We start from the raw sequence: 57,671 nt of genomic DNA, 5'->3' as shown, positions 1-57,671 counted from the left end.
AGGCCGGCAATCATGATGTGGGCGAAGTCCTGGCAGACCCCGCGACGCATCGCGAAGGCTTCCTCGGGCGGCGTGGTCACCTCGGTTGCCTTGGAATCATAGGTGAATTCGCGGTGCAGCCGCTCCATCAGGTCCACCGCGCCGTCCAGAACCGCCCGCCCGGCGGGGAAGCTTTCGGCGGTCCAGACCGTGATCTCCTCGCATATGCGCACCAGCGGGCTCGGGAAGATGTGGTGCACGGGGGAATCCGGGCCGAGGTCGAGGCTTTCCGCAACACTCTGGCGGATCGCCTCCCAGGCCGGCGTCGCCTCAGGGTCCGGCAGGTCGGCGGGATCCACCTCGACGCGGGCTTGGGTGCGGACGGTGAAGCTGGTATGGGCGCTCTCGATGCGGATATGAGCGACGCGATTACCAAAGAAATCGAAGCTCTCGGTCCATTCCACCGGCTCCGGCTCCACCGTGAAGCGGCTCGCCACCACCCGCTGGCGTGGCCGGTCGACCGGCACCATGCGCACAACGTGGCGCGCCACCGGCACCGGATAGGCATAGCCATAGGCCGTGGTCTGGTGGATGTCGTACTTCACGCCAGCTGCTCCCAGGGCGTTTCCACAGGCGAACGGTGGATGAAATAGCGCTCGGAAATGTCGTTGGAGAGTTCCATGAGCTGGTGCTCGATCTTCAGGAGCCGCTCCCCATCGAAATCATCGGGCTCATGCGCCTTCATCGCCGCGGCGAGGCGGGCGGCGAGCCGCTCCTCGGGCTTGGGCGGCTCGTCGCCGCCATGGCCGGGCAGATCCTCGAGATGCTCGGCGATGCGGTCGATCTGGAAGGCGAGCGAGCGCGGGTTCACCGGGTCCAGCAGCACAAGGTCCACCACCGGCGCGTGGGCTTCCACCATCACATAGCGCGAGCGGTAGGTGATCTGGCTGTCGCACAGCTCCAGCAGCACGTCGAGCGTGCCGGCCTGGGTGGTCTCGCTGACCAGCGCCCGGGTGAAGCGGCAGGTGGCGATGGCACGCTCGATCCGGCGCCCGAGGTCAAGGAAGCGCCAGCCGGAGAGCCGGTTCATGTTTTCCGAGGCAAGGCCGGAAAACGCCGCCAGCGCCCGCAATGAGCGGTCGGCCCGCTCATAGACCTCCGGCTCGGCGGCGGCCAGCGGCACCGGCTCGCCCATGGCGACGGCGAGATCGGCGAGGGTCCGCCAGGCGTCCGGCGAAAGCCGGTCGCGGATGACCGATGCGGTGTTGCGGGCGGCCTCGATGAGGCCGGGAAGCGCGCCGCCGAGGTCGCGGCGGGTGAGGGCGGCGATGGCGAAGCGCGCCGGCCGGGCCCGGGACATGTCCGCAGGCACCGCCCCCCAGTTGTCGAGCAGGCCCAGCAGCCGGCCGACCGAGCCGCCGCCCCCCTCGGTCGAGGAGGACAGTCGTCCGGCCAGGGTGCGCACCAGCCGCAGCGTGGCCTCGGCGCGCTCGACATAGCGGCCGAGCCAGAAGAAATTGTCGGCCGCCCGGCTGGGCAGCGGCCCGGTCTGGCGCCGCACATCGACCCGGCCGACGGCGGGCAGCAGGGTCGTCTGCTCCACCGGGCCTTCATCCAGCACCCACACATCGGCGGAGCGCCCGCCGCGCTGCATGGTGACCGCGCGGGAATCGCTGCTGTCGGATACCCGGCAGAAACCGCCCGGCATCACCTGCCAGCCCTCTTCGGTCGCGGCGAGGAAGATACGCAGGATGAAGGGGCGAGGCTCCAGCCGCCCCTGGCGCCACACCGGCATGGTCGAGAGGTGCACCGCCTCCTGACCCACGAAATCCACGCCACGCGAGCGGATGGCGTGCTCCAGCTCGATCCGCTCCATCAGCTTCAGGTCGGCGCCCAGCCGCGCCCCCTGGGCCATCAGTCCCGGCATGGTGCGGCCGAAGGCGGGGGCCACGACGAGGTCGTCGAGCGCGCCGAGCACGGTCTCGCGCTCGGCCTGCTGCCCGCACCACCAGGTCGCGATGTTCGGTAGCCGCAGCGTCTCGCCCAGGACCTCAGGGCCGATCTTGGGCAGAAAGCTCATCATCGCCGGGGCCTCGACCAGCCCGGAGCCGAGCGCGTTGACCATTGCCACGCCGCCGGCGCGGACCGCCTGCACCAGCCCGGGCACGCCGAGCCGCGACCGGGAGTTCAGCTCCAGCGGGTCGGCGAAATCCGCGTCGAGGCGACGCAGCAGCACGTCCGCCCGCTTCAGTCCGGCGACGGTGCGGACATAGACCGCATTGTCGCGGACGGTGAGGTCCTCGCCCTCCAGCAGAACGAAGCCGAGATAGCGGGCGAGATAGGCGTGCTCGAAATAGGTTTCGTTGAGGGGGCCGGGGGTGAGCAGGCCGACCCGGCCTTCGCCGGAGCGGTCCAGCCGGGTGAGGCTGGCGCGCAGCGACTGGAAGAAGCCGGCCAGCCGCACGACATTGAGCGTGCGGGCGAGGTCCGGCAGGGCGCGGGCCACGGCGATGCGGTTTTCCAGCGCGTAGCCGGCGCCGGAGGGCGACTGGGTGCGGTCGGAGAGCACCCACCAGCGCCCGTCCGGCGCGCGGCCGAGATCGGCGGCGTAGAGCTTCAGGAAGCTGCCGCCATGGGGATCAACGCCCTTCAGCGGGCGGAGGAACTCCGGGCTTCCCGCCACCGCCGCCGCGGGCATGGCACCGGAGCGCACGAGCCCGCCCTCGCCATAGAGGTCGGCGAGCACCGCCTCCAGCAGTTGCGCGCGCTGGACCAGGCCGCGCGCGAGATCGCGCCACTCCGCCGCGCCGATGACGAGCGGCAGATGGGACAGCGGCCAAGGGCGCTCGCCGCCGCTGGGATCGTCATAGACGCGGTAGAACACGCCGGAGCGGTGAAGGTGGCGGTCGGCGGCGGTGAAGCGGCGCTCGACCTCCTCGGCGCCCATCTCCGCCAGAGCCGCGAGCATGGGGGTCCAGTGGTCGCGCGGCCGGCCTTCGGCGTCGACCATCTCGTCATACACGCCGGGCAGCGGGCGATAGCCGGCGAGCAGGGCCTCGACGGCTTCTGCCTCGAAGCGGCGCGCACGCGCCTGCTGATCGATGCTTCCCGGCATGTCCTGCACCAGTCCACCTTCGGGCTGCCTTTCCGGTAGCCCTGCCCAAACTAGACGCTCGATTGCGCCGCGCGAAAGCGCCCAGCGGCTGCATCCCGCAAAAATCGGGGGACGACGGGGCCGCCCGATCCCCTGCGGGGGAGCTGCCCGCCGGGGACGGGCGCCGCGACAGGCTGCGCCTTCAGGCTGTCGCGGGGCTTTTGCTGCCCGGTCCGGTTGCGGCTCAGATCCCTGTGGGACGGCGCAGGTCGAGCGTTGTCGGGAACTCGGCCGTCGGCTCTTCCGGCGGCACGAAGAGATAGCCCGGGGTGTGGCCATGGGCCTGGAAGCGGGCGAGGCGGCGCGCCTGCGCTTCATAGGAGTTCACCGGGAAGGTGTCGTAGTTGCGCCCGCCGGGATGGGCGACATGGTAGACGCAACCGCCGAGCGAGCGGTTCGACCACAGGTCGACGATGTCGAAGGTGAGCGGGGCCTGCACCGGAATGGTCGGGTGCAGCCCGGAGGCTGGCTGCCACGCCTTGTAGCGCACGCCCGCGACGTATTCACCGAACCGGCCGGTGGGCGTCAGCGGCAGGCGCCGGCCGTTGCAGGCGACGACGTGACGGGTGGGGTTGAGACCCTCGACCTTCACCTGAAGGCGTTCGACCGAGGAATCGACGTAGCGGACCGTGCCGCCGAGCGCGCCTTCCTCACCCATCACGTTCCAGGGCTCCAGGGCCTGGCGAATCTCCAGAGAGACCCCGCCATGCTCCACCTGGCCGTAATACGGGAAGCGGAACTCGCGCTGCGCCTCGAACCACAGCGGATCGACCCGATAGCCGGCGCGGCCGAGATCGGCGACGACGTCCATGAAGTCGGCCCAGACGAAGTGCGGCAGCATGAAGCGGTCGGCCAGCGCGGTGCCCCAGCGCACCAGCTTGCCCGCCTGCGGCTCGCGCCAGAACCAGGCGATCAGCGCGCGCAGCAGGAGCTGCTGGGCGAGGCTCATGCGCCAGTCCGGCGGCATCTCGAACGAGCGGAACTCGACGAGGCCGAGCCGGCCGGTCGGCCCGTCCGGCGAGAACAGCTTGTCGATGCAGATTTCGGAGCGATGGGTGTTGCCAGTGACATCCGTGAGCAGGTTGCGGAACAGCCGGTCCACCAGCCATGGCGGCGGCGGGTAGCCCTGGCCGGGCGACGGCACATTGGCCATCGCGATTTCCAGCTCATAGAGCGAATCGTGCCGGGCCTCGTCCACCCGCGGCGCCTGGCTGGTCGGGCCGATGAACAGGCCGGAGAACAGATAGGACAAGGCGGGGTGGCGCTGCCAGTAGGTGATGAGGCTCTTGAGCAGGTCGGGCCGGCGCAGGAACGGGCTGTCCGCGGGCATAGCACCGCCGACCACCACATGGTTGCCGCCTCCGGTACCGGTGTGGCGGCCGTCGACCATGAACTTCTCGGTTCCCAGCCGGGAGAGCCGCGCCTCCTCATAGAGGTCGCGGGTGATCTCGACACAGGTCTTCCAGTTCGAGGCGGGATGGACGTTCACCTCGATCACGCCGGGATCGGGTGCAACGCGGATGACGTTGAGCCGCGGGTCCACCGGGGGGGTGTAGCCCTCGATATGCACCGGCATCTTGAGGTCCGCCGCGGTGACCTCGACGGCGGCGAGCAGTTCGAGATAGTCCTCAAGGCGCTCGGTCGGCGGCATGAACACGCAGAGGCGGCCGTCGCGCGGCTCCACCGAGAGCGCGGTGCGTACGGCGCCGGTGCCGGTGAGAACCTGGCTGACCTGCTCGGAGGCAGGGTCGTCCGTGCCGGTGCGGCGGTAGAGCTGGTGCAGGGTCTCGGCGTCCGGCAGGTCCCCGCTGATGGTCATGGGGTCGGCGGGATTCACATAGGGGTAGGCGGCCGGCGGCACCCACGGCAGGGTCGCGAGCGGCAGCCGGTAGCCAACCGGCGAATCGCCCGGCACCAGGAACAGCCGGCCCCGGCGGAACTGCCATTTCTCGCTGACCCAGCCGCGCTTGGAGCGCGACTGCCAGCGCTGCACCGGCAGCACATAGCCGCTCGGCCGGCCGAGGCCACGCTCGAACACCCGCGCCATGCGGGCCCGGGCCTCCGGGTCCTCGATCTTGGAATCCAGCGGGTCGACATTGGCGGGCAAATCCGCCTCCTTGAGAATCCAGTGGGCGGGATCCTCGAAGGCCGGCTGGGCGAAATCGGCGGCGAGGCCGAGCCGGGTGGCGAGCGTGCTGGTGAAAGCCTCGGCCCCGGCGATGCTGGCGCTGGAATAGCTCTCCCGCGCGATCAGCTCGGGGTCGCGCCAGATCGGCTTGCCGTCCTTGCGCCAGTAGAGCGAGAAGGTCCAGCGCGGCAGGCTCTCGCCGGGATACCATTTGCCCTGGCCGTAATGCAGCATGCCGCCGGGTGCGAAGCGCTTGCGCAGGCGTCGAACCAGATCGTCGGCGCGCATGCGCTTGGTCGGGCCGACCGCGGAGGTGTTCCACTCCGCGCCCTGATAGTCGTCGATCGAGATGAAGGTGGGCTCGCCGCCCATGGTGAGGCGCACATCCTGCGCCGCGAGGTCCGCGTCCACCCGGTCGCCGAGCGCGTCCAGCGCCGCCCAGGCCTCGTCCGAGAAGGGCAGGGTCACGCGCGGCTTCTCGGCGACGCGGCGCACCTCCATCACGAAGTCGAACTCGGTCTTGGTTCCCTCGGCGGCGGCGTAGGAGCCGGTGATGGGCGCGGAGGACACATAGTTCGGGGTGGCGCAGAGCGGCAGGTGGCTCTCGCCGCAGAGCAGGCCGGAGGTGGGGTCGAGGCCGATCCAGCCGGCGCCGGGCAGGTAGACCTCGCACCAGGCGTGCAGGTCGGTGAAGTCCACCTCCGTGCCGGTGGGGCCGTCCAGCGCCTTCACGTCCGGCTTGAGCTGGATGAGATAGCCCGACACGAACCGCGCCGCGAGGCCAAGCCGGCGCAGGATCTGCACCAGAAGCCAGCCGGAATCGCGGCAGGAGCCGGCGGCGAGGGCCAGCGTCTCGTCCGGCTTCTGGACGCCGGGCTCCATGCGGATGAGGTAGCTGACATCCTGCTGGAGCTGCTGGTTGAGGTTCACGAGGAAGTCGACGGTGGCGACCTCGCCCTTCGGCCGCGCCTTCTCGACATAGGCGTCGAGCAGCGGCCCGCCTTCTTCCGCTTCGAGATAGGGGATCAGTTCCTTGGCGAGGTCGGCGGGATAGGCGAAGGGCAGCGTCTCCGCGAATTCCTCGATGAAGAAGTCGAACGGGTTGTAGACGGTCATGTCCGCGACGAGATCGACCTCGACGCGGAACTCCGTCGTCGGCTCCGGGAAGACGTAGCGCGCCATCCAGTTGCCGAAGGGGTCCTGCTGCCAGTTCACGAAGTGGTTCGAGGGCGTGACCTTCAGCGCGTAGCTCTTCACCGGGGTGCGGCAGTGCGGCGCCGGCCGGAGCCGGATGATCTGCGGGCCGAGCGTGACCGGCTTGTCGTACGTGTACGAGGTGACGTGGTGGAGGCTGGCAAAGATCGTCATGGACACCCACTGGAGACTGCTGGCAACGCCACGCGCAAAGTCTGACTTTAAGCGGGCGGCCGGCCGGGGACGAGCGCTCGTTTGCGCGGTCGGCACGGAAGATGACGCAGGATTCGTGCCGGGCGGCGGGGGGTGGCGGCATCGCCGCGACACCGCCCGCTGCGGCGGTGTGGCAGGGCACTGTGCCTAGTAGCGCCTAGAGAAACGCCGGCCGCTGCCTTCTATCTGGGCGCGGCCGGCGCGGGATCGTCGGGATGGCGGCTCGTCTCAGTGCGAGGGGTGCGGCGCGCCGGCCGGCGGATCGCGCGGCGGGGCGTTGCGCGGATCGGCCGCCTTCTTCGCCGCCTTGCGGGCGAGGCTCCATTCCTCGTAGCGCTGCAGCACCGTGTAGAAGGACGGCACGAACAGCACCGCAAGGCAGGTCGAGGCCAGCATGCCGCTGAAAACGGCGATGCCGATCGACTTGCGCGAATTGGCGCCGGCGCCCTCCGCGAACACCAGCGGCACCACGCCGAGGATGAAGGCGAAGGACGTCATCAGGATCGGGCGGAACCGGAGCCGCGCCGCCTCGGTCGCGGCCTCGGCGATCTCCATGCCCTCCGCCCGTTTCTCACGGGCGAACTCGACGATGAGGATGGCGTTCTTGGCCGACAGCGCGATCAGCAGGATCAGGCCGATCTGGGTGTAGAGGTTGTTGGCGACGCCGAGCCCGGTGAGCGCCCCCACCGTGCCGAGCAGCGCGAGCGGCACCGCGAGCAGGACGGCGAAGGGCTGGATCCAGCTCTCATACTGGCCGGCCAGCACGAAGTAGACCAGCAGGATGGCGAGGCCGAAGACGTAGTACACCTCGTTGCCGACGGCCTTCTCCTGATAGGACATCGCGCTCCACTCGTAGCCGGTGCCCGGCGGCAGCACGCTGCTGGCGACTTCGCCCATGATGTCGAGCGCCTGGCCGGAGCTGAAGCCGGGCGAGGAGCCTCCGACGACGGTCGCGGCGGGATAGAGATTGTAGAGCGTGATCAGCGAGGGGCCGAGCACCGGCTTGATCTCCGCCAGCGTGCCGATCGGCACCATGTCGCCCTTCGGCGTGCGGATATTGAGGTTCAGCACCTCAGCCGGGGTGCGGCGGAACTTCGCTTCCGCCTGCAGGTAGGCCTGGAAGGTCTGGCCGAACTGGTTGAACTGCGTGACGTAGCTCGAACCCACATAGCCCTGGATGGCGCTGAACACCTGTCCGACCGTGACGCCCAGCGTCTCCGCCTTGGTGCGGTTGATGGCGATGTAGAGCTGCGGCACCTCCGCCCGGAAGGTGGTGGTCAGGTGGGACAGCGCGGACTGGGTGGCGGCGTTCTTCGCCACCGTGTTGGTCAGGGCCTCAAGCTCGGGGAAGTCGAAGCTGCCGTCCTTCGACTCCACCATCATGTTGAAGCCGCTGGCGTTGCCGATGCCCTGGATTGGCGGCGGCGGCAGCACGAAGGTGGTGGCGCGGTCCACCTTCGCCATGGCCGCGGTCAGGGATTCCAGCATCTCGAGCAGGCCCTGGCCGGCCTTGTCGCGCTCGCCCCAGTCCTTGAGCATGACATAGGCCACGCCGGCGTTCGGCAGGGTGGCGTTGTTGTCGAGCAGCGAGACGCCCGAAATTGCGATGACGTTCTTCACGCCGGGGGTCTTGCTCGCCAGATCCGAGATCTGCGCCATGACGTCCTGGGTCCGCTGCAGCGACGCGCCGTCCGGAAGCTGCGCGCCGATCAGCATGTAGCCCTGGTCCTCGATCGGCAGGAAGCCGGTGGGCACCCGGGTGAGGCCCCAGATCGCGACGCCGATCAGCACCAGCGCCACGCTCACGGTGAGGTAGCTCACCCGCACCATGCGGCGGATGACCCCGGCATACCAGTGCTCGGCGCGGTCATAGACGGCGTTGAAGCCACGGTAGAAGAAATTCCGCTTCTCCGGCGGCACCGGCGGGCGCAGCCACAGCGCGCACTGTGTCGGCTTCAGGGTCATCGCGTTGATGGCCGAGATGAAGGCCGTCGCGGCGATGACGAGGGCGAACTGCTGGTACATCTGCCCGGTGAGCCCCGGCATGAAGGCGGCGGGGATGAACACCGACATCAGCACCAGCGTGATGCCGATGATGGGGCCGAACAGTTCGTCCATCGCCTTCTCGGCCGCCTCCCGGCCCGGCAACCCGCGCTCGATGTGGCGGGCGACGCCTTCCACGATGACGATGGCGTCGTCGACCACGATGCCGATGGCCAGCACGATGGCGAACAGCGTCGACAGGTTGACCGTGAAGCCCATCGCCGCCATGGCGGCGAAGGTGCCGATGATGGTGACGGGCACCGTCGTCGCCGGCACGAGCGTGGCGCGCCAGTCCTGCAGGAACACCAGGATGACGATGAGCACGAGGATGCCGGCTTCGAACAGGGTCTTGTAGACCTCGTTCACCGACGCGTTGACGAACACCGTGGTGTCGAACGGCACCTCATATTTGAGGCCGGGCGGGAAGTTCTTGGACAGCTCCTCCATCTTGGCGCGGACCTCGGTCGCGACCTGGAGCGAGTTGGCCTCCGGCAGCTGGTAGATGCCGAGCGCGGCGGCGGACTGTCCGTTATAGGTGAATATCTGGCTGTAGGTCTGGGCGCCGATCTCGACGCGCGCGACATCGCGCAGGCGGGTGATGCGCCCGCCGCCGGAATTGTCGACCTTCACGATGATGTTCTCGTAGTCGACCGCGTCGTTGAGGCGGCCGGAGACGTTCAGCGTGTACTGGAAATTCTGGCCCTTCGGCACTGGCGGCATGCCGATGACGCCGGAGGCGACTTCCTGGCTCTGCCGCTTGATGGCGTCCGAGATGTCGCTCGGCGTGAGGCCGCGCGCCTTGAGCTGGTCGGCGTCGAGCCAGATACGCATGGCGTATTGGCCGGAGCCGAACACGCCGACATTGCCGACGCCGGGCAGGCGGGCGATCTCGTCTTGGAGATTGATGATGCCGTAATTGGCGAGGAACAGGCTGTCATACCGGCCATCCGGCGAGAACAGCGTGACGAACTGAAGGATGGAGGTCGATTTCTTCTGGGTGGTGACGCCCTGCACCTGGACCGATTCCGGCAGCGAGGCCATCGCGATGGCCACACGGTTCTGCACCAGCACCTGGGCGAAGTCGGGGTCGGTGCCGATCGCGAAGGTGACGGTGAGGGTATAGGTGCCGTCGGAGGCGCTGGTCGACTGCATGTAGAGCATGCCCTCGACGCCGTTCACCTGCTGTTCGATCGGCAGTGCCACCGTGTCAACCAGGGTCCGGGCGCTGGCGCCGGGGTAGAGCGTCGTCACCTGCACCGTCGGCGGCACCACGTTCGGGTACTGCGCGATGGGCAGCTTCAGCAGCGCCACCGTACCGATGAGCACGAACACCAGCGCCAGGACGTTCGAGAGGACCGGCCGTTCGATGAAAAAGCGGGAGATCATTGCGGGCGTCCTGAATGCGCTCGTGCCAGAAGGCGGCAGGGTCAAGATCGACCGGCCCTTGGGCCGGTGGTGCAGGTCCTACGGGGCGGGCTTGGCGGCGGGAGCCGCTGCCTGGAGCTGCGGGTCGACTTTGGCGCCGGGAGCGGCACGCTGGATGCCGCCGACGATGACGCGATCACCGGGCTCGAGGCCGCTCTCGATCACCCGGTACTGGCCCTCGAGCTGACCGACCTTGACCACCTTCTGGACGACGACATTGTCGGCCCCCACCACCAGCACGTATTTGCCGAGCTGATTGGTGCCGATGGCGGTGTCGTCCACGAGCAGCGCATTCGGGGTCTTGATGGTCGGGATGCGGATGCGGACGAACAGGCCCGGCAGCAGCGCATAGGTCTTGTTGTCGAATATCGCGCGCACCTGCATGGTGCCGGTGGAAGGGTCGACCTCGGGCGAGATGTAGTCCAGCTGGCCCTTGTGCGGGAAGCCGTCCTCGTCCTGCAGGCCGATATCGACCTGGATGTCCTTGACGTCGCGCAGCGTGCGGCCGGTCTCGGCGAGGTGCTTCTTCACCTCGAGGACCTGATTTTCGCTGACGGTGAAATAGGTGTAGATCGGGTCGACCTGGACGATGGTGGCGAGGGTCGTCGGCGTGTTGTGGCCGACGAGCTGCCCGACATCGGCGAGATGGCGCGTCACGATGCCGTCGAACGGTGCGGTGACGGTGGTGTAGCCGAGGTTGATCTGGGCGATCTCGACATTCGCCTTGGCGGAATCGACGCTCGCCTTGGCCGAATCCATGCTGGCCTTGGCCTTGTCGACGACGGCCTGGGATGAGAAGTCCTGCTTGCCCAGCGTCGCCTGGCGGTTGTATTCGGTAACGGCGTTGGTGTACTGCGCGTTGGCGGAGGCCAGTGCCGCGTTCGCCCCGTCGAGATTGGCCTGATAGGTATCCTGCTGGATCAGGAAGAGGCGGTCGTTTTTCTTCGCGATGGCGCCGTCCTTGTAGTCGATGGACATCAGGAAGCCCTCGACACGGGCGACCAGATCCACGCTGTTGATGGCGGCGGTGTTGCCGGTGAACTCGAGGTAGCGTGTCACCTCTTCCTGCTGCGGCACCGCGACGGTCACCTGCGCGGGAGGCGGGGGCACATACTCGTTCTTTTCCTGGCAGGCCGCTGCCGCCAGGGCGAGGGCGAGAACCGCCGTGCCGCTCGTCAGACGGTGACCCGCCACCGGAAGACGCGCCTTCCAACTCATATCAAGTCCCCCAACCCTCTCTTGCCGCCGCCGGCAGAGCCTTGCCGGGCGAGCCCCGACGCGACGTAGCGACATTACCGACATTCCTAATCGCTAAAGGTAACGAAACCCAGCTTCCCGCTACAGGTGGCGCGGAAAATTCGTACCATTGTCCGAAAGGCCACACGGGTGCGCGTGCCGTTGGCGCGGTGGCGGTGTAGGTATGTGCGTGTGAAGGGCTTTCTTGCCCCGGGGGAGTGAGACATGGGTGCGATGCGACGGGTGTGGGCGGGTGTGGCGGTGGCGGCCGCGGTGCTGCTGGCCGGGGCGGGAGTGAGGCCGGCTCGGGCGGATGGGGCTACCCTGACCCAGGGCGATGTCTACACCGATGCGGTGGGCTCGGTGGTCGAGGTGTCGGTCCGCAACACCGGAACCGGCACCATCGCCTCGGCGGTGGTGACCTGCGCCTTCACCACGGCGGGCAAGCCGGCGGGTTCCGCCGGCACCACGATCTACAATGTGGTCTCGGGCACCAAGGGCACCGATCAGATCCATCTGATCGGGGTTCGCGCCGACAAGGCGGCCTGCTCGCTCGGCGCGGTATCCACCGCGAACTGAGCCGTGTGGCGCGCCCCCGGCCGTGGCGGCTCCGGCCCATGTCCGGCGCGCCCCTATGTACGGCCGGTCCTCGTGACATGGCGGCGGTCCTGCGGTCTCCGCCGGGGTTCCGGGCTCGGCTCGCGCGTGCCGCGGGCCAGATTGTCTTCCGGGATGAGCGAAGCTCCGGGAGCGGATGCTTGTGCAGGGCTGGGAATTGCGCGGCATGACAGCTTGTCAGGCGGCTGTGTTCGTTATATTCCCGCGCCTCTCTGGATTGTCCGCCGCCCCTTGCGACGGCGCGGCGTTTCAGGGCGGCGCGCCAGCGCTGCGGAGGGGTGGCCGAGTGGTTGAAGGCGCACGCCTGGAAAGTGTGTATACGGGAAACCGTATCGCGGGTTCGAATCCCGCTCCCTCCGCCATTTCAGCCGCAACCGGGCACGCCGAGGGTAGCCGTTTTCCCTCCTGAGAGGGCAGCCAGCGTTCGGAGCAGGTCTCCTTTCGATCCGATGATGCGGACTTCCTTGGCTCCGACCTCGACCCGCTGATCCGGGGCGCGCAAATGAACGCGCCGGTAGCCGCCGCCTTCGATGCGCATGCGCTTGCGGGCGATGTCGGCAAAACGCGCCACCATGGCCGGCGTGACAGCGTCCTCGCCGGAGGTGGCGAGAGAAGTTTGAGCGCGGGCAATATCGGCCTGCGCCTGGTCGCGGATCGCCTTCAGCCCGTCGATACGCTCTTTCAGCGACGGATCGGTGATGTCGGCGACGCCTGATTCGATGGCGTCATAGAGCCGGCGCAGCCGCTGGTCAGCCTCAGTGGCGCGCTTAGTGAGCTCGGCGATGTGCTCGCGGCGACGCTCAAGCCGCTCCTGGCGGTGACTGAGCATAGAAGCGAGGATCTCCTGCAGCCGCTCCGGCTGGAGTAAGCGCTGCTCAATGTGGCTCGCCACCAGCGTGTCGAGCGTTTCCATCGGGATGGCGCGGCCGGCACAGCCGGTTTCGCCCTGCCGTGCCTTGATCGAGCAGGCATAGTAGCGGTAGCGCCCGCTCTTACCGGTACGGATGGTCATGGCCCTGCCGCACTGCGCGTAATAGCAGATACCAGTCAGCAGCGTCGGGCCGCTCACCACGCGCGGGGGGACGATCTTGGGGTTGCGCGCCTGAAGCTGCCCCTGCACGGCGTCGAAGACCTTGGTGTCGATCAGCGCCGGCACAGCGACCACGACCACCTCGCTCTCGGGCTTCTTCTGCTTGCTCTTGGAGCGGCTGTTGAACTGGTGCTCGCCGACATAGGTGCGGCGGGTCAGCACCCTGTGAAGCGGACCGATGCCCCAGCGCCCCGCCCTCGCGGGTGTAGATCCGGTTGCGGTTGAGATGGCTGACGATGGCCTTCACGCCCATCGGGCCGGAACGGCCATCGCCATTCAGCGCGAGATCGAAGATCAGCCGCACCGTGTCGGCGTGGAGCGGATCGATCTCCAGCTTCTTCTTCACCTTGGCGCCGCGCTGCTCGGCCTCGACGACGCGATAGCCGATCGGCGGGCGAGCACCATTCCAGAAGCCCTGCCGGGCATTCTCCTTCTGCGCCCGCAGGACGTGCTTGGCGTTCTCCTTCGACTGGTACTCGTCGAACAGCGCCATGATCTGCCGCATCATGACGTGCATCGGGTCATCGCCCATCTCCTGGCTGATCGACACCAGTCGCACGCCATTGCGGGCAAGCTTCCTGACATAGAATGCCAGCTCGAAGTGATCGCGGAAGAAGCGCGAGAAGCTGTGCACCACCACGACATCGAATGGCGCCGGCCTCAGCGTGCCCGCCTCGATCATCCGCTGGAATTTGGGCCGGCGGTCATTTGTGGCCGAGGCACCCGGCTCGACATAAGTCTCGACGAGCTGATACCCGCGCGCCTGGCAATAGGCCTCGCCCTGCCGGCGCTGGTCGGGGATCGACACATCATGCTCGGCTTGCCGGGCTGTGGAGACGCGCAGGTACAAAGCGGCACGCCGCGGAGCGGTCATGGCGGAGCCTTTCGTGTCAGGCCGTCATTCCTCTTGGATCAGCTCCTCCAGAACATCCCCGAACCACGCCTTGAAGACAGCAATCTACACCTCTGTCACCGGAATGTATTCCGGCCAATCGTCGATGACGGTCATCGAGGTGGGATCTGGGTACGGCCGCGTCCTGCGGCGGGGCGGCCGCGTTTCGGCGTAGGTGTAGAGGTTGTCGGGCAAGCGGCCCGGCGCAAATCGATAGGCAGGGTATCGAGTGGGTGAATGTGAGCGTCCGGTCATTCCTAACACTGGCGCGACGGCGACCGATGCCCAACAGCCGATCTATGACCAGCGATACGCAGTACTCCCTTGACCCGAAACGGCCATCTCTGCACGCCCGTGCGAACGGCGACTTTGCGCCCCGATGTCGGTCATTGATCCAGCAACGGCCGCAGCCCAAAAGCGGACATTAGCGAGTCTCCGCGCCCGGTCTTGGTCTTTCACAATATGACCAGCACAAAGCAGGCGCGAAGCTTCAGCTGCCTCAACTTGGCAGGCCGAATTGCTGGCGCAGCGCCTTGTCGAACAGCTGCGCGGGCATGAGGCGACGCAGCAGGCTCACCTGCTTCGCCACCTTGCCAACGGGATAGCGCAGCCTGTGGCGCGACGCCGTGGCAGCCCGAAGCACCGCTTCCGCCACCTCTTCGGGCGTGACCGCCTTCGGCAGCGACTTCCGGATGAAGTCCTGCACCCAGGCGCGGCCGCCATCATACTCCGGCCTCTTGGCATCCGGCTCCAGCGCGCTCTGGTCGAAATTGCCGGTCACCGTTCCGGGCTCGATCAGGGCGACGCGGACATTGAAGGCACGGACTTCGTGATCGAGCGACTCGGAATAGCCCTCAACAGCGAACTTGGTTCCGGCATAATGGGCCGAATACGGCGCGGGGATGAACCCGAGCGCGCTGCTGAGATTGATGATGCGGCCCTGCGCGCGTTCCCGCATCGACGGTAGCACCGCGTTGATGACCCGGACAACGCCGAACAGATTGACGTCGTAAAGGCGCTGAACCTGCGCAACTGAGGATTCCTCGGCGCCTCCGAACATGCCGACGCCGGCATTGTTGACGAGAACGTCGATGCGCCCGGTGCGGGCGAGCACCTGCGACACGAGGGCGGCGACGGAGGTGTCATCCGTCACGTCGCAGGCCAGCATCGTGACCCCGCTCGGGGCGGTTCCACCCGGTTTGCGGCTGGTGCCGAAGACGGTGAAGCCGGCCCGCGCCAGGGTTTCGGCGCTCGCCCGGCCGATGCCGGACGACGCCCCCGTCACAAGAGCGGTTTTCGGAGAGTGTGAGGACATGGCTGCTGTTCCGGTTTGCGGGACGAGGGAACGGGTCCGCTATCGCGACCCAAAGAGTCACCGCCGGCCGGCGCCGCAGGGCCGGCCATGCGTCAGGGTGAGGCGACGCCGCCGTCACTTCAGCCTGAGGACGACCTTGCCTTTGGACCGTCCGGTATCGAGATAGCCCAAGGCCTCGTTGGTCGCGGCGAACGGGAAGACCCGGTCCATGATCGGGCGAATGGCCCCGCCCTCGATCAGCGCCGTGATCTGGCTCAACTGCCGGCCATTCGCCTGCATGAACAGGAAGGAATAGGCGAGCCCCCGGCCTTTCGCCTTCCGGCGAATGCCGAAGCTCAGAAGCCGCATGAGCTGCCGCAGGCCCCAGTTCAGCCCCTTCTGCCGGGCGAAATCGGGGTCCGGCGGGCCGGAGATGGACATCAGCTTTCCGCCGGGCTTCAGCACGCTCAGGGACTTCTGAAGCGTGTCGCCGCCGAGGCTGTTCAGGACGACATCGTAACCTGACAGGACTTTCTCGAAGTCCTGCGTCTTGTAGTCGATCACAACGTCGGCGCCGAGGCTTCGGACCAGATCCATATTGGCGGTGCTGGTGGTCGTCGCGACCGTCGCGCCGAGATGCTTGGCCAGTTGAATGGCGAATGTCCCAACGCCGCCCGAACCCGCGTGGATGAGGATCTTCTGTCCCTTGCGCAAATCGGCGCGGTCGACCAGGGCCTGCCAGGCCGTCAGCCCGACCAGGGGGATGGACGCCGCCTCCTCCATGGTCAGGTTCTTAGGCTTCAGCGCGAGATCATCCTCATGGATGGAAATCCGCTCCGCGAAGGTTCCGACCCGGCCATCGCGCGGGCGGGCATAGACCTCGTCCCCCGCCTTGAAGCGACGGACCTTCGCGCCAACCCGCGCGACCCGTCCCGCCATGTCGTGTCCCAGCACGAAAGGCGGGCGATACGGAAGAAGGGGCTTGAAGGCGCCATCCCGGATCTTGGAATCCAGAGGGTTCAGCCCGGCGGCGTGAATCTCGACCAGGACATCCTCATCACCCAATGAGGGCTCCGGCCTTTCGCCAAAGCGCAGGACGCCGCTCTTCTTGTACCTGTCGAGGATGAAGGCCTTCATGATGGTGCGCTCTCTGGTTTCCTGCGGATTGCCCGCCGCTGGTCGGAAGGACGGGACTGGCGCCGGCGCGCCGGGCCGTGGCGGGCAAAGGCTCAGTCGGCCGTCCGGTAGCGCGCGGCGGCGTGTTCCTGGCGGGTGTTCGGCAGCATGGCCTGACGCGCGGCCTGGAAGGCGTTCCACTGCTCCACATCGGGCAGCGGCGGGATCGTGACGGCCTCGCGGCGGTCGAACCCGACCAGCGCCGCGTCGACCAGCTCATTGACGTCCATCACCCCGGCCATGGCGTCGACGTCCGCGCCGACGTGACCCCAGATTTCGGTACGCGTGGCGGCGGGGAGCACGGCCTGAACATAGACGCCCTTCGGGCCGAGCTCGAGGCTGAGCCCCTGCGACAGGAACAGCACGAAGGCTTTCGTCGCCCCATAGACGGTCATGCCGAATTCCGGCGCCAGACCGACCACCGAGCCGATATTCACGATCGCACCATCGCCGGCCTGTGCCAGACGCGGCGCGATGGCGCTGGCCAGCCGCAGGACGGCGGTGGTGTTGAGGGCGAGCAGACGCGCGACGTCCTCGGTGCTCTGCTCGATGAAGCTGCCGCCAATGGCCGTTCCGGCATTGTTGATGAGGATGCCGATACGCACGTCGTCGCGCAGGCGGGCCTCGACGGCCGCGAGGTCGGCGGGCTGGGTCAGATCGGCCGTGACGATCTCGATCGCCACGCCGGTCTCTTCACGCAGGCGAGCCGCCAGCGCCTCCATGCGCGCCGTGTTGCGGGCAACCAGCACCAGATCATGCCCACGGCGGGCGAAACGCTCGGCATAAGCTGCGCCGATGCCGGTCGAAGCGCCGGTTATGAGAACGGAGGGGTGTGCGGCCATGGGTTGCTCTCTCTTCAATTCGTGGTCATATACATGATAATCATCATGTTTGCGTTTAAATATGATGATCGTCATGTAACTGTCAATGACGGGGGCGGAGGAATCTGAAATGAAGGTCAGCCGCGAGCAGATGGCGGAGAACCGCCGCCGCATCCTCGACGCCGCCAGCGTGCTGTTTCGCGACCGGGGGTTCGACGCGGTCAGCGTGGCCGAGGTGATGAAGGCCGCCGGGCTCACCCATGGCGGCTTCTATGGGCATTTCAGTTCAAAGGATGATCTGGTCGCGCAGACATTGGCCCATGTCCTCGCGGCGGACTCAGGCGGAAATGGCGATTTCAGCCATTATCTGAGTGCCTATCTATCGCCGCGCCATCGCGATAATCCGGCCGCGGGTTGCCCCACGGCGGGCCTCGCCGCCGCCATACGCCACCAGACCCCGGCGGCGCGCGCGGCGATGACGGAAGGGCTTCGCTCGCAGATCGCCCGTATCGAGACCGCGCTCCCGGAGGCGCCTCCGGAAGACCGGCGCCGCACCGCGATCGGAAGCTGGGCGGCGATGGTGGGCGCCGTCATCCTCGCCCGCGCCATTGATGACCCCGCTCTTTCGGACGAGATCCTGGAGCAGACACGCGCCTGGATCGATGCGGGGATCACGAACGGGTCAGACGTGTAATTCCGAGGCCTGCGAACGGAGTTGGATCGCACCCTCGGCGAGCAGTCGCGCACCCAGCAATTTGACACGGACTTCGAAGCGGAAGTTTCGAAGGTAGGCTATTGGTCAGTTTCGCCCTCGGCATTTCATCGGGGCGATACGTCTGCTTCTCGATTGAAGTCCCGAATAGCGGACTGAACCGCCCCGGCTTCACCGGAGGCCATTTGGTTTAAGTCATGTCGCGATTTTCTGCTCACCGAGCATGACGTAGTAGCGTTCCTCGGCTTCGGCCGGCGGGATGTTGCCGATAGGCGCCAGCCGCCGGCGATGGTTGAACCAGTCAACCCAGGCCAGCGTGGCGAACGCAACGGCCTCGAAGGAGCGCCAGGGACCCCGCCGATGAATGACCTGGGCCTTGTAGAGGCCATTGATCGTCTCGGCGAGGGCGTTGTCACAGCTGGCACCGACGCTGCCGACGGAGGGCTCGATGCCGGCCTCAGCCAGCCGTCCGGTGTTAGCGAATGCTCACATATTGCGAACCGCGGTCGCTATGGTGCACCAGGGCGCCGCGATGGGCGGGCCGTCGCTCGTGACGGGCCTGCTCCAGCGCATCCAGCACGAAGCTGGCATGCGCGGTCCGGCTCACCCGCCAGCCGACGATGCGGCGGGCATAGGCGTCGATCACAAAGGCGACGTAGACGAAGCCCGACCAGGTGCTGACATAGGTGAAATCGGACAGCCAAAGCTGGTTCGGCGCCGGCGTATGGAACACCCGGTTCACATCGAAGTTCTCGGCGAACACGCGCTCGATCTCGGGGCGCAGAACCTCGTCCCGTAGTGCCCGTGCCGAGCACGTCGACGGATCAAGCCTCCGGGCGACATGCCTCCGGGCGACATGGGCATGATAGATCGATGGGGCGATCGGCACTACCTTGCAGATCGGCTCGACCCCATACGCACCGCGATGATGATCGATGAACGCGATCATGGCTTCGAGCGGCGGTCGAGCTCCGCCAGGGCGAAATAAGCCGATGCCTTGCGCAGGATCTCGTTCGTCTGCCGCAGCTCGCGGTTCTCCCGCTCAAGGGCATTCAGCTTCGCAGACATATCCGTCGTCACGCCGGCCCGCTTGCCGGCATCGACCTCCGCCTTCTTCAGCCACTCATCCAGTGAGCGCGCCGCGCCGCCGATCTTCGCCGCAATCGACACCATCGCCTGCCAGCGCGAAGGGTGTTCAGCCTCGTGATCCAGCACCATCCGCACCGCCCGGGCCCACCTCAGGCGAGAACTTGTTCGTCCTCTTGCTCGTCATAGCCCCATCCTCTCAGGAGTTGGGGCCTCCGGCAAAGCCGGGCCGGCTCACTTCAGTCCCAACCGGGCAGCTCGCGCCGCCGATTTTTTCGGCCTGAGACGGCTTCCGGCGTTCCGGGCAGACCGCCGCCCGAACCGGTGGCGCGGTTTGCTTCGCGCGAACTGGTGTGTCGGCGCACCAGGCGGAGGTCGCGAGGGGGTGCGGCGAGGTCACCATCGGCCTGCCGGCGGTCGCGAATTGCCTCCTGGCCGTTGATCCGCTCTCCGGCATCACTCTGCGCCATCGGGTCCCGAGGCGATGGCGCCTTTGAAGGGGCACCGTCGCCGTCCCGTCGACGCTACCGCGGTCGGCCGTGGCTCCTTGCGCTCGTCTCCTCCCCCGCAAGGCGCGGGACGGCATCGCCATGCGTGCGGAAGAAGGCTTCCGGCGATGCGCCCGCGTGATCGGCGGGAAGCGAAGGCTTGCCGGATCGCCGGCAAGCGCCGGTCTGTAAGGTCATCTGGCGCATCGCGTGCCCGGACCTGCAGACCGCCCGGCGATGCCGCCGGGCTGATGACGTCGCGTGCCGTGTTCAGGGAAGGCCCCCGAATTCGACGGGACGGCTCACTTCAGCGACAAGGCAAGTCCGCTCAGATCGAGGCTGACGATGAGGCCCTTCTGCTCGCCGCCCAGCTCCAGAACGGCGCCGTTCTGGTTCGTCAGGACGACGACCTGGGCGCCCTTTCCGAGAGCGGCGCCGGCGCCACCCTGTGCATAGACGCCGGAAATGTCGGAGGGGCGTTTGATATTGCGGACCGTACCGTGCAGCCGCGTTTCCGACGCGCCGAAGGTCAGGCCATAGCTCAGCCCGCCCACCGAGAGCGGATATTTGCGGCCCTGAAACGTCAGCACGCCGTCTCCGGCCGATCCGCCGACCACGAAGCCGGCCTTGACGATGCGGATGGTGATTGAGCCGTCAGCGGCGCTCGCCATCGATACGGCGCCGATGAGCGCTGCCAATGCGAGAAGCCCGACCCTGAGTACCGACAAGATTTTCATCGACGACACCTTCCAAACCAGAGCGATGTGCCATGTTGCGCATCGTCAGATAACGCTCACTGTGGCGGTTCGTTGCCCAACAATCAACCGCAGGACGGTTAGCCTTTTCGGTGCGGCAGGGCGAATGCCGCGGGCGTTTTTCCCGCTCCGGCGGCGCCTCGCGGCATCCGCAAGCCGGCATCCCCGCGCGCGCCGGCCGGAAGGGAGCGGACCCGGTCCGAGCCGGGTGCGCGGTTCAGGCCGCCTGTTCCGCGGCGTGTTCTTCGAGCGCCTGTGCCGCGGTCACGGCGATGCGGATGGCGTGGTGGGTCACGTCCGGCAGGCCCATGAGTTCGCCCATGGTGCCGCGTGCGAGCGGGCCTGCGACCAGCAGCGTGGGGAGCGCGGTGCCGTCGGCGCCGATGACATGGCCGTCCGGCGTCACGTCGATGCCGAGCCGCAGGGCGTCGGGCCGGGCAAGGCCGTGGGCCTCCAGCGCCGCCAGCACCGGGTTGGTGGCGAACACCGAGCCGTGGGCGGGGCCGGTAGCGACGATCACGGCGTCGAAGGTCTCCTCCGTCCGGCCGCCGCGGCGACGCTCGCGCAGGTCGACCCGGATCGTCTCGCCCTCACGGCTGACGGCCTTGAGCGCGGCGGGGCGGATGGCGAGGGTGCCGGCGGCGATGCGTCGGTCCAGCACCGCCTCCACCTGTGGCGCGATGCGGAAGCGGTGCACGTCCCAGAACGGCCGCAGGTGCCGCAGCAGGCGCTGGCGCTCGGCAAGGGGAAGGGCACGCCAGATCGCGCCGCCCTGGAGGCGAACCTGATCAAGCACGCAGTGCCAGCTCTTGCCGGCCCGCTCCGCTTCGGCAACCGTGGAGCGGATGCGGCGCACGAGTTCGGCGGCCGTGCCGATGGGCGGGCTGGTGAAGTCACCGAACGGTTCATGCTGGGCGGCCGGATGACCCCGCGAGCGCAGGCCCCGCCGCGAGATGGCGAGGATGTGGCCGCGATGGCCCCGCGCGTCGAGGCTGGCGACGATGTCGGCCATGGTGAGGCCGCTGCCGATGATGAGCACCCGGTCATCCCGGCGGATGGGCTCGAAGCCATCCTCCTGCCAGGGGTCGCGGACATAGCGGGGATGGCCGCTCAGCGCCGCGTCGACCGCGCGGGGAGGCGAGGGGGCGGCGTGCGCGACCGCCAGCACGACGATATCGGCGCGGATGCGGGTGCCGTCGGAGGTGGTGACGACATAACCCTCGTCCTGCCGAACGATATCCTCGGCCTGGGCCCGAACATGCCGCAGGCGCGGCCCCAGCGCCGCCAGCGCCTGCGCGACATAGGCGCCGAACACGGCGCGCGAGGGGAAATTGCGCTCGCCGATGCGGGCGGCGGGATCGGCCTCCAGCGCGCCGGAGGCCTCCAGCCAGTCGTTGAAATGGTCCGGCGTGTCGGGAATCAGCGACATGCGCGTCGCCGGTACGTTGATGCGGTGAGCGGGGTCGGCCGCGCTATAGGCAAGCCCCCGCCCGAGTTCCTCGCGCGGCTCGACGATGACGATCTGGGCGAGGTCGGGCCGCTGGCGCAGCAGGTGCCAGGCGACCGCAGCCCCGGAGAAGCCGCCGCCGACGATGGCCACCCGCGTCTCGATCTGCCGGGTGACGCTGTCGGGGGCGGCGCCGTGCTCCGCGTCGGCCACCGCGCTCATGACTGCGCCGCGCGCACCGGGGGGCGGTAGTCATTGGCGATGGTCTCGCCGAACGGCCCGGTGTTCACCTTGCCGCTCGCCTGCACGATGCCGTGGTTGAGCTTGAGGCGCGGCAGCACCAGCTCGGCCACGCGGTAGGCCTCTTCGAGGTGCGGGTAGCCCGAGAAGATGAAGCTGTCGATGCCGAGATCGGCATATTCGCGGATGCGCTGGGCGACCGTCTCGCCCGAACCGACCAGCGCCGTTCCGGCGCCGCCACGCACCAGCCCGACGCCGGCCCAGAGGTTGGGGCTGACCTCCAGCTTGTCGCGGCGCCCGCCATGCAGGGCCGACATGCGGGCCTGGCCCACGGAATCCAGCCGGGAGAACACCTTCTGGGCAGCGTTGATGGTGTCGTCGTCGAGATGGCTGATGAGTTCCTCGGCCGCTTCCCACGCTTTGGCGTCGGTCTCACGGGCGATGACATGCAGGCGGATGCCGAAGCTCACCTTCCGCCCTTCGGCCTCGGCCAGTGCCCGCACCTCCTTGATCTTGGCCTCGACCGACGCCGGCGGCTCACCCCAGGTGAGATACTTGTCGACATGCTCGGCGGCGACCTTGTTGGCCGCTTCGGACGAGCCGCCGAAATAGAGCGCCGGACCGCCGTCCTGCTGTGGCGGGAACAGCAGGTGGGCATCCTCGACCTTGATGTGCTTGCCGTAATAGTTCACGTGCTCGCCGGCGAGGAGGCGCCGATAGACCTGCAGGAATTCGTCCGTGACCTCGTAGCGTTCGTCGTGATTGAGGAAGATGCCGTCGCCGGCATTCTCCACCGGATCGCCGCCGGTCACGATGTTGATGAGCAGGCGCCCGTCCGAGATGCGATCGAGCGTGGCCGTCATCCGGGCGTAGAGGGTGGGCGAGGCAAGGCCCGGGCGCACCGCCACGAGGTAGCGCAGCCGCTTGGTCACCGGCGCCAGCGCCGAGGCCACCAGCCAGGAGTCCTCGCAGCTCTTTCCGGTGGGGATCAGCACGCCGTAATAGCCAAGCCGGTCGGCCGCCTGCGCCACCTGGCGGAGATAGTCGATATCGACCTCTCGCGCCCCGATACCGGTGCCGAGGTAGCGCCCGTCGCCATGGGTAGGCAGGAACCACAGGACATTTAGGCCATCAGTGGAGGTGCCGGCGTGAGACATGATTGTTTTTCCTATTCTGCGGCGGCCGGCAGCGCCATCTGCTGGCGGGCCGGTCTCAGGACGTTCAGGATCTGGCGTTTGAGCGCTTCGGCTTCCGGCGTGCCGGTCGGGCGCGGCTGTGGACGCGGCCGCGCCGTCGGCACGGAGAGCATAGTGCCGATACGGCCGGGATGTGGTCTCATAACAACGATGCGGTCGGCCAGCGCCAGCGCCTCGTCGATGTCGTGGGTCACGAGGAGCAGCGTGGGCCGGCTGTCTTCCCACAGCGCCATGAGGTGTTCCTGCAGGTCGGCGCGGGTGAAGGCGTCGAGCGCGGAGAAGGGCTCGTCGAGCAACAGGACGCGGGGCCGGGCCACCAGCGCGCGGGCCAGCGCCACGCGCTGCGCCTGCCCGCCGGAGAGCTCGCGCGGCCAGCGCCCACCGTGGCCGGCGAGGCCGATGCGCTCCAGCGCGGTGGCGATGCGGGCCTCGCGCTCGGCGCGCGGCAGGTGGGCGATGCCGAAGCCGATGTTCTGCGCCACGGTGAGCCAGGCGAGCAGGCGCGGCTCCTGGAATACGATGCCGACCCCGGGGTGTGGGGCCGTGATGGCCTCACCGTCCAGCTCGATACGTCCGCCGCTCGGCCGGTCCAGCCCGGCGACGAGCCGCAGCAACGTGCTCTTGCCGCATCCCGAACCACCGACGATGGCGACGATCTCGCCGGCGCCCACATCCAGCGTCAGGTGGGCGAGGGCCTGTGTGCCGGTGGGGTAGGTGCGGGAAAGGCCGTCGAGTCGCAGCATGGCTCAGCCCTCCGCCGCGCGCTGAGCGGTGTCTTCCCAGCGCAGGAACGGAGCGCTCGCCGCCACCAGAAGCGCGTCGGTGAGCTTGCCCAGCACGGCGAACACCACGATGGCCGCCATGATCTGGGCGGGCTTGCCGAGCTGCTGGCCGTCGAGCAGCAGATAGCCCAGCCCCTCCGACGCCCCCATGAACTCGGCGGCGACCACGAACATCCAGCCGAGACCGAGCCCGGCGCGCAGCGCCACGACGTATTGCGGCAGCACGGCGGGCAGCAGGATGCGGCGGGCGAGCTGAAGCCGGGTGAGCCGGAAGCTGCGGCCGACCTCGATGATGCGGCGGTCGACCGAGAGGATGGCGCCGAGCGTGCCGAGATAGACCGGGAAGGCGACGCCGACGGCGATCAGCGCGACCTTCGATGTCTCGAAGATGCCGAGCCACAGGATGAAGAGCGGCACCCAGGCGATGGAGGGAATGGCACGCAGGCCCTGCAGCGTCGGGTCGAGCACGGTGCGGGCGAGGCCGGAGGCGCCGGCCAGCACGCTCAGCAGCGTGCCGGCCGCCACCCCGAGGGCAAAGCCCGCCGCGACCCGGGCAAGCGTGGCGCGGACATGCAGCGCGAGGTCGCCGGAACGAGCGAGCTCGGCCAGTGTGGCGAGAAGCGTGCTCGGCGCCGGCAGCAGGCGTCCCTGTGCCAGCCCGAGGCGGACGGCAAGCTCCCAGCCGAGCGCGGCGCCGACCGGCAGGGCGAGGCCGAGCAGCGCCCGCCGTCCGCCCGCGCCCAGCGCCCGCGGGAACACGCCCGGCCGCTGCGCGGCCCGAAGGCCGGGAGTCTCGATGAGTCCGTCCGCCGCGCTCATCTCACGGACCCGGCGGGAAATAGCGGGAATCGATCAGCAGATCGACGGTGGCCGGGACATCGACGTCCGCCGCGACCACGCCGGCCTGCTGCAGCGCCTTGCCGGACGCAACGATGGTCTGCTTCTGCGCATCGCCGATCGGGCCATAGCCGAGATCGGTGCGCTGGAGCTGGCGGGCGATGACCGGGGCGGGAAGCTTTGTCGCGCCTTCGAGCAGCACGGCGAGTTCGGCGGGGTTTTCGACCGCCCAACGCCGCGCCTTCTCATAGGCGGCGAGCACACGGCGGACGAGCTGCGGGTTCTCCTGCGCGAAGGCCTCGCGCACGTTCAGCACGCCCCAGCTGTTGGCGGCGGGGTCGCGGAAGAACAGCACCGCGCCATCCTCCAGTTCCGCGGCAGCCATGATCGGGTCGAGGCCGGCCCAGGCGTCCACATCGCCGCGCGTCAGCGCCAGCCGGCCGTCGGCGTGCTGGAGCAGCACGAAGCGCACATCCTTGTCGGTGAGGCCGTTCGCGGCAAGGGCCCGGATGAGGAAGATGTGCGGGTCGGTGCCGCGGGTGACGGCAACGCTCTTGCCCTTGAGATCGGCAACGCTCGTGATGCCGCTGTCCTTGCGGGTGACGAGCGCCGTCCATTCCGGCCGCGAATAGACATAGACCGACTTGATGGGATTGCCGTTGATGCGGCCCACCAGCGCCGCCGCACCGGCGGTCGAGCCGACGTCCAGCGAGCCGGCGTTGAGGAACTCCAGCGCCTTGTTGGAGCCGGCGGACTGCACCCAGCGGATGGCGATGCCGTCGCCGGCAAATTCCTGCTCCAGGAACTTCTTGTCCTTGAGCACAATGGAGACCGGATTGTAGGTCGCCCAGTCGACCCGGATCTCCGCCGGCGCCGCGGCGCGGGCCTGGCCGCCGGCAAACCCTGCCACCAGCGCGCCGGTCGCAAGGGCGGCGAAGCTGCGCCGGGAAAGCGGCCGGGTGGTGAGCGGCATCGGGTGCTCCATTGTTAAGCTCTATATTTCCGATAGATTAATAGCCCGCTTTGTGCAAGAGCTATGTCAACCACGAGCACCGTGGGCGCCGCGGCCTCGCCGCCGACGTCCGCCACCGATACCGAGGAAGCTGCGCATGACATTGCTGACCACCAGCAAAACGGCCCCGGGCGCACAGACCGGCAGCCTGCCCGCCACCGAGCCGCTGAAGATCGTCGGCCTGAGCGGGGGACTCTCCTCACCGTCCCGCACCCTGTCGCTGGTCGAGCTGGCGCTGGCGCGCATCAGCGCCGATGCCGAAGCGGCCGGGCTCGCCTCCACGACGCGGCTCATCGACATCGCCGCCCTCGACGGCATCGGCGCCCTGCGCAGCCGTCCCGCCAGCGAGGAGATCGAGGCAGCGCTGCAGGCGGTGGAAGGGGCGGATTTCCTCGTCGTCGGCTCGCCGGTCTACAAGGGTTCCTATTCCGGCCTGTTCAAGCATTTCGTCGATTTCCTCGACTATCGCGGCCTGATCGGCCTGCCGGTCGCCCTGCTCGCCACCGGCGGCAGCGAGCGCCACGCGCTGGTGATCGAGCATCAGCTTCGCCCGCTCTTCGCCTTCTTCCAGGCCCAGCCGCTCGGAACCGGCGCCTTCTTCACCGAGCGCGACTTCGCCAATGGCGCGGTCAGCGCCGGCGCGCCGCAGGAACGCTTCGAGCGGCTGGTGCACGAGGCGGTCCATGCCCTTGTCGCCCGCCGCCGGCACGCCCACCCGGCGATCGAAAGGGCCGCCTGAGATGTCGCTGGTGGAACGGAGCGCGTGGTTTCGCCCGGGCCGTGGCCAGGCGCGCTCCCCTTCGCGCGATCCGGCGGGCGGACGTTCCGGGCTGGCGCGGCTGGAGACCCGGCTCGCCGGCTGGGTTCTGCCGGTGCTGCTGGTCGCGAGCTGGGAAGTGCTGTCGCGCTGGGGCTATATCGCGCCCAACGTGCTGCCGGCGCCCTCCGCCGTGGCGCTCGCGGGCTGGCAGGCCCTGAAATCGGGCGAACTCGTCCACCACATGAGTGTGAGCACGGCACGCGCGCTCGCCGGCCTTCTGGTCGGCGGGGTGATCGGGCTCGTCTTCGGCATTGCCAACGGCCTTTCGTCGCTGTCGCACCGCTACACCGACACCACCTTGCAGATGGTGCGCAACGTGCCGCATCTCGCGCTGATTCCGCTGGTCATCCTGTGGTTCGGCATCGATGAGGAAGCCAAGCTCTTCCTCGTCGCGCTCGGCGTGTTCTTCCCGATCTACATCAACACGCTGCACGGCGTGCGCACGGTCGACCCCCAGCTCATCGAGATGGGCCGGGTGTACGGCATGACCCCGCTCACCCTGTTCCGCAAGGTGATCCTGCCGGGCGCGCTGCCCTCGATCTTCGTCGGGCTGCGCTTCGCGCTCGGCATCATGTGGCTGACGCTGATCGTCGCCGAGACCATCGCCGCCTCGGCCGGCCTCGGCTACATGGCGATGCAGGCGCGCGAGTTCCTGCTGGTGGATGTCGTTGTGCTGGCGATCCTCATCTACGCGCTGCTCGGCAAGCTCGCCGACGTGCTCACCGCGGCGCTGGAGCACCGGTGCCTGCAGTGGCACCCCGCCTTCCACACCCCCAAGAGCTGAGCGGAGCGACACCATGACCGCCTTCGCTTCCGTCGCGGCCGAGCCGGTGCCGTCCGCTGCCGGCACGCCGCACGGGCTTGACCTGAGGATCAACCGCCTCTCGCGTCAGTTTGGCGACAAGCGCGTGCTGGAGCGGCTGGATCTCACCATTCCCGCCGGGCAGTTCGTGGCCGTCATCGGCAAGAGCGGCTGCGGCAAGTCGACCCTGCTCCGTCTCATCGGGGGTCTCGACCAGCCGAGCGGCGGCGACATCGCCTTCGAGGGCCGCAACGGCCCGCCGGCGGACCGCGAGGCGATCCGCCTGATGTTCCAGGAGCCGCGGCTGCTGCCGTGGCAGCGGGTCGGGGCCAATGTCGAGGTCGGCCTGCCGGCGCGGACGCCACCGGCGGAGCGCGCCGCGCGGGCGCGGGCGCTTCTCGGCGAGGTGGGGCTTGCCGACCGGGCCGGGGAGTGGCCGGCGGTCCTATCGGGCGGGCAGAAGCAGCGTGTCGCGCTCGCCCGCGCGCTCGCCTCGCGGCCGCGCCTGCTGGCGCTGGACGAGCCGCTCGGCGCGCTCGACGCGCTGACCCGCATCGAGATGCAGGGGCTGATCGAGCGCATCTGGCTGGAACAGCGCTTCACCGCGCTGCTGGTGACCCACGACGTGGCCGAGGCGCTGGCGCTGGCCGACCGCGTCATCCTGCTCGACCAGGGCCGTATCGCCTTCGATCTCGACGTGCCGCTGCCCCGCCCCCGGCGCCGTGGCTCGGCCGAACTCGCGGCGCTGGAAGAGCGCCTTCTCACCCATCTGTTTGCCGGCTGACACAAGGAAGCCTCATGACCCACCTGTCCCGTCGCTCCGTGCTGGCCGCCGCGGCCGGCCTCGCCGCCAGCGTTTCCGCCCCCGCCCTGCGCCCGGCGCGCGCCGCCGCCGAGGTCCGGGTCGGCTATCAGAAATACGGCACGCTGGTGCTGCTGAAGGGGCGCGGCATCCTCGAGAAGAAGCTGGAGCCGCTCGGCCTCTCGGTGAAATGGGCGGAATTCGCCGCCGGCCCGCAGATGCTGGAAGCGCTCAACGCCGGCGCGATCGACATCGGCCAGACCGGCGAGGCGCCGCCGATCTTCGCGCAGGCCGCGAGCGACAACCTGGTCTACTTCGCCAATGAGCCGCCGGCGCCGAAGGGCGAGGCCATCCTGGTGCCCAAGGACAGCCCGATCACCTCGGTGGCGGAGCTGCGGGGGCGGACGGTCGGCCTCAACAAGGGCTCCAACGTGCATTTCCTGCTGGTGAAGGCGCTGGAGAAGGCCGGTGTGCCCTATTCCGCCATCACCACCAAGTTCCTGCCGCCGGCCGATGCCCGCGCCGCCTTCGAGAAGGGCGCGATCGACGCCTGGGCGATCTGGGATCCGTTCCAGGCGGCGGCGGAAGTGGCGATCAAGGCCCGTACCCTGACCACGGCCGAGGGCATCGTGCCGAACTATCAGTTCTATCTCGGCGCCCGCGGCTTCGCGAAGGCGAACCCCAAGGTGGTCGTCGAACTGATCGCCGCCATTCGCGAGACCGACGACTGGATCCAGAAGGACCCCGCGGCGGCGGTGGCGGAACTCGCGCCGTCGACCGGCATTCCCGCTCCCGTCCTCGCCATCGCGGTGGGCCGGCAGAGTTTCGGCGTCGCGCCGCTGACCGACAAGGTGATCGCGGACCAGCAGCTGGTGGCGGACACCTTCTTCGATCTCGGCCTGCTGCCGAGGAAGATCGTGGTGGCGGACGCGGTGGTACGGGTCGGCGGCTGAGAGCCGCCGCCCGGGCGCGGCTCAGATGTGGTACATCAGGTCGATGTCGGCATTCTCGGAAAACGCCTTCATGTCCTTGAGGGACATCCGGTCCAGAATCTCCGACATCGCGTCGCGCACCTTGGTCATGGTGATGCGCACCGCACAGGAGGCGACGTCCCGGCAATCCTGGCAGGGGGCGTAGGCGCTCTTGCTGGCGCAGCCGATCGGCGCCAGCGGGCCGTCCAGCACCCGGATGATGTGGCCGACGCGAATCTCGTCGATGGAGCGGGCCAGCGTGTACCCCCCGCCGGGCCCCTTGCGCGAGCGCAGCATGCCGGCGTTGCGCAGATCGAGCAGGATGGCGTCGAGGAACTTCTTCGGAATGTTGTTGGCGTCGGCGATCTCCTGACCTCCCAGACTGGTGCCCGGTGGTTGCTGCGCCAGGTACAGCATTGCCTTGAGGCCATACTTGCCCCGGTTCGTCAGCATGGATGGTCGGCCCTCACACCTCGCTCCTGCGCCAAGACCGCGGAGCATGTGCTTCTGATGTGCCAGCATCGCGGCATATGTTCAACTACGATGGCGCGAGACCTCGCCTCGGTCGGCCAACGTGGCGGCATCGCGTGCGGGGTCAGGCCACCGGGGGCGGGCGCAGGCCGGCAAACACATGGTCGGCCAGCGCCCCGGCCCAGGCGGGCGTCAGGGGCGCGTGCGGAACGAGGACACGGTACCAGATCGGGCCGTACAGGGCATCGATAACGACGTCGAGATCGAGGCCGGGCCTCAATTCGCCTTGAGACACGCCGCGGGCCAGCACGGTGCGCGCCTCTTCCCGCCGCGGCAGGACATAACCCTCCAGCAGCGCCTTCAGCGCTCCCGGATCGCCCTGGGCCTGCGCCACCAGAACCGCGATGGTGCGCCCCACCTTGCCGCCATAGACCTGCGCCACCGTCATCATCTGGCTGCGTATGTCGGCGCAGGCCGAGGCAGTGGAGGGATAGGCGATCTTCTGCGCGGTCTCGGCGAGAAAGCCGGCCATGGCGAGGGCGGCGCGGTTCGGCCACCAGCGGTAGATCGACGAGCGGGCCGCGCCTGAGCGGGCCGCCACCGCGTCGATCGTGAAGCCGGCGAGGCCCCGCTCTTCCAGCAGCTCGTTGGCGGCCTTGAGGATGGCGAGCCGGACTTCGTCCCCTTGAGGACGCCCGCGGCGGCGGGGCGACGCTGCACTACTCACGCGATATCGCCGGTTGACTGGGTGGCGCGAAAATAGCCCGCGAACCGTCGGCTTGACAATCGTTGGAACTCATTAAAACTACACAGTGTCGCTTTTGTCGGTGCCGGCCGCAGTCGTCGCGGATTCGACCGGCGCGGCTGCGTGCCGATGTCCTATCCTCCAACCCCAGAAGGTCTTCCCGATGTCAGGTGTGCTTTCCCCCGCGCAGATCGCCCATTTCAAGGCCGAAGGATTCCTGTCGCCCGTCCGGGCCATCAGTGCCGAAGAGGCGCTGGAGTATCGCAACCGGATCGAGGCTTTCGAGGCGCAGAGCGGCGAGGAGGTGAACAAGCGGCTCAAGATCAAGGCGCATCTCGCCTTTCCCTGGCTGGTGGCGCTGGCGCGGCACCCGCGCATCGTCTCGGCGGTGCAGGATATCCTCGGGCCGGATGTGATGCTTTTCGGCTCATCGGCCTTCGCCAAGAACGCGCATGATCCGCGCTTCGTCTCCTGGCATCAGGATTCCGCCTATTACGGACTCGACCCCCATGAGGAAGTGACGGTGTGGCTCGCCCTTTCGCGCGCGAGCGTCGAGAGCGGCTGCATGAAAGTCATACCGCGCAGCCATCTCGGGCCGGATCTCGTCCACGAGGAGACCTACGACACCAATAATCTGCTGGCCCGGGGGCAGAAGGTCGAGGTGGACGAAAGCCTTGCCGTCGACATGCCGCTGGAGCCCGGTGAGTTCTCCATGCACCACGAGCGGACGGTGCATGGTTCGCCGGCCAATCTGTCCGACGATCGCCGCATCGGCATCGCCTTTTTCTACATGCCCGCACATGCCCGCTCGACGCTGGGCCGCCGCTCCGCTCTGCTCGCGGGCGGCGAGGATCGCCACGGGCACTGGGACCGCGATCTCGAGCCGCGCTATGATCTCGACCCCGACAGCCTCGGCTTCCTCGAGGCGGTGTGGGCCACCTATCGCGACCAGAGCAAGACCACGCAGGCCGCCCGCGCGGGCTGATCGCCGGCGCCGCTCTTCCCGGAGCGGCGCCTCACCACCCGACCACACGTCAGAAGTGTACGCCGGCGCGAAACGCCCGCCCTCCCGTGTGCGTGGCAGGCGCGCCGACATGGGATGGACAGGGTGCCCTGCCGTTGCCAGACGGCGCCCTCGGCGTTCCGCGCGGCGGACGGCCGCGGGTGCGTGCAGATACAGAAAATGTAATCTAGAGTTGTATAAAAAGCCTCGCCATGCTACGCCCTTGAATGAAGGACCGAACAGAAATCGGCCTCAAAGGGGAGTGAAGCGCATGGCACAGTATGGCGGAATCCTGCTGCGGCAGAACCTTGACGATAAGGGTCTTATGCCCCGCACCGGGGGCTGGACCGCCAGCCCCGACATCATCGCGGCCGGCACTCAGCCGGTCCATGATCCGCAGGCGTACTTCGGCTCGGACACGAGCTATGCCTCCGATCCAACCCAGGAGGTTGTGAAGGAGGCGCCGAACTATATCTATGTCCGCGGCAAGAACGTGATCGGCGGCGATCCGCAGACCGGCACGGCCCGCGTCTTCGCTGCCCGGCAGTCGCTGTTCCTCTATCCCTCCCAGTGGCTGGAGAACCCGCTCACGACCTCGCGCGGCGAGACCGTTAGCGAGATCGCTTCCGTCGCAGCGAATACCGTCGGCGTGACGATCGATCCCTTCGTCTGGGTGCCGAAGGAGGTCAGCGAACATTACTGCCTCGTCGGCTTCATCTCGACGCCGGATTACCCCTTCGAGAAGCAGAAGCCGTCCAATGCGGTGACCTCGCTCAACGACCTCGCCGCGTGGATCGGTGCCAATGGCGGCACCGGCTGGCACAATGTGCAGTTCGCCAGTGGTCAGGCGGCGACGTTCACCAACTCCACGACCTACCCGGCCTCGTCGACCCCGGCCAAGATCCAGTTCGCCATCACCTGCATCAGCTGCCCGGTCGGCTCCCAGGTGTCGTTCTCGTGCGGCACCCCGCTGCCCGATGGCACCTACATCAACCTGCCGCCGACCACGATCACCAAGCCGAGCCAGATCGGCTTCGTGGTGGATTACGACGTGCCCGCCGGCTGGACCTCCCCGATCTACTATTCCTATTACGCCAACGGCAATCCGCCGGTGGACAGCAACTTCTCGGTGTCCATGAGCGCCTCGATCAAGTCGTCGACGCCGGGCAGCGAAGTCTTCGCCGCCTATGTCCAGCCGGCGCACGAGGTGTTCCCCGACCACATCGCTTTCGCCCCGGGCGGGCTGCGGCTCACCGCCCTGACCGACATGCCGGTGGACTATCTGATCCCCGTCGGCAGCGACATGACCAAGCTGCGCTGACGGACGCCCCCGGGGTCAAGGCTTTTCGGGGCTGTTTTTTTACAACCTTAAGTTGATATGCCTGACCCGGACGCGACCTGGGCGCGCGTTTCCAATGCTGTCGCACGGCCGGCCATGCCCGGCCGTGCGGACGCCACGCCGGTTGCCGGTTGCATGCCGGCGCCGCAGCCGACCTTGAGTGCCTTCGGTCGTGATGTCCAACGACGGAGCCTGCCGTGGCCGATCCCGTACCCATCCCCACCCCACTCTACCTCTCGCTCGATGGCATCGGGAAGCAGGGCGCGCGCTACGACACGGACGATTCCCCGAGCGACACCTATTACGGCTATCTCAGCGAGATCGAGAACGTCCAGCTCGAGAAGGGCGGCCCGGTCACCTATTCGCTCCAGTTCGAACTGGTGCCGTTCGAGTGGATCGAGGCCGCGGTAATGACGCTCGGCGACGATGTGCGCGAGCTGCCGCCGCCGGCCCCCGTCACCCTGCTGGTCTTTGACGACGCCCCCCTCGAGGAGCTGGCCCGCACGCTCGCCACAACGCCGGACGATATCGCGGAGGGCGACTGGTTCATCATCACCCTCTCAAAGGGCGTCGGCGCCACGCGGGCCGGCATCAGCTTCCCCGTTGTGCCCGGGGTGGTGAAGGCCATCGGCCGCAAGGTCCCGACCTTCGACTTCAGCCGGCTGCGCAAACGCTACCGGCCGAAACTGCGGATGAATGTCCGCAAGGTGCGCAAGCTGCTGGCCGCGGTGCAGCCCCGGGAGGTGGGTGTGATGGATGTCGGCCAGGCCTCCTGCAATCTCATCTACGACGAAAACGGCACGCCGCAGATCTACACCGATGTCGGTCTGCCAATGTTCTTCAATTTTGCCAGCCTGCCGCCGGTCAATATTCTCGGAAATGTCGAGGTGATCAATCCCGGGCCGTGCCTTGGCAACAATCCGCCGGGCATTCTCACCCATTTCCACTGGGACCACTATTCCATGCTGGCCTTCGCCAACAATCTGGCGGTGCTGCGCAATCGCGACTGGATCTTTCCGCCGCAGGTTGCCGGGCCCTTGGTTGCTGGCCTGATCGTCGCCATCAACGCCACGATGCTCGGGCAGGTCCACGTCTTTCCCGCCGGCCTCGGCGTCCTCGCGGCGGGCTATGTCACGATCATCGCCTGCCTGCCCGGCGCCGGCGTCGTTCCCGGGGACCTGAACAATACCGGCATCGCCGTGGTGGCCCACCTCGACACCGTGAACAACTGGCACATGCTGCTGCCCGGCGATGCCGCGTTCCAGTCGATCCCCGGCATCGCCGCCTATGGCGGCCTGCGATGGATGACGGCGACCCACCACGGTTCCGACACCAATCTCGCCCCGCCGCCGCTGCCGCTGCTGGCGTCCCCCATACCCGCGCCCAACGCCGTCAATGCCGGCCGGCTGGCCTATTCCTACGGCGTGAACGGCGGCGTGCCGGGCGGCGTGCACTGCTATGGCCATCCCCGCGCGGCTGCGGTCGCGGCCTATCCGGCGGCGGGCTGGGGGGTGGGCGTCGGGGTGGCGTCGACGGCGGAAACCGGCCCCAATTCGGGCATTGGCGGGCGCGGCAACATATTGATGGCGGACAATGTCATTCCGCCGCCCTGCGCCGTCGCCAACTGCCCGTTCCACGTCTTCCCAAAGAACCTCGTCTAGGCGGAGCGCGGGACCATGGCGGCGATCACCACATATGACGATCTGGTGGCCCTCGCCCGGGGGCTGGAGCCGGGCGATGTCGTCACCATCGGGCCGGACGAAGTCGCCCCGCAGATGGTTTCCGTCTTCGCCGAGCTGTCGCTGGCCCCGTCGGTGCGGGTGGCGAGCGCCAGCGTCGTCGAGGAGCCCGCCTCGGTCCGGGTGACGGGCACCGCCGCGCTGTTCGGGCTGCCGGATCTCGCGACCGTGCTCACCTTCGCCCCCGCGGGCGCCGAGCCTTCCGGCCCGTTCACGCTCGCCATCACCACCGATCCCGCCGGCGGGACCCAGTGGCAACTGGTGTCCGGCTTCGTCCTCGCCGACCCCTCGATCAGCTTCGCCCCCAGCCCGGCGGTGGAGGTGATCGTCGCCCGCATCGGCTGCAGCCTCGTCATCGGCACCAGCCACACCCTCACCCTGCCCATCTCCTGCGCCATCCCGACCTATCCGGGCCTGAGCTGGGTGCTGTCCGGCAGCTTCGAGGCCCAGCCGCTGACGGTCGACGCCTTCTCCGCGCTGGCCGGCGGGCTGGTGCTGTCGGACTATTTGCCGGCTCCGCTCGACACCCTTGCCCGGTTCGGCATGACCGCCGTCGAGGTCGCCTTCGACCCCGCCGAGACCAGGCTCGCCTATGTCGGCATGGAGATCGCCTATACCGACCCCTGGTCCGCCCTCGGCATCATCGATGTGCCGGCCGGCGGCGTGACGCTGAAGTTCCTGGTGGATTTCCGCAAGAGCGCGGAAACCTATGTCGAGCTGGTGGCGGCGTTCGACATCGCCTCGGTGCCGGTGAACATCGGCGCCCATTTCGCCCCCGACAACTTCTTCGTCTGGGGGCGGCTGCAGCAAGGCAGGACGGTCGCGATCGCCGATGTCTTCGCCCATTTCCATGTCACGCTGCCGGACGGCTTCCCCGGCATCGAGATCGGCACGCTCTCGCTGCTCGCCAACATCTCGGAGGGACAGTACAGCTTCGACCTCGTCGCCCGGATCGACGCCGGCAGTGCGCTGAAGGTCAACGACCTCACCATAAGCGTCTCGGTGGCGACACAGCCTGCGACCAAGGTCGACGCCGATTTCCACGCCACGCTGGTGATCGACCGCGACATCACCCTGTTCCTCGGCGCGACCTATGATGGCGGCGGCGGCGGGCTGACCCTGGCCGGCAGCGCCACCGACGTGCCCATCGGCAAGATGATCACCTACTGGGCGTCCGAATTCGGCATCGCCGAATCGCAGATCCCGGAGCCCATCCGCACGCTGGCGCTGAAGACGCTGACGACGCGCTACAACACCGCGACGGGCGACTTCCACTTCCTATGCGTCGGCGATTTCACCATCTACGACACGCCGGTGGAGGTCAGCTTCTCGGTCGACATCGTGCATCCCGCCTCGCCGCGGCTTGCAGCGCTGCCCGAGGAGGCCACGGTGCGCGGCTCCAAGGGCTACAGCGCCACCTTCGGTGGCACGGTGGTCTTTGCCGAAAACCAGTTCGACATCCGCTTCAACACCCGCGACACCGCCCAGAGCATCTTTGTCGCGGATTATCTGCGCAGCGGCGAGGGCACGGTGCGGCTGCACGACCTCGTCGCCTCGGTGTCGGAGGTGCTGGCGGCGCTGGTGCCGGAAGACATCTCGATCACGCTCAAGGTGGTCAAGTTCGCCTATCTCAAGCCGGCGCCCGGCGGGGGGGCGCCGCGGTCCAATCACTTCCTGTTCGGCGTCGAGCTTGGCGCCAGCATCGGCCTGAGCGACATTCCGCTGATCGGGGACAAGCTGCCGTCCGACCTCACCGTGTCGTTCGACCAGCTCCAGTTCGCCTATGCCAAGCCCGGCTTCGACAAGGACCAGGCGGCGGACGTCAACCAGCTGCTGCCGGCCGGTGTCGGCCCCATTCCGGCGGAGGGGCTGGTCGAGGGCGTGCTGGTCTCCTCGATCCTGAAGCTGGGCGACGCGGAAAAGACGCTGTCGCTGACGATCCCGACCGGGCCGGCGCCGGAGGCGCGCGCCGCCGACGCCGAGGCGGCGGGGCTGCCGCTGGCCGCGGGGGCCGAGCCCGGCCCGCAATCCGCGCCCGCCAGCCTGTCGATCAATGTCCAGAAGCAGTTCGGCCCGATCGGCATCCGCAAGCTCGGCCTGACCTACAAGAACAAGCGGCTGTTCGTGACCGGCGACGTCTCGCTCGATGCCGCCATCCTCAGCATCGGCCTGCTCGACCTCGGCATCGGCTCGAAGGTGGACGCGTTCGATCCCGCGGCTACCCTGTCGGGCCTCACCATCTCGGTCGAGCAGGGGCCGATCCGCGCCGCCGGCGGGCTCTACGGCACGATCGACCCGCTCGATTTCTACGGCGCCCTGCAGGTCAGCGTGCCCTCGCTGACGCTCGGCGCGCTGGGCGGCTATGCGCAGCTCGGCTCCGATCCCTCCTTCTTCATGTATGTGTCGGTCAACCGGCCGCTCTTCGGCTATCCCTTCTTCTTCCTCGACGGGATCGCCGGCGGCCTCGGCTTCAACCGGGATCTGCTGCTGCCGGACATCGACGGCGTGGCCGACTTTCCACTCGTCGCCTGGGCCACCGGAAAAAATCCGCCCGGTGCCAACCCCAATGGCGATATCGCCCGCCAGATCCAGTCCGTGACGGCGGGCCTCGCCGGGATCATCCCGCCCAGGGTCGGGCAGTACTGGGTCGCGGCCGGCATCAAGTTCTCCTCGTTCAAGGTGCTGGAGTCCTTCGCGCTGGTCACGGTGGTGTTCGGCACGGAGTTCAAGTTCGCGCTGCTCGGGCTGACCACGGCCAGCCTGCCGCCGCAGACCGGCCCCGGCGTGCCCGCGCTCGGCCATGTCGAGATGGCGCTGCGCGCCAGCTTCTCGCCGGTGACCGGGATATTGGAGATCGAGGCGAAGCTGACGCCGGCGTCCTACATCCTCGACCGCAACTGCATCCTGACCGGCGGTTTCGCCTACTACATGTGGTTCAAGGACAACCCCACGGGCGATCCGGCGGGCTACCATGCCGGCGACTTCGTCGTTACGCTGGGCGGCTACAACCCCGCCTATGCGGTGCCCGCCTTCTTCCCCAAGGTGCCCCGGCTCGGCTTCAACTGGCGGGTGGACAGTCATACCACCATCCAGGGCGGCATCTATTTCGCCCTCACGCCCTCGGCGCTGATGGCGGGCGGCGCCCTCGAGGCGGTGTGGCAGAGCGGCGATCTGCGCGCCTGGTTCACCGCCCACGCCGATTTCCTGCTGTCGTGGAAGCCCTTCTACTACAGCGCCAGCATCGGCCTCAGCATCGGGGCGTCCTACAAGCTCGATCTCTGGTTCACCTCGGTCACCATCTCGGTGCATGTGGGGGTGCAGCTCGACCTGTGGGGCCCGCCCTTCGGCGGCTCGATCGAGGTCGACCTGTCGGTCATCTCGTTCACCGTGTCGATCGGCAACCGCAACCGGCCGGCGCCGCAGCCGATCCCGTGGACGGAGTTCAAGACCTCGTTCCTGCCGCGCGCCGAGGCCGCCCCTGCCGGCCTGCTGGCGGCGCGCGCGGTGGTCGAGACCGACGCCTATTGCCTCGCCTCCGTCGCCTCCGGCCTCATCAAGGACCTGTCCGATCACAAGGCCGCGGCATCGGACCCGGACTGGGTGATCAGCCCCGAGACCCTCGAACTCGTCACCATGACGGCGCTGCCCAGCAAGGCGGCCCGTCTCGTCTCCGGCGGGCGGACCACGGCGCTGCCGGTCGGGGACGCCGGATTCGGCGTCGGTCCGGTGGGGGTAGCGATCGCCGATTTCGCCTCCGAGCACAGCATCACCGTGAACCGGCTGCTCGATGGCGCACCCGACCCCGCCTTCGACGTGACCGAGGCGGCCAGCATCAGCCTGACCACCTCCAACCTGCCCTCGGCGACCTGGGGCGGGAAGCTGGTGGTCAACCCCTCGATCGACCAGGTCAACAAGACGCCGGCCAACATCTCGAACCTCGCCGTGGGCTACAGCATCAAGGCGAAGGCCAAGGAGCCGGACCACACGCCGCTGCCGATCGACATCGCCATCCTGCAGCAGGACAGCGAGGGAACGGTCGACTTCGCCTGGCTCACGCCGACGATCCCGACCACCGACCCGTTCGACCAGGCCACCGCGATGCCGACCTTCCAGCGGACGCTGCTCACGGCCGCGCCGCGCCGGGCCGCGCTCATCGCCGCGCTGAACGCACCCGGGCTCAATCTCGGCATCGACCCTGACGTCGATGTCGCCGCGCTGGCGGCGAGCGCGGACACGGTGCTGCTGCACGCCCCGGTGCTGGCCTATCTCGGCGAGGAGCGGGCGCGGTGAGCGGGTGGCGAGGTGAATGAGGGGAGGGCGGGGATGAACGAGCAGGCGGCCATCATGGACGAGCCGGAGACCGGCACAATCACCTTCATAGAAAGCCACCGGCCGGCCCTCGCGGACGGCCTCTACCAGATCGAGGTCGCCCAGTCGGTCCGCAATACCAATGCGAACGCGCCGGCCGGCGCCGCCTTCGACGAGACCTATCGTTTCACCCGGCGCTTCCAGGTTGCGGGCGAACGTTTCGCGGTGAAGCCGAGCGAGATCGAAAGCTGCTTTCCCCCGCTCGCCAGCCAGGGCGAATACGCCAACGTCCTGCCGCACATCGTCTTCAACCGGCAGACCCTGCCCTGGGAGCGCACGGTCGGCGACGCCGCGCGGTCGAGCTGGTTGGCCCTGCTGGTGTTCGACGAGAACGACCCCCCGCCGAAGGTGGTGGAGGCGATGGTCGGGGACCTGACGCCGGCGCCGTTTCCCCATGCCGACAATGCCGCGCCCGCCCCGAGCTCGCTGCCGGCGACCGCCGTGTCCTATCCCGGCCTCACGCTGGCCTTCGGCGAGGTGCCATGGGACCCCTGCCGGGTGATCGACGTGCCGGTCGCCCTGTTCGCCGCGCTCGCCCCGGGGGCGGTCGACATGCCGTGGCTTTCCCACAGCCGCACCATCAGCAGCGCCGCGCCGCTGCGGTTCGCCGGCCTTGCCGACGACCAGACCCGGATCGAGACCTCGGTGGTGGTGGGAAACCGACTGCCGACGCCCGACAGCGAGGTCACCGTCCATCTCGTCTCGCTGGAGAACATGATCGGCTATCTCCCCGCCGGCGACGACTACACCCCGGCGGCGATCACACTGCCGGACGGCCAGCCGGCGCAGAGCGTGCGGCTCGTCACCCTGGCGAGCTGGTCCTATCGGTCGGTCGACCCGGAGGACACTTTCTCCGGCCTGCTCCTGAAGCTGGACCAGACCGACGGGCTGCGGGTGCTGGCCATCAAGGACGACGCGGCCAGCGCCTCCGATGCCGATGCCTATGTCGCCAATGCGCTGGCGCTCGGCTACACCCCCGTCGACCACCACACCCGGCAGGGCTGCCGCACCGTGTCATGGTACCGCGGGCCGTTCGTCCCCTTCGAGGTGCCGACCACGATCTTCGTTCCCGTACCGGACGGGACCGACGACACCCCGCCGATCCTCACCGCCGACGAGATCGTCGCCTACGACCCCGAGACCGGGATGATGGACGTGTCCTACGCCGCGGCGTGGCGGATCGGGCAGTTGCTGGCGCTGCAGGACAAGGGTTTCTCCGAGGCGCTGGTGCGCTGGAAGCGGCAGAACACCCGCAACGCCTTCGAGGCGTTCGAGCGGCGGGCGCTCGACAGCGCGTTCGCCTCCACGCTCGGCATGCGGCTGACCGGCACCGCGCGCAGCATCGGGCTCGATCTCCAGCACGCGGCGGCGAGCTTCGTCCTCACTCGGCTGCGGCGCCATCTCGTGCCGACGCCCCCGGCCGGCCCCGGCAGCGTGCAGGAGGGCGGCGAATGACACCCGCGCAGCACCCGCAGAGGGAGGACGACCCATGGCACGCCTGATGTCCGAGGCCGGCGGGCCGCGCGGCTTCGCCGCCTTCCTCGCCGATCGCGCCAATCTCGGCGCTTTCGTCCGGGGCAACGACCCCACCGTGACGCTCACCACCTGGCTCGAGCGGCTGCGCCGGCTGAACGGCGTGCCGTTCAACTACCTCGTGCCCAATGAGCGGATGCTGCCGAACGAATCGATCCGGTTCTTCAACGTCGATTTCAACTGGCTGTTCGCCCTGATCGAGGGGGCCTGCAGCATCGGCCAGTCGAGCGCGATGGACGATGCCATCCATACGCTGACCGTGCCCGCGCTGCGGGCAGGCGCCGGCCTGACCGCGACGACGCGGGAGGAGGCGCCCGACACCGCCTCGGGCTTCCTGCTGCGCAGCCAGGTCGTTGCCGGCTGGCCGAAGCTCGAGATCGTGGCCTATGACGCGGCCGGCGCCGAGCTGACCGACGTGCTGCGCCGGGAACGGGTGACGGAGTCGATCCTCCTCTTCGCGGTCAATGGACGGATCGCCCGGGTGATCATCCGGGAGCCGGCGATCGGGCTGCATTTCGGCATCGACATCGCCGGGGGAAAGCCGCTGCGCTACGTCACCGTGCCGCCGCAGGCGCCGGCGGGCACCCGGCCCGGCGACCAGATCGAAGGGGTTTCGGTCACGCCGGCCTATCGCGATGCCCGCCACCGCACCTTGCGCGTCGCCAGGCTCGCCGCCGACCTCGCCACCACCCTCCACGCCCGGCAGGCCGACAACGCGCAGGACGGCACGCCGCTGCCGTTCACCTCGGCCGAGTTCGCCCTGCAGCTCGTCGAGGGCACGCAGGAAGTGATCTTCCGCAACGCGTCGCAGAAGGACGAATGAGGCCATGGTCGCGCTGTCCGACACGCTGGTCGTGCCCATCGATCTGGCGGCCCTCTGCGTCGGCGAGACCGACGTCAACGGCTCCCCCACGCATCCCTACGGCACCGCGGATTTCTCCCGGCTGGCGCCGGATTTCGCGCTGCTGCCCTATGCGGCCGACGGGATCGCCCACAATCCGGGCCCCTATCTCAGCGCGAAGGCGCTGCCCCAGACCTTCCAGTCGGCGTCGACGCCGCTCGACGTGGGCATCCACCTGCACTGGGCGCTGCCCGCCGCGCTCAGCCACGGCGCCCAGAAGGACGATGGCAGCATCGGCTTTCCGCCGGCGCCGAACCGCTGGCTCGTGGTCCGCATCGCCACCAATGCGCAGGAGCCGCGCACGCCCGGAACCTGCCTGAAAGCCTGGGTGCTGGAGAGCGACCGGCTGTGGGACGGCACCCTTGCCGCCGACATGCCGGTGCAGAACCGGATGAGCCTCGACGTTCCCATCTCCCCCCGGCCGAACGTGCAGCCCAACATCTCGTGGCGGACGCTGGGCCGGGTGTTCGACCATGCCGGCTGGCGGGAGGATCCCGACGCGGACCGGGCGAGGCTCACCGCGCTCGGCTATGGCGAGGCCACCTATGCCGCGACCTATCAGCTCTGTCCGAATGTGTTCGGCTTCTGGGACACGCTCGCCGATCTCGACCCCGCGGCCTTTCCCCCGGACAGCACCCGCGTGTCCTATCTGCTTGCCGGCTGGTTCGCCGAGGCGGGAGACGATCCGCTGACGCGCATTCCCTACCCCGAGGGGGCGGACGCCCGGCAGAAGCTCGCGGCGATCGCCGCCGCCTATGGCTGGGTCTTCCCCCTCGAGGAGGGCGGCGAGGTGCCGGCGCGCACGGTCTATGCCTCTCTCCTCACCGACATTCCGTGGGACCGGCAGACCCACTACATCGAGAAGCGCGAGCCGGCCGCGGGCGGGCTGAAGATCGCGGTGGGCAACACCACGCCCGAGGCGCTCTCGGCGCTGATCGCCGCCGATCCCGATCTGGCCGGCGAGAAGAATGTCGAGCTCATCCTCAACGCGTTCCAGCTCGGCCTGCTGACGCGGCTGGAGCTGCCCGGCGGGCTGGTCGATCTGGAAGAGGCGCTGCACAAGAGCGCCTTTGCCGCCATCTCCGACAGCTCGCTGTGGCGGATCGATCCGGCCTCCGGCGTCAAGACCGAACCCGGCCGCGGCGGACCGCTGCTGTCGGAACTGCCGCCGGCAATCGGCGATGCCCTCAACGCGCTCAACCTCGCCCAGGCCGAACTCGACCGCCTGCGCCGGGATATCGCCAGCCTGCGGTCCCGCATCTTCGCGGACTGGGCCCGCTACATGCGGATCGCCTATCCCGTGCCGCCGACAGGGGGCGGCACCATCACCGCCAATGAGGCCCGGCAATTCATCACCAACGAGATCGCCGCGCTCAACACCCTGGTCGCGCAGCAGGGCGAGGCGGAGCAGGAGGTGGAGCGGCGGCGTGCCGAGTTGCACGCCGAGATCGGGCCGGATTACGCCTTGACCTCGACCGATGGCGCCCGCTTCCTCGGGCCCGCAGACCCGGTTCTGCTGTTCTCCGGCGCCGATGTCGACCCTTCGACCCGCTACGAGCCGCGCGGCCTGCGGGATGAGAATGGCGATCTGGTCTGCCGGGTCGGCACCCGGCTTCTGTCCGCCCTCGTCGCCCGGAACGGTGGCAGCGACTTCACCATCGGCGCCGATGCGCTGCCCTCGGTTCCCGCGAACCCCGCCCTTCCGTTCGGCGCGGCGGTCGCCGCCCTTCAGGGCGAGGCTTTTCTGGTCGATCCCGTGCAGTCCGCGGTGCTCGCGGCCGCGGTCGCCCGGCTGGGCGGGGCCGGCAACCCGGCGGTGGCGGATTTCGGCGCCTTCAGGGCGACGGTCGAGGCGGCGCAGGCGGGGCTCTATGGCGGCGTCAGGCCCGACACGGTGGTCTTCACCGGCACGCCGCCAAGTCTGGTGGCGTTCAAGCGGTGGTCGGCGCCGTGGATCCCCATCATCCTGCAATGGCAGACCGAGCATTACCCCAACGCCCTGCCGCCCTATCCCGCCGATTTCGTCACCGCGAACTACGGCTTCGACGCCGCCGGGGTCGACCTCGTCTTCAACGGCACCATCCCGGTCGACCCGGAGAATGTCCGCACCTATCAGGGCACCATCGTCCTCACCCACAACACCGATATCAACATCCGCCAGCAGATCGAGGACTTCATTGCGAACTTCCCCGATTCCGACATGGTGCCCGAGCTGAAGGAGATCCTCGCTCACCTGCACCTCGCGATGCAGGCGCAGGCTCTCAGCGGGTTCGATCAGGCGCTGCTGATGCTGGCGCGCGTTCTGCAGATGGAGGTGTCGGACCCGCTCGGCATCCTGCAGGGGCAGTTCTTCGCGAACTTCACCAATGTCACGGTGAAGAACGCCGTCCTGCGCCACAACATCGATACGCCGCTCGGCAACAACACCTTCTCGCCGCTGCGCAACGGCGGCTTCCGCATCGCCCGGGTGCGGATCGTCGACGCCTTCGGCCAGCCGCTCGACCTCGAAAGGCCGCCGGTCATCCGTGCGGCGAGTCTGGTTCCGCCGCAGGAGAGCGAGGAGCTCATCAACCTGCCACTGCGCATCACCCAGCCGGTGCGCTTCGCGTTCAACTGGCTGTCCGCCGGCAATGACGCGGTCGAGCTCAACAGCCACCCGGCGACGACCCCGGTGTGCGGCTGGGTGCTGTTCAACCGGCTCGATCAGGCCCTGATGATCTATGACGAGATCGGCACCGCGCTCGGCTCGCTCAACCTGCTCGGGCCGCTGTGGCAGGGCGCGCCGGGCAACCAGCAGGCCTACGGCAGGCCGATCGAGGAGGTCTTCGCCGACGCCAACCCGCATCTGCGCGCCTTTGCGCTGGGCCTTGCCGGCGCGGCCGACCCCAGGGCCTATCTCGCCGACATCCTCCGCACGATCGACCGCAGCCTCGGCTTCATCTCGCCGGACCAGAACCAGCCCTTCGACGCGCTGTCGGTGCTGATCGGCCGGCCGCTGGCGCTCGCCCGCGCAGTGCTGGACCTCGAGCCGCTCGGCCTGCCGGCGATGGACCAGAGCCTCGCCGCCTTTCGGGCCGCCATCGACGGCAAGGACCCGCTGCAGCGGGAGGATGGCGGCGCGCCGGCGGTTCGCGTGCCGGTCGTGCTGGGTGCCTTCGACGACGTCGACGACGGGCTGGTCGGCTATTTCATCGACGATGGGGCGGCGGCGGCCTACCACACCTTCTACGCCGAGGCGGCCGACCCCTCCTGGCGGCACGGCGTGGTGCCGCCCGCCTCAGACCAGATCACCCTGGCGACGAGCCGGGAGAGCCGCCCGGTGGTGGTGTCGATGCTGCTCGACCCCAATGCGCCGATCCACGCCCGCACCGGGCTGCTGCCGCTCGTCGAGCTCGGCATTCCCTCCTCGATGATCGCCGACGACCTCGCCCGCATCGCCGTCACCTTCCTCACCACCCCCGTGCTGACCTCCGGCCTGCCCCAGATGCCGGTTCCGGACGAGAGCGGCTATGTCTGGAAATGGGTGACGCAGGTGGCCGGCGCGGGAGAGTGGTCGGTCGAACCGGTCGTTGGCGGGACCGATGTCTCGCTGCTGCGCCAGCGGGCGCAGGAAGGCTGGCTGAAGCTCGAACATGCCCCCGACTCGCCGCGCGCGCGCCGCCGGCGGCCCCGAACCGCGTGAGGACCCGCCATGACCGATCCGGCCTCCATCACCTTCGCGCTCGCCAATGCCGGAACCGGCGAGCCGGTGATCTACGTCACCCAGGACACCAGCCTCAACCGGCTGCGCTTCACCCTCACCTATGGCGGCCCGGCGGCGGCCACCTTCCGGGGCGGCGCGCCGGTTCCCGAGGCGCAGATCACGCCGCAGGGCCCGACTTCGTTCTATTTCACCATCACCCCGGTGCTCTCGCCCGCCGAGTTCGCCGCGCTCAAGGTCACCCCGCCCGCAGGGTGGCGGGCGGTGAACCTCACCTCCTTCGCGCTGGCGCCGGTCGCCGACCTCACGGTGAGCCCCGGCGACAGCTTCGTCTTCGAGATCGACAATGTCGCCGCCGACGGCCAGCCGGGGCCGGGCTCGTTCAACGTCAGCAACTACAATGTGCCCGGCGTGATGGACAACGGCACCCAGCTCGCTTTGGCGCTGGAGCGGGTGCCCTCGCTGCACAAGCGGCTCGCCGATGTGCTGTCGCTGTCCTTCGTCAACGGCAACAGCGTCTATATCGACGCCGACGGCAAGGGCAGCATTCCCTCCAACACGCTGGTGCTGCGCCTCGACAACATATCGGGCAAGCCGCTGGTGCCCGCCGGCACGCCCTGGACGAAGACGCCGGTCTTCTTCCTGAGCTTCGTCTCGGCGACGGCCAAGCCGGGCTATGGCGCCCTCACCACCGTCGACCGGCTGAAGAACGTGCGTGCCGCGCCGGCGGCGGACTACGGCACGAAATGGGTGGTGGACGACCAGTCGGCCGCGACGCCGCCCTACTGGGCGCTCTATCCCAGGAGCCCGGAAATCCTCGGCGCGGGCGCCTCCGCGCTCATGGATTTCCGGATCACCGACATCGTCACCGACTTCTGGCCTTCCGGCACCAACCTTCAGATCCAGTCGTCCGAGATTCCCGGCTATGACGACGGGGTGCAGGCGCTGGTGATCGACAAGCGCTCGCCGACGCTGGCGATCCAGGATTTCAGCGCCGAGGCCAATAATGTGGTGTCGGGAACCCCGGTCGCGCTCAACTGGCGGACCTTCGTGGCCAATCGCTGCGAACTGAGCCCGGTGGACGGGCAGACCGTCGCCGTGCCGGTGCAGTCCGCCGGGACCTACAAGGTCTCGCCGGCGGTGACGACGACCTACACGCTGACCGCCTATGACGACGCCGGCGGCCGGCGCACCAGCCAGCCGCTCACCATCTATGTCCAGCCGGTCCGCTTCACCCGGCAGCTCGTCGCCACCCCGGCGACCGGCATCCACTATGGCGACCGGGTCGCGCTGTCCTGGGCGACGTCCTCGGCGACGTCCTGCTCCGTCGCGCCGCCGCTGGATGGGCAGAGCCAGGTGCCGCCCTCGTCGGACGGCACCATCGTGCACCCAGCCGCCACGGTGCAGTACACGCTGACGGCGCAGGGGCAGAACGGGCCGGTGCACAGCACGCTCACCCTCGTCCCCATTCCCAACGGATGGCGAAAGGTGGCGGATGCCGGGCTGTGGAACTCGATGGGCCGCCCCGTGCTGCTGCCCGATTTCCACGACCGCCTCTGGTTCCTCGCCGGCGGCTCGGGCGACGGGCAGAGCGCGGTGTTCCGCAGCATCGACGGCTTCGTCTGGGAATACGCCACCAACCAGGCAGCCTACTCCCCGCGCGGCGAGGCGGCGGGCTGCGTGTTCGATGGCCGGATGTGGCTCACCGGGGGCCGCACCCGCGACCGCGTGGTGAACGAGGTCTGGGCCTCGTCCGATGGCGTGAACTGGACGCAGATGCCCGCCGCCGGCCACTGGTCGCCCCGCAGCCGCCACGGCTGTCTCGCCTTCGGCGGGAGGATCTGGGTCATGGGCGGGGCGGGCGCGGATGGCAGCCCTCTCGCCGATGTGTGGAGTTCGGTCGACGGGGTCACCTGGAATCAGGTGACCGCGGAGGCGCCGTGGACGGCGCGCAGCAGCTTCGGCACCGCGGTGTTCGGCGGCGCGATGGTGGTCGTCGCCGGAAGCTCCGCCGCGGGGCCGCTCGCCGACATATGGGGCAGTGTGGACGGGCGGTACTGGGCCGGGGTCGGCAGCACCGTGCCCTGGCCCGCCCGCCGGAGCCCGAACGTCAATGTGGTCGACGGCCGGCTCTACGTGGTCGGCGGCATCGGCCGCGACGGCATGGCGATATCGGACAGCAACATATTGAAGGCGGACGGGCGCTGGGGCCTTGGCCTCGGCCCCGGCTGGAGCGGCGACACGCTCGATCTCGCCTCGGCGGCGTTCCTCGGGGCGCAGTGGTTCGCCGGCGGGACTCTCGGCGGCCAGGCCAACCGCACGGTCTGGGGCTTCGGCTGACGCGGATGCCGCGCCCGCCCGGCGCTCGCGCCGCGGGGCCGGCCGCTTTCACCCCCGCTCAGCGGGCGATGTCCTGAGTGACCTCGACCCGGTTGCGGCCCGCCGCCTTGGCGCGGAAAAGCGCGAGATCGGCGGCGGTGATGAGCTGCTCCACCGAGACGAAGGCGCTGGGCGTGACCGAGGCGACGCCGATACTGATGGAGAGATGGCCGTCGCCCTGCGTAATGGCAAAGTCCCGCACGGCTTGCCGCAGCCGCTCGGCCACGGTCCTCGCGCCTTCCAGCGGCGTGTCGAGCAGGACGACGACGAATTCCTCGCCACCGAAACGGGCGGCGAGATCGCCCGGGCGGTTGGCGCCGATGCGGATGGCGTTTGCGACCTGCCGAAGAACCTCGTCGCCGGCGAGGTGGCCATAGGTGTCGTTGTAGTTCTTGAAATTGTCGACGTCGATCATCAGCACCGAAAGCGGCTTGCCGGCGTTCAGCGCCCGGCGCCATTCGGCCCGCACATACTCGTCGAAATAGCGCCGGTTGCCGAGGTCGGTCAGGCCGTCGACCCGTGTCAGCCGCTCCAGCTCGAGATTGGCCTTGATCAGCAACCGCTGGCTTTCGCGCAGCGCGGCATAGGCGACCTCGCGCTGGACATGGTCGATATAGGCGCGGGTGTGGTAGCGAATCCGCGCGATCAGCTCGATGCGGTCGGGCAGCTTCACCAGATAGTCGTTCGCCCCCGCCGAGAAGGCGGCGCTCTTGATCGCGGGCTCGTCCTTGGCGGAGAGGACGATGACCGGCACGGTCTGGGTGCTGGGCGTCTCGCGGTAGCGCTTCACCAGCGAAAGCCCGTCTATGCCGGGCATGACGAGGTCCTGGAGAATGACGGTCGGCTTCAGTTCCTCCGCGACGCGAATGGCATCCAGCCCATTGGTGCAGTAGTGCAGGTCGATGTCGGTTTCGGTCGCCAGCGCGCGGCGCACGGCTTCGCAGATGAGCACCTGATCGTCGACCAGCAGCACCATCGAGGGGTAGGCATCGGCCGTGGGAGGGGCCGGGGGTATGGACGCAAAGTCGCCGGTCATGCGCCTGCCTGTTGTTGAGGGGCCGCAAAGGTCTCGATGAGACGCCTCGCAATCCGGTCAAGGGGCAAAATCTCCACCGCCGCACCGAGAGCGGCCGCCGCTTTTGGCATGCCATATACCGCCGAACTCTCTTTGTCCTGCGCAATGGTGAGGTGGTGGGCGTCCCTCAGCATCTTCAACCCGCTCGCGCCGTCGCGGCCCATGCCGGTCAGCAGCACCGCCACGATCTCGCCCGGCCATCGCCGGGCGCTCTCGAAGAAGACGTCGACCGAAGGGCGGTAGGGGTAGTCGCGCGGCTGGGGGACATAGGTCAGCGTGCCGCCGGCGGAAAGCGCGAGATGATCGCGCGAGGCCGCGATCAGCACCGTGCCGGCCTCCGGCGTATCGCCCTCCCGCGCGGGGCGCACCCGCAGCGCCGTCTGGTTGCTGAGCCATGAGGCGAAGCCCGGCACGAATTCCTCGTCGAGATGCTGCACCACGACGATCGCGGCCGGGAAGGTGGCCGGCAGCCCCGCCAGCACCGCCGCGACCGCGGCGGGACCGCCCGCCGATGCGCCGATGGCGAGCAGCGGCAGGCCGGAGGCACGGCTCGCCATCGGCCGAACCGCCCGTGGCGCCGGGTGCTCGCCGACCAGCTTGCCGATCGTCGCGATTTTGCCGAGCAGGGTGAGCGAGCCGGCCTTGAGATCGGCGCCCGGACCTGCCGTCGGGATGTCGACCGCGTCGAGCGCGCCATGGCCCATGGCCTCGTACACGCCGGGGACGTTGCCATCGACACTCGCCGTCACCAGCAGGATCGGGCAGGGCGTCGCCGCCATGATCTGGCGGGTTGCCTCCACCCCGTCCATCTCCGGCATGACGAGGTCCATCAGCACGAGATCGGGCAGATCGCGCCGGCAGGCCTCGACCGCCTCGCGTCCGTTCGCCGCGACCCAGGCAAGCTGGTGTTCCGGGGCGGAGCCGATGACGCGCCGCAGCAGCTCCGTTGCCATCTCCAGATCGTTGACGATCGCGATGCGCATCAGTGTTCCGGCCTTGCTGGCGGCGAGACGGCGGTGGAGGGGCCGATCAGGTCGGTGACGGCCTCGGTGAGGGCCGCGTCGTGGAAGCTCCCCTTGGTGAGGTAGTAGTCGGCGCCGGCGTCGAGGCCCCGGCGCCTGTCCTCCTCACGGTCCTTGTAGGACACGATCATGACCGGCACGTTCCGCAGGCGCGGGTCGCGCTTCATCAGGGTCACCATCTCGATCCCATCCATCCGGGGCATGTCGACATCCGTTATCACCAGATCATAGGCGCCGGAGCGGATGGCGTTCCAGCCGTCCATCCCGTCGACCGCGACATCGACCTCGTAGCCGTTCTGGTCGAGCAGCTTGCGCTCGAGTTCGCGGACCGTCAGGGAATCGTCGACCACCAGGATGCGTTTGCGACGCTCCTCGGCCGGGCCTTGCGCGCGGGCGGTCTCGGCACGCAGCGCGTCGGCCATCGCCAGCTTGTCGGCCGAGCGCAGCAGGTCCTCGATATCGACGATGAGCACCGGCGAGCCGTCCTCCATCAGCGCCGCGGCGCTGATGTTGCGGATCTTGCCGAGACGGGTGTCGAGCGGGCGCACCACCAGTTCGCGCTCGCCCAGGAAGCGGTCGACCGCGAACCCATAGGCGCCGGTGCCTTCGCCCGCCACGGCCACCGCGATCTCGCCCTCGCCGAGGCTGCCGGTTCCCTGCCCCAGCACCTCGCCCGCGGCGACGAGCGCGACGCGCTGGCCTTCGAGGGCGAAATGGGCCCGGCCCTGCAGCTGTTCGATCGCCTGCGGCGCCAGCCGGAGCGTGCGGAAGAGGCCCGCGAGCGGGAGCGCGTACGCTTCGCCCGCGATCTCCACCAGCAGGGTGCGGATGACGGAGAGGGTGAGCGGCAGATCGAGCTGGAAGCGCGTGCCGAGGCCCGCCTGCGTGCTGATGGCGACATGCCCGCGCACCTGCCGGGCCATGGCCTGCACCGCGTCGAGCCCGACGCCGCGGCCGGAGACGTCGCTGACGCTGCCCTTCATCGAGAAGCCGGGGAGAAAGAGGAATTCGAGCAGTTCCGCCTCGCTCAGCCGCGCCGCGGTGTCCTGCGCGGTGAGGTGCCGCTCCAGCACGATGCGGCGGAGCCGGTCCAGATCGACGCCGCGCCCGTCGTCCGCAACCACGATCTGGAGCTGGCCGGCACGGTGGCTCGCCTCCAGCAGGATGACGCCTTCCTCCGGCTTGCCGGCCGCCCGCCGCTCCTCCGGCGCCTCCAGCCCGTGATCGATGGCATTGCGCAGGAGGTGGCCGAGCGGGGCGTCGAGCTGGTCGAGGATGTCGCGGTCGATGCCGGTGGCGCCGCCCACGATCTCCAGCCGCGCCTTCTTGCCCAGCGCCCGGCTGAAGTCGCGCACCATCCGCGCATAGCCGCGCACGCCATCCTCGAAGGGCCGCATCCGGCTTTCCAGCGTCTCCGCGTAGAGCCGGTTGGCGAGATCGGTGCCGCGCCGGTCCAGCGCCTCCACCTCCTCCAGCCGCTGGGCCAGTTCGATGCGGACCTGCTCCAGGGCGGCCGCGGCGGCGGCGAGCGCGTGCCCGGCGCCCGGTGCGGCGTCGGGCGCAAGCGCGGCGCGGGCGGCATCGAGCGCCCGGGCGATGTCGCCATGGTGCCGCTTGAGCCGGGTCAGGCTGTCGGCGAAGGGGCCGAGCCGGCGGGCCTCGATGAGCGATTCCCCGGCGAGGCCGAGCAGCCGGGTCATGCTCTGGGCGCCGATGCGGATCATCCGGTCGCCGCCCGGCACGGGGGCCTCGGACGCGGCGGGCGCGGGATCGGCCGGTGGCGCGGGACCCGCCGGTGGCGGCTCCAGGGATATGAGCGGCGCCGTTTCCGCCGCCGCTTCGGCCGGCGGCTGCGGGGCGGGCGGTTGCGGTTCGGCGTCCGCCGGCCCCTGTTCGATCGCCAGCAGGAAGCTCGCGATCCGTGCCTCCAGCGCGGAAGGCTCGGGCGGCGGTTCGGTCGCGATCAGGCCGAGAAGGTCCACACCCTTCAGCAGCGCGTCGATGCGGCCGTGCCGCAGCACGAGGCGGCCCGCCTGGGCCGCGACCAGGCATTCCTCCATGGCGTGGGCGACCCGGACAGCGGGCATGAGCTCGATGATGCGGGCGGCGCCCTTCAGCGAATGGGCGGCGCGCATCGCGGCTTCGAGGTGCTCGGCCGCGGTGGGGTTGCGCTCGAGCGCCAGCAGGCTCGCGGTCAGTTCCAGCGACTGGGTGTCCAGCTCGGCCCGGAACAGGTCGAGCATGGAGAACTGGCTGAGGTCCGGGGGGCTCATGAGATGCCGCGGTCCAACGCGTCGAGCACGAGTCGGGCGTCAAGTTCCCCGACGGTGGTTCCGTTCCAGGCGATGATGGCGGCGGCGAAGGCGCTCGACGCCTTGCCCACCGTTGCCGGCAGGTCGAGCACGTCCTTGGCCGCGGCGGTGTGAAGCCCGTGCACCTCGTCGGCGGCGAAGGCCGTGCGGTGGCCGCCGCCGCCGATCACCACCAGGCGTGGGAAGGCGGGCGTCCGCTCGCCGGCCGGCCGGCTGCGCCGCGGGCCGATCCCGAGCAGGGTGGCGAGCGAGACCTGGACCAGCAGCTCGCCCCGCACATTGACGATGCCGAGAACCAGGGCGTTGTCCCGGTGCGGCAGGCTGTGCACCGGACGCGGCTCGGTGATCTCCTGCACCACCTCCGCCGGCAGCGCCAGCCACTCGTCGGCGAGGCGGAACACCAGCACGCGGCGCTCGCGGGCGGCCTCGGCGACGGGGACGTCCTCATCCATGCGCCGGGCGAAATGGCGGGTCCATTCCTCGCGGTAGCCGGGCGGCAGGGGCCGGTCGAGCAGCCGGCCGGCCGCCCCCGCCGCGGGTGCGCCCGTCCCGCCCTCCGCTCCGGCGGTGGCGTTGCCGTCGATCGCCATGGGCCGCGCCGGGCCCGGTCCGTGCGGGCTCATCGGCCGGCCCTCTTCTCGATGCGCTGCAGCCGGTCGTCGAGCGCGGCGGCGGCGTCGGCCGCGCCCTGGCGCCGCAGCAGCAGCGCGAGGTGGGCGAGGGCCTCGCGGTGATCGGCGGCGAGATAGAGCGCCTTGCGGTAGCTCTTCTCCGCTTCGGCGGCATCGCCGGTAGCGTCGCAGACGAGGCCGAGGAGATAGAAGGCCTGTGCCGAGGGGCCATGGGCCTGCATGTGCCGGGACGCGGCATCGCGGGCCTCGGCGAGGCGTCCCTCATTGGCGGCCTGTTCGATCGCGGCGAGGCTGATCTGCCCGGCATCCGCGCGCGCCACGGCCGCGGCCGGGACCGGTGCGACCTGCGCGCCCGCAGCGGACGCGAAGGCGCCGCGGGGGAGGGGCGCCCGTCCCGGGGCTGCGACCGGCCGCAGGCGCCGCGGGGGCAGCGGGCGTGGCGCCGCCGCCGCCGGCACGGGCGCCCGCGGGACCGCCGCGCCGCGCGGCGCCATGTTTTCCTCGGCCTTCACGAAGGCGAAGGCCATCGGTGCCCGGACCGGCGCGAAGCCATGGAGCCGGGGCAGGCTGGCTTCGGCCGGACCCACCAGCAGCAGGCCATCGCGGCCGAGCAGCCGGTACAGCCGCTGCAGCGCGCGCTGCTGCCGGTCCCGGTCGAAATAGATCAGCAGGTTGCGGCAGAAGATGACGTCGTAGGGGACGGCCGCCTCCATCTCGAACAGGTTGCCGTACCGATAGCGGATGCGCTGGGTTATCTCCGGCCGGGGGCGATGGCCGTCGGGCACGGGCTCGAAATAGCGGTCGCGATAGGCGAGCGCGGTTCCGCGAAAGGAGTTGCGGCCATACACCCCGCGTTCCGCCTCGGCGATGTTGCGGGTCGAGACATCGACCGCGTCGACCGTGAAATCGGACGGCGCGAAGCCGGCGTCGAGCATCGCCATGGCGAGGGAGCAGGGCTCCTCGCCGGTGGAGCAGGGCAGGCTGAGCAGGCGCAGCGGCCGGCGCGTGGCCGGAAGCGTGGCGAGCCGCTCCGTCATCGCCGCAAACGCCTTGGGGTCGCGAAAGAACCAGGTCTCCGGCACCACCACCGCGTTGACGAGCTGCTGAAGCTCCTCGGCGCTCGCCGCCAGCAGCCGGGCGTAATCGGCCATGTCCGGGGTGGCTGACGCGGCCATGCGCTGGCGCACGGCGTAATGCAGGGCGGAGCGGCCGACGCTCTCCCAGTCGAGGCCGATCGCCTCCCGCAGCTGCGCCCCGATCTGCTCCAGCGTCACGGCGGGGCTCCGGCGGGCTGGAACAGCATGGCCCGCAGCTCGGGCGTCAGCAGCGCGCTCGCCCGCACCCACTGGACGAGGCCCTCCTCATCCGCCGCGACGGGGCCGAGATAGGCGGGCGTTCCCGCCTCGACGCCGGTGGCGACGAAATCGGCGGGGTCGCGCTCGATCGTGCCGGTCGCCTGCTCCGCGCAGAGGGCGAGGGTTTCCGTGCGGCCGGCCTCATCGGCATAGCGCACGAGGATGACGCGCGAGCTCATCATGCCGGCGGTCGGCCGGCCGGTGGCCAGCAGGCAGACGTCGATCAGCGGCACGGCGCGGCCGTGATAGTCGAGAAGCCCCAGCACGGCGGGCGGCAGGCCCGGCACGGCCTTGGCCTCGAGCAGCGGCAGCACCCGCTCGACCTGGGCCGCATCGAGCACATAGCGGTCGGCACCGATGCGGAAGCTCAGGAACAGCATGGTGTCGCCCGCGCGCTCATGCCCGGAGCCTGAACCGCGAGATCGAGCTGCGCAAGCCGGAGGACACCTGGTTCAGCTCGTCGATGGCGGCGGTGGACTGCTGGAGCGACTCCACCGTCTGCTGCGCCGCCTCGCTGAGCTGGGACAGCGCCTCGCTGATCTGCTCCGCGCCGGTGGCCTGGGCCTGCATCCCCTCATTGGCGAGTTCGAAACGCGGCACCAGACCCTGCACCTGATGGATGATCTGCGAGAGCTGGCCGCCGACCTCCTGCACGTCGAGCATGCCGCGGCGGACCTCCTCCGAGAACTTGTCCATGCCCATGACGCCGGCGGCCACCGCCGACTGGATGTCCTTCACCATCTGCTCGATATCGTAGGTCGAGGCGGCGGTCTGGTCGGCGAGGCGCCGGATCTCGGTGGCGACGACGGCGAAGCCGCGGCCATACTGCCCGGCCTTTTCCGCCTCGATGGCGGCGTTCAGCGACAGGATGTTGGTCTGGTCCGCCACCTTGGTGATGGTGGTGACCATCTGGTTGATGTTGCCGGCCTTCTCGCTGAGCACGGCGAGCCGGGAGTTGATCGCGGCGGCGGCCTCCATCACGTGGCGCATGGTGGCCTCCATCCGCGCCAGCCCGGTCTGGCCGCCGCCGGCCAGCGTCGCGGCGTGCTCGGCGACGTTCGAGACCTCGCCCATCGTGCGGACCAGCTCGTTCGAGGTGGCGGCGATCTCCTTGGCGGTGGCGCCGATCTCGGTCGTGGTCGCGGCGATCTCGCTGGCCGTCGCCTGCTGCTCCTTGGAGGTGGCGGCGATCTCGGTGATCGAGGTGTTGACCTGGATGCCGGATTTCTGGATGTGGCCGATGAGGGTGGTGAGCTCGTTCGCCATCGCGTTGAAGCCGTCCGCCAGCGTGCCGAATTCGTCGCGGGCGGGCAGGGCGAGCCGCTCGGAGAAGTCGCCGGTGCGCATCAGCTGCACGATGGCCATGAGCCGCGCGAGCGGCACGGCCACCGCCCGGAACAGCAGATAGCCGCACAGGACGGACAGGCCCAGCGCGATCACGAACCCGGCCAGAAGCCCGATCTCGGCCATTCCCACCACGCTGACGATGGTCTGCGTCGACCGGGTCGCCTGCTTCTGGTTGAACGCGACCGTCTCGGCGAGCTGGGCGCGGATGCGGGTGAACTGCGGCTCCATCTGGCTGCGAATGGCGTCGCGAAGGTCGGTGCCGGAGCGCGGCAGGATGGCCTCCTCGGTGGCGACATAGGCGTCCGTGGCGTTGCGAAGCGCCTCGAACGCGCGTCGGTCCGCCTCGGTGTCGAGCGTCGCCTCATACTCGTCGATGAGACCATCGAGGGTCGCCCGGTTGCGGCGGATGAGCTCCAGCGTCTGGTCGCGGCCGGTCGAGGTCTCCTCCAGCGCGAGGGCCCGCAGCAGGCTGTGCGCCTCGGTCCACACCGCCATCATGCGCAGGCTCGCGGAGAGCGCCGGCACGGTCTGGTTCTCGACCATGTCCGCTTCCCGCTCGGTCACCACGAAGCCGTAATAGGCCACGCCCGCCACGCCGGAGAGAACCACGAGCATGGCCAGGAAGCTCGCCAGGATGCGCTGGCGTATGGTCACATTGGTCATCGGTCCCGCTTCGCGATGGGAACAGGTGGGGCGCGGGTCAGGCGGTCCGCCCCGGAAGGTTGGGCGGCGTCATGCCGACGCGACGTCAAGGCTAAGCGCCATTCGTTTCAACTTGGTTGAGCGCCGTCCCGCCGTCCCGCCGCGATGGGCGAAGCGCCTAGCGGCCGGGTGAAGCCGGGGCTGCCGCGCCTCCGGCCGGCCAGGTGGACAGCGCCTGCTCGGCGACCGCCTCCAGCATCGCGCGGCCGACGCCGGCCTTGGCCTGCACGGCGATGCCGTGGGACACCGCCATCACGAACGCCGCGAGAGCCTCGGGGCTCGCTCCCGGTGGCAGGTCGCCCTCCGCCTTCGCCCGTTCGAGGCGCTGACGCAGGCGTTCCTGCCCGGCGGCGCGGAAATCGATCAGCGCCTGCCGCACGGGCTCGGCCTCGTCGGGGCCTGCGAGCGCCCCGTTTATGGCGAGGCACCCGGTGTGCTCGCCATAGCGCGTATTGAGGTCGACGACGCCGTGCAGGATGCGGCCCGCGACCTCCCGTGCGGTGGGCAGCTCCAGCGCGGCGGGGAAATAATCGAGGTAGCGCTCGACATAGCGCTCGAGCGCGGACCGGAACAGCGCCTCCTTGTTGCCGAAGGCGGCATAGAGGGCCGGCCGCTCCACGCCCGCCGCCGCGGTGAGGTCGGCGTAGGAGGTGCCCTCGTAACCCTTTCGCCAGAACACGCAGAGCATGGCGTCGAGCGCCTTCTCCACGTCGAATGCGCGCGGACGTCCCATCACCCTGGTTCGGTCTGTTTCATAACGTCTATTATGAATCGCTTGACAGCCTCTGTCCAGATTGCCTACCCATGTTTCATAACGGTTGTTATGAAACTGGTACCGGCCCTGCCTGTGGTGGCGCGGCGCCCCGACGACGAAGGGAAGGCCTCTCATGTCGAACAATCTGAAGGGCAAGGTCGCGCTGGTGACCGGCGGCTCCCGTGGCCTCGGCGCCGCCACCGCGGCCGCGCTGGCCGACCAGGGCGCCGATGTCGCGATCAGCTATGTCGCCTCGGCCGACAAGGCGGAGGCGGTGGTCGCGGCGCTGCGGGCGAAGGGCGTGCGGGCCCACGCCTTTCGGAGCGACCAGGCCGACACGGCGGCCGCACGGCCGCTGATCGAGCAGGTGGTGGCTCATTTCGGCACGCTGGACATCCTCGTGAACAACGCCGCGATCGCGGTGCAGGGCCTCACGGACGATCCCGCGCTCGATACGGCGAGCCTCGACCGCCAGTGGCAGATCAACGTCCTGGGGGCGGTGGCGACCACCCGGGCGGCGGCGCCGGTGCTGCCGGAGGGCGGCCGCATCATCTTCATCGGCTCCGGCCTCGGCAGCCGCGTGCCGTTCGCCGGCGTGGCGGACTATGCCGGCACCAAGGCGGCCATCGTCGGCTATGCCAGGGGCGTGCAGCGCGATCTCGGCCCGCGCAACATCACCGTCTCGGTGGTGCAGCCCGGCATCATGCCGACCGACATGGCGGCGGCCGCGGCGGAGCAATTGCCGCCGGCGATCATGGATCTGCACGCCATCCGCCGCATCGCCACGCTGGAGGAAGTGGCCGCGGCCGTCTGCTTCCTCGCCGGCCCGCATGCCGGCTACATGGCCGGCGCCGTACTCGATGTGGCGGGAGGCTTCCAGGTCTGAGCGGAAGCCGCCCGCTCCCGGGGACGGCAGCGGGGGCGACGGGGGTCGTCATGGCGCATCGTTCGCCGGCATGGCGGGCGGCGTGCCGTCCGGCCATCGGCAAGGCGCGGCGCTTCCGGCCCCTCCGCGTCCGAAGACGCCCCGCCCGGGGTTTGCCGGGCGGGGGGGTCAGCGGAGGCCGCGGCGGGCCTGGAT

The 57,671-nt window shown here is 69.1% G+C and carries 41 protein-coding genes, 1 tRNA gene, 3 pseudogenes and 1 other annotated feature (1 of these 46 running past the window's edge); of the genes and pseudogenes, 16 read left to right on the top strand and 29 right to left on the bottom strand.

Annotated elements, in window-relative coordinates; translation table 11 throughout:
• The 5 genes from KHC27_RS11455 to KHC27_RS11435 form a co-directional block, all read right to left on the bottom strand.
• Nucleotides 1-584, bottom strand: the 5' portion of a protein-coding gene (locus KHC27_RS11455; protein WP_213339120.1) for a transglutaminase family protein. Its footprint begins 346 nt before the window's first position; 584 of the gene's 930 nt are visible here — the first part of the coding sequence; the start codon lies at nucleotides 582-584; its stop codon lies beyond the left edge, outside the window.
• On the bottom strand, nucleotides 581-3,094 hold the full coding sequence (locus tag KHC27_RS11450; protein WP_213339118.1) for a circularly permuted type 2 ATP-grasp protein: 2,514 nt from the start codon (nucleotides 3,092-3,094) through the stop codon (nucleotides 581-583). Before KHC27_RS11450 ends, KHC27_RS11455 begins: the two co-directional genes overlap by 4 nt.
• Before the next feature lie 223 nt (nucleotides 3,095-3,317).
• Nucleotides 3,318-6,629 (bottom strand): transglutaminase family protein, encoded by a 3,312-nt coding sequence (locus KHC27_RS11445; RefSeq protein WP_213339116.1) that lies wholly within the window; start codon nucleotides 6,627-6,629, stop codon nucleotides 3,318-3,320.
• Between the two features lie 267 nt (nucleotides 6,630-6,896).
• A complete protein-coding gene (locus tag KHC27_RS11440) occupies nucleotides 6,897-10,097 on the bottom strand; it encodes an efflux RND transporter permease subunit (RefSeq protein WP_213339114.1) in 3,201 nt (1,066 codons plus the stop codon).
• 78 nt (nucleotides 10,098-10,175) lie between these two features.
• Nucleotides 10,176-11,330, bottom strand: a complete 1,155-nt coding sequence (locus KHC27_RS11435; RefSeq protein WP_343210894.1) for an efflux RND transporter periplasmic adaptor subunit — start codon at nucleotides 11,328-11,330, stop codon at nucleotides 10,176-10,178.
• A 267-nt stretch (nucleotides 11,331-11,597) separates the two neighbouring features.
• On the opposite strand from KHC27_RS11435, the gene KHC27_RS11430 reads away from it, so the two are divergent.
• Together KHC27_RS11430 and KHC27_RS11425 are read left to right on the top strand one after the other, a co-directional pair.
• Nucleotides 11,598-11,951 carry a hypothetical protein gene (locus tag KHC27_RS11430; RefSeq protein ID WP_213339110.1) on the top strand — a complete coding sequence of 118 codons (354 nt, stop codon included), beginning with the start codon at nucleotides 11,598-11,600 and terminating at the stop codon, nucleotides 11,949-11,951.
• A 311-nt stretch (nucleotides 11,952-12,262) separates the two neighbouring features.
• Nucleotides 12,263-12,352 (top strand) — tRNA-Ser (locus KHC27_RS11425).
• Nucleotides 12,353-12,354: 2 nt separating this feature from the next.
• On the opposite strand, the gene KHC27_RS21680 is transcribed toward KHC27_RS11425, so the two are convergent.
• The 6 genes and pseudogenes from KHC27_RS21680 to KHC27_RS11405 all read right to left on the bottom strand — a co-directional run bounded on the left by KHC27_RS21680 (nucleotide 12,355) and on the right by KHC27_RS11405 (nucleotide 17,284).
• Nucleotides 12,355-13,002 carry a recombinase zinc ribbon domain-containing protein gene (locus tag KHC27_RS21680; protein WP_246519872.1) on the bottom strand — a complete coding sequence of 216 codons (648 nt, stop codon included), beginning with the start codon at nucleotides 13,000-13,002 and terminating at the stop codon, nucleotides 12,355-12,357.
• A 147-nt stretch (nucleotides 13,003-13,149) separates the two neighbouring features.
• Nucleotides 13,150-13,242 (bottom strand): annotated as a pseudogene (locus KHC27_RS21675) (hypothetical protein); the annotation flags it as partial.
• A gap of 262 nt (nucleotides 13,243-13,504) precedes the next feature.
• Nucleotides 13,505-13,954 (bottom strand): annotated as a pseudogene (locus KHC27_RS21670) (recombinase family protein); the annotation flags it as partial.
• A 517-nt stretch (nucleotides 13,955-14,471) separates the two neighbouring features.
• Nucleotides 14,472-15,287 carry an oxidoreductase gene (locus tag KHC27_RS11415; protein WP_213339108.1) on the bottom strand — a complete coding sequence of 272 codons (816 nt, stop codon included), beginning with the start codon at nucleotides 15,285-15,287 and terminating at the stop codon, nucleotides 14,472-14,474.
• Nucleotides 15,288-15,401: 114 nt separating this feature from the next.
• The gene (locus tag KHC27_RS11410; protein WP_213339150.1) at nucleotides 15,402-16,403 is read right to left on the bottom strand and encodes an NADP-dependent oxidoreductase; all 1,002 of its coding nucleotides are present in this window, start codon (nucleotides 16,401-16,403) and stop codon (nucleotides 15,402-15,404) included.
• Between the two features lie 92 nt (nucleotides 16,404-16,495).
• Nucleotides 16,496-17,284 (bottom strand): SDR family NAD(P)-dependent oxidoreductase, encoded by a 789-nt coding sequence (locus KHC27_RS11405; RefSeq protein ID WP_213339148.1) that lies wholly within the window; start codon nucleotides 17,282-17,284, stop codon nucleotides 16,496-16,498.
• 109 nt (nucleotides 17,285-17,393) lie between these two features.
• Here KHC27_RS11405 and KHC27_RS11400 point away from each other — a divergent pair, with 109 nt between their 5' ends.
• Nucleotides 17,394-17,957 carry a TetR/AcrR family transcriptional regulator gene (locus KHC27_RS11400; protein WP_213339107.1) on the top strand — a complete coding sequence of 188 codons (564 nt, stop codon included), beginning with the start codon at nucleotides 17,394-17,396 and terminating at the stop codon, nucleotides 17,955-17,957.
• 213 nt (nucleotides 17,958-18,170) lie between these two features.
• On the opposite strand, the pseudogene KHC27_RS11395 reads toward KHC27_RS11400, so the two are convergent.
• The 8 genes and pseudogenes from KHC27_RS11395 to KHC27_RS11360 all read right to left on the bottom strand — a co-directional run bounded on the left by KHC27_RS11395 (nucleotide 18,171) and on the right by KHC27_RS11360 (nucleotide 25,779).
• Nucleotides 18,171-19,248: pseudogene (locus KHC27_RS11395) on the bottom strand (IS3 family transposase).
• Nucleotides 18,850-18,966, bottom strand: a sequence feature (AL1L pseudoknot). Its footprint overlaps the pseudogene before it by 117 nt.
• A gap of 52 nt (nucleotides 19,249-19,300) precedes the next feature.
• A complete protein-coding gene (locus KHC27_RS11390; RefSeq protein WP_213339105.1) occupies nucleotides 19,301-19,531 on the bottom strand; it encodes a hypothetical protein in 231 nt (76 codons plus the stop codon).
• A gap of 320 nt (nucleotides 19,532-19,851) precedes the next feature.
• A complete protein-coding gene (locus tag KHC27_RS11385) occupies nucleotides 19,852-20,286 on the bottom strand; it encodes a lipid-binding SYLF domain-containing protein (protein WP_213339146.1) in 435 nt (144 codons plus the stop codon).
• Nucleotides 20,287-20,521: 235 nt separating this feature from the next.
• Nucleotides 20,522-21,973, bottom strand: a complete 1,452-nt coding sequence (locus KHC27_RS11380; protein ID WP_213339103.1) for an FAD/NAD(P)-binding protein — start codon at nucleotides 21,971-21,973, stop codon at nucleotides 20,522-20,524.
• Nucleotides 21,970-23,148, bottom strand: a complete 1,179-nt coding sequence (gene ssuD / locus KHC27_RS11375; protein WP_213339101.1) for an FMNH2-dependent alkanesulfonate monooxygenase — start codon at nucleotides 23,146-23,148, stop codon at nucleotides 21,970-21,972. Before ssuD ends, KHC27_RS11380 begins: the two co-directional genes overlap by 4 nt.
• 11 nt (nucleotides 23,149-23,159) lie before the next feature.
• Nucleotides 23,160-23,930 carry an ABC transporter ATP-binding protein gene (locus KHC27_RS11370; protein WP_213339099.1) on the bottom strand — a complete coding sequence of 257 codons (771 nt, stop codon included), beginning with the start codon at nucleotides 23,928-23,930 and terminating at the stop codon, nucleotides 23,160-23,162.
• A 3-nt stretch (nucleotides 23,931-23,933) separates the two neighbouring features.
• Entirely contained in the window at nucleotides 23,934-24,788 is an 855-nt protein-coding gene (locus KHC27_RS11365; protein ID WP_213339097.1) for an ABC transporter permease, read from the bottom strand.
• 1 nt (nucleotide 24,789) lies between these two features.
• Nucleotides 24,790-25,779: an aliphatic sulfonate ABC transporter substrate-binding protein gene (locus KHC27_RS11360; protein WP_213339095.1), complete on the bottom strand. Its 990-nt coding sequence runs from the start codon at nucleotides 25,777-25,779 to the stop codon at nucleotides 24,790-24,792.
• Nucleotides 25,780-25,915: 136 nt separating this feature from the next.
• Here KHC27_RS11360 and KHC27_RS11355 point away from each other — a divergent pair, with 136 nt between their 5' ends.
• The 4 genes from KHC27_RS11355 to KHC27_RS11340 are packed head-to-tail and all read left to right on the top strand — an operon-like array spanning nucleotide 25,916 to nucleotide 29,195.
• Complete coding sequence (locus KHC27_RS11355) at nucleotides 25,916-26,557, top strand: NAD(P)H-dependent oxidoreductase (RefSeq protein WP_213339092.1); 642 nt, start codon at nucleotides 25,916-25,918, stop codon at nucleotides 26,555-26,557.
• 1 nt (nucleotide 26,558) lies between these two features.
• Nucleotides 26,559-27,422 (top strand): ABC transporter permease subunit, encoded by an 864-nt coding sequence (locus tag KHC27_RS11350; RefSeq protein WP_213339144.1) that lies wholly within the window; start codon nucleotides 26,559-26,561, stop codon nucleotides 27,420-27,422.
• A 13-nt stretch (nucleotides 27,423-27,435) separates the two neighbouring features.
• Nucleotides 27,436-28,224 (top strand): ATP-binding cassette domain-containing protein, encoded by a 789-nt coding sequence (locus KHC27_RS11345; protein ID WP_213339090.1) that lies wholly within the window; start codon nucleotides 27,436-27,438, stop codon nucleotides 28,222-28,224.
• 14 nt (nucleotides 28,225-28,238) lie between these two features.
• Nucleotides 28,239-29,195 carry a sulfonate ABC transporter substrate-binding protein gene (locus KHC27_RS11340; RefSeq protein WP_213339088.1) on the top strand — a complete coding sequence of 319 codons (957 nt, stop codon included), beginning with the start codon at nucleotides 28,239-28,241 and terminating at the stop codon, nucleotides 29,193-29,195.
• A 21-nt stretch (nucleotides 29,196-29,216) separates the two neighbouring features.
• Here KHC27_RS11340 and KHC27_RS11335 read toward each other — a convergent pair whose 3' ends face one another.
• Entirely contained in the window at nucleotides 29,217-29,666 is a 450-nt protein-coding gene (locus KHC27_RS11335; protein ID WP_213339087.1) for an RrF2 family transcriptional regulator, read from the bottom strand.
• 142 nt (nucleotides 29,667-29,808) lie between these two features.
• Entirely contained in the window at nucleotides 29,809-30,411 is a 603-nt protein-coding gene (locus tag KHC27_RS11330; protein ID WP_213339086.1) for a TetR/AcrR family transcriptional regulator, read from the bottom strand.
• 181 nt (nucleotides 30,412-30,592) lie between these two features.
• Here KHC27_RS11330 and KHC27_RS11325 point away from each other — a divergent pair, with 181 nt between their 5' ends.
• The 8 genes from KHC27_RS11325 to KHC27_RS11290 all read left to right on the top strand — a co-directional run bounded on the left by KHC27_RS11325 (nucleotide 30,593) and on the right by KHC27_RS11290 (nucleotide 47,352).
• Nucleotides 30,593-31,414 (top strand): phytanoyl-CoA dioxygenase family protein, encoded by an 822-nt coding sequence (locus KHC27_RS11325; RefSeq protein WP_213339085.1) that lies wholly within the window; start codon nucleotides 30,593-30,595, stop codon nucleotides 31,412-31,414.
• A gap of 289 nt (nucleotides 31,415-31,703) precedes the next feature.
• Nucleotides 31,704-32,753, top strand: a complete 1,050-nt coding sequence (locus KHC27_RS11320) for a hypothetical protein (RefSeq protein WP_213339084.1) — start codon at nucleotides 31,704-31,706, stop codon at nucleotides 32,751-32,753.
• 215 nt (nucleotides 32,754-32,968) lie between these two features.
• Nucleotides 32,969-34,432, top strand: coding sequence for a hypothetical protein (locus KHC27_RS11315; protein ID WP_213339083.1), 1,464 nt, complete (start codon nucleotides 32,969-32,971; stop codon nucleotides 34,430-34,432).
• A 15-nt stretch (nucleotides 34,433-34,447) separates the two neighbouring features.
• Complete coding sequence (locus KHC27_RS11310; protein ID WP_213339082.1) at nucleotides 34,448-38,800, top strand: DUF6603 domain-containing protein; 4,353 nt, start codon at nucleotides 34,448-34,450, stop codon at nucleotides 38,798-38,800.
• A gap of 33 nt (nucleotides 38,801-38,833) precedes the next feature.
• Entirely contained in the window at nucleotides 38,834-40,333 is a 1,500-nt protein-coding gene (locus KHC27_RS11305) for a hypothetical protein (protein WP_213339079.1), read from the top strand.
• A gap of 34 nt (nucleotides 40,334-40,367) precedes the next feature.
• Nucleotides 40,368-41,234, top strand: a complete 867-nt coding sequence (locus KHC27_RS11300) for a hypothetical protein (RefSeq protein WP_213339076.1) — start codon at nucleotides 40,368-40,370, stop codon at nucleotides 41,232-41,234.
• A gap of 4 nt (nucleotides 41,235-41,238) precedes the next feature.
• Complete coding sequence (locus KHC27_RS11295; protein WP_213339072.1) at nucleotides 41,239-44,994, top strand: hypothetical protein; 3,756 nt, start codon at nucleotides 41,239-41,241, stop codon at nucleotides 44,992-44,994.
• A gap of 9 nt (nucleotides 44,995-45,003) precedes the next feature.
• Entirely contained in the window at nucleotides 45,004-47,352 is a 2,349-nt protein-coding gene (locus KHC27_RS11290) for a kelch repeat-containing protein (protein ID WP_213339070.1), read from the top strand.
• 58 nt (nucleotides 47,353-47,410) lie between these two features.
• On the opposite strand, the gene KHC27_RS11285 is transcribed toward KHC27_RS11290, so the two are convergent.
• The 8 genes from KHC27_RS11285 to KHC27_RS11250 form a co-directional block, all read right to left on the bottom strand.
• Nucleotides 47,411-48,427, bottom strand: a complete 1,017-nt coding sequence (locus tag KHC27_RS11285) for a diguanylate cyclase (protein ID WP_213339064.1) — start codon at nucleotides 48,425-48,427, stop codon at nucleotides 47,411-47,413.
• Nucleotides 48,424-49,449: a chemotaxis-specific protein-glutamate methyltransferase CheB gene (cheB, locus tag KHC27_RS11280; protein ID WP_213339062.1), complete on the bottom strand. Its 1,026-nt coding sequence runs from the start codon at nucleotides 49,447-49,449 to the stop codon at nucleotides 48,424-48,426. The genes KHC27_RS11285 and cheB overlap by 4 nt, the downstream gene beginning before the upstream one ends.
• The gene (locus KHC27_RS11275) at nucleotides 49,449-51,761 is read right to left on the bottom strand and encodes a hybrid sensor histidine kinase/response regulator (protein WP_213339060.1); all 2,313 of its coding nucleotides are present in this window, start codon (nucleotides 51,759-51,761) and stop codon (nucleotides 49,449-49,451) included. Before KHC27_RS11275 ends, cheB begins: the two co-directional genes overlap by 1 nt.
• Complete coding sequence (locus KHC27_RS11270) at nucleotides 51,758-52,423, bottom strand: chemotaxis protein CheW (RefSeq protein WP_246519868.1); 666 nt, start codon at nucleotides 52,421-52,423, stop codon at nucleotides 51,758-51,760. Before KHC27_RS11270 ends, KHC27_RS11275 begins: the two co-directional genes overlap by 4 nt.
• On the bottom strand, nucleotides 52,420-53,706 hold the full coding sequence (locus KHC27_RS11265; RefSeq protein ID WP_213339057.1) for a CheR family methyltransferase: 1,287 nt from the start codon (nucleotides 53,704-53,706) through the stop codon (nucleotides 52,420-52,422). The genes KHC27_RS11270 and KHC27_RS11265 overlap by 4 nt, the downstream gene beginning before the upstream one ends.
• Nucleotides 53,703-54,167 (bottom strand): chemotaxis protein CheW, encoded by a 465-nt coding sequence (locus KHC27_RS11260; RefSeq protein WP_213339055.1) that lies wholly within the window; start codon nucleotides 54,165-54,167, stop codon nucleotides 53,703-53,705. The genes KHC27_RS11265 and KHC27_RS11260 overlap by 4 nt, the downstream gene beginning before the upstream one ends.
• Before the next feature lie 16 nt (nucleotides 54,168-54,183).
• Complete coding sequence (locus KHC27_RS11255; RefSeq protein WP_213339053.1) at nucleotides 54,184-55,797, bottom strand: methyl-accepting chemotaxis protein; 1,614 nt, start codon at nucleotides 55,795-55,797, stop codon at nucleotides 54,184-54,186.
• Nucleotides 55,798-55,954: 157 nt separating this feature from the next.
• The gene (locus KHC27_RS11250; RefSeq protein WP_213339052.1) at nucleotides 55,955-56,569 is read right to left on the bottom strand and encodes a TetR/AcrR family transcriptional regulator; all 615 of its coding nucleotides are present in this window, start codon (nucleotides 56,567-56,569) and stop codon (nucleotides 55,955-55,957) included.
• A gap of 154 nt (nucleotides 56,570-56,723) precedes the next feature.
• Between KHC27_RS11250 and KHC27_RS11245 the strand changes: the two genes are divergently transcribed.
• Nucleotides 56,724-57,476: an SDR family NAD(P)-dependent oxidoreductase gene (locus KHC27_RS11245; RefSeq protein ID WP_213339051.1), complete on the top strand. Its 753-nt coding sequence runs from the start codon at nucleotides 56,724-56,726 to the stop codon at nucleotides 57,474-57,476.
• The last annotated feature ends 195 nt before the right edge of the window (nucleotides 57,477-57,671 follow it).

The sequence above is a fragment of the Ancylobacter lacus genome, assembly GCF_018390635.1.
GTDB classification, from domain to species: domain Bacteria; phylum Pseudomonadota; class Alphaproteobacteria; order Rhizobiales; family Xanthobacteraceae; genus Ancylobacter; species Ancylobacter lacus.
Note: the sequence above shows the minus strand (reverse complement) of the source record. Positions and strands in the feature narration are given on the sequence as shown.

What these genes read in the sequence shown, in the direction of transcription:
- KHC27_RS11295 (WP_213339072.1), top strand. Translation starts at nt 41,239, where the DNA reads ATGGTCGCGCTGTCCGACACGCTGGTCGTGCCCATCGATCTGGCGGCC.
- KHC27_RS11450 (WP_213339118.1), bottom strand. Translation starts at nt 3,094, where the DNA reads ATGCCGGGAAGCATCGATCAGCAGGCGCGTGCGCGCCGCTTCGAGGCA.
- KHC27_RS11445 (WP_213339116.1), bottom strand. Translation starts at nt 6,629, where the DNA reads ATGACGATCTTTGCCAGCCTCCACCACGTCACCTCGTACACGTACGAC.
- KHC27_RS11355 (WP_213339092.1), top strand. Translation starts at nt 25,916, where the DNA reads ATGACATTGCTGACCACCAGCAAAACGGCCCCGGGCGCACAGACCGGC.
- KHC27_RS11250 (WP_213339052.1), bottom strand. Translation starts at nt 56,569, where the DNA reads ATGGGACGTCCGCGCGCATTCGACGTGGAGAAGGCGCTCGACGCCATG.
- KHC27_RS11255 (WP_213339053.1), bottom strand. Translation starts at nt 55,797, where the DNA reads ATGACCAATGTGACCATACGCCAGCGCATCCTGGCGAGCTTCCTGGCC.
- KHC27_RS11415 (WP_213339108.1), bottom strand. Translation starts at nt 15,287, where the DNA reads ATGTCCTCACACTCTCCGAAAACCGCTCTTGTGACGGGGGCGTCGTCC.
- KHC27_RS11380 (WP_213339103.1), bottom strand. Translation starts at nt 21,973, where the DNA reads ATGAGCGCGGTGGCCGACGCGGAGCACGGCGCCGCCCCCGACAGCGTC.
- KHC27_RS11290 (WP_213339070.1), top strand. Translation starts at nt 45,004, where the DNA reads ATGACCGATCCGGCCTCCATCACCTTCGCGCTCGCCAATGCCGGAACC.
- KHC27_RS11390 (WP_213339105.1), bottom strand. Translation starts at nt 19,531, where the DNA reads ATGGCGCAGAGTGATGCCGGAGAGCGGATCAACGGCCAGGAGGCAATT.
- KHC27_RS11270 (WP_246519868.1), bottom strand. Translation starts at nt 52,423, where the DNA reads ATGAGCCCGCACGGACCGGGCCCGGCGCGGCCCATGGCGATCGACGGC.
- KHC27_RS11245 (WP_213339051.1), top strand. Translation starts at nt 56,724, where the DNA reads ATGTCGAACAATCTGAAGGGCAAGGTCGCGCTGGTGACCGGCGGCTCC.
- KHC27_RS11345 (WP_213339090.1), top strand. Translation starts at nt 27,436, where the DNA reads ATGACCGCCTTCGCTTCCGTCGCGGCCGAGCCGGTGCCGTCCGCTGCC.
- KHC27_RS11260 (WP_213339055.1), bottom strand. Translation starts at nt 54,167, where the DNA reads ATGCTGTTCCTGAGCTTCCGCATCGGTGCCGACCGCTATGTGCTCGAT.
- KHC27_RS11350 (WP_213339144.1), top strand. Translation starts at nt 26,559, where the DNA reads ATGTCGCTGGTGGAACGGAGCGCGTGGTTTCGCCCGGGCCGTGGCCAG.
- KHC27_RS11310 (WP_213339082.1), top strand. Translation starts at nt 34,448, where the DNA reads ATGGCGGCGATCACCACATATGACGATCTGGTGGCCCTCGCCCGGGGG.
- KHC27_RS11410 (WP_213339150.1), bottom strand. Translation starts at nt 16,403, where the DNA reads ATGAAGGCCTTCATCCTCGACAGGTACAAGAAGAGCGGCGTCCTGCGC.
- KHC27_RS11300 (WP_213339076.1), top strand. Translation starts at nt 40,368, where the DNA reads ATGGCACGCCTGATGTCCGAGGCCGGCGGGCCGCGCGGCTTCGCCGCC.
- KHC27_RS11360 (WP_213339095.1), bottom strand. Translation starts at nt 25,779, where the DNA reads ATGCCGCTCACCACCCGGCCGCTTTCCCGGCGCAGCTTCGCCGCCCTT.
- cheB (WP_213339062.1), bottom strand. Translation starts at nt 49,449, where the DNA reads ATGCGCATCGCGATCGTCAACGATCTGGAGATGGCAACGGAGCTGCTG.
- KHC27_RS11440 (WP_213339114.1), bottom strand. Translation starts at nt 10,097, where the DNA reads ATGATCTCCCGCTTTTTCATCGAACGGCCGGTCCTCTCGAACGTCCTG.
- KHC27_RS11335 (WP_213339087.1), bottom strand. Translation starts at nt 29,666, where the DNA reads ATGCTGACGAACCGGGGCAAGTATGGCCTCAAGGCAATGCTGTACCTG.
- KHC27_RS11275 (WP_213339060.1), bottom strand. Translation starts at nt 51,761, where the DNA reads ATGAGCCCCCCGGACCTCAGCCAGTTCTCCATGCTCGACCTGTTCCGG.
- KHC27_RS11385 (WP_213339146.1), bottom strand. Translation starts at nt 20,286, where the DNA reads ATGAAAATCTTGTCGGTACTCAGGGTCGGGCTTCTCGCATTGGCAGCG.
- KHC27_RS11365 (WP_213339097.1), bottom strand. Translation starts at nt 24,788, where the DNA reads ATGAGCGCGGCGGACGGACTCATCGAGACTCCCGGCCTTCGGGCCGCG.
- KHC27_RS11285 (WP_213339064.1), bottom strand. Translation starts at nt 48,427, where the DNA reads ATGACCGGCGACTTTGCGTCCATACCCCCGGCCCCTCCCACGGCCGAT.
- KHC27_RS11340 (WP_213339088.1), top strand. Translation starts at nt 28,239, where the DNA reads ATGACCCACCTGTCCCGTCGCTCCGTGCTGGCCGCCGCGGCCGGCCTC.
- KHC27_RS11325 (WP_213339085.1), top strand. Translation starts at nt 30,593, where the DNA reads ATGTCAGGTGTGCTTTCCCCCGCGCAGATCGCCCATTTCAAGGCCGAA.
- KHC27_RS11305 (WP_213339079.1), top strand. Translation starts at nt 38,834, where the DNA reads ATGAACGAGCAGGCGGCCATCATGGACGAGCCGGAGACCGGCACAATC.
- ssuD (WP_213339101.1), bottom strand. Translation starts at nt 23,148, where the DNA reads ATGTCTCACGCCGGCACCTCCACTGATGGCCTAAATGTCCTGTGGTTC.
- KHC27_RS11320 (WP_213339084.1), top strand. Translation starts at nt 31,704, where the DNA reads ATGGCACAGTATGGCGGAATCCTGCTGCGGCAGAACCTTGACGATAAG.
- KHC27_RS11370 (WP_213339099.1), bottom strand. Translation starts at nt 23,930, where the DNA reads ATGCTGCGACTCGACGGCCTTTCCCGCACCTACCCCACCGGCACACAG.
- KHC27_RS11400 (WP_213339107.1), top strand. Translation starts at nt 17,394, where the DNA reads ATGAAGGTCAGCCGCGAGCAGATGGCGGAGAACCGCCGCCGCATCCTC.
- KHC27_RS11405 (WP_213339148.1), bottom strand. Translation starts at nt 17,284, where the DNA reads ATGGCCGCACACCCCTCCGTTCTCATAACCGGCGCTTCGACCGGCATC.
- KHC27_RS21680 (WP_246519872.1), bottom strand. Translation starts at nt 13,002, where the DNA reads ATGACCATCCGTACCGGTAAGAGCGGGCGCTACCGCTACTATGCCTGC.
- KHC27_RS11430 (WP_213339110.1), top strand. Translation starts at nt 11,598, where the DNA reads ATGGGTGCGATGCGACGGGTGTGGGCGGGTGTGGCGGTGGCGGCCGCG.